Here is a 43,868-nt window from a genome sequence, read left to right on the forward strand (position 1 = left end):
GACACCACACCGACATAATTCTTGTACGGGATGAAACAGCGATATCGGTATTGACGATCCGGATCGCCGGTACCGTTGAGCTCCAGGCATTTCGCACCGGGCACCGCCGCCGGTGCAGCCATCGGATCGTAGGCCGGGCCTGCCGATTCGATGAACCCGTTCACCAGAATCGGGGCGCCGGCCGGATCCCGCACCCGCGCCACGGAACTGCCGGCGGCGTAGGCGGTGGTTTCGAACCCGGATTCGTCGAGCAACCGGGCCCGGGCGGGCTGATCATCGGCCGAATTGATCAAATAGTTGCGGCCGTAGACGGCGAACTGGTCCGGATCCGGCTCGTGCCCCTCCCGATCGGTGACCACCACCCGCGCCAGCAGATTCTGCGGGTCCACCGCCAGACCGGCGATATCGGCAGTCGGCGTCGGTTCGAACCGGGCGAGCTGATCGAGCTGAGCGGTCAGAGTTCTGTCCACCCACGACACCAGATCGGCGCTGTCGGCCGCCGGGCGCTGGACGAACAGCGAGATCACGAACTCCCCGTGGGCGAGGAACGCGCCGATATTCGCGACACCGGGCCGCCAGTGCAGCAGCGCCTGCGGGTACTTCTCCGATTCCAGTTTCCGGTTGTCCGGCGAGACACCGATATCGGCGGCCTCCAGTTCGCCGGCCGCCTTCGCGGCGCTGCCCGTATCGGGGAAACGCAGTGCCACCACCTGGAGCGCGGTGGCATCCGAAGTCGGCCGCGTCTGTCCCGCGGGGTCGCCCTGGTCGGCACCGCTGGCGGCGTAACCGACCACCATCCTGCGATTCTCGAGGATCGGTTCGGATACATTGGCCAGGAAATCGACCGCGGTCGCCGGGTCCGGCAGCACCTTCGACCCTCGGCCGAATTTCAGCGACGGATCGACCTGGCTGCTCGTCGTGACGGCTTCCGACATCCGGATGCCTTCCAGCACCACGCCGTGGTCACCGGCCCCCTGCGGATAACTGAACCGGTCGACCGGGAAATCACCGACATCGAGGGTTCGGACATCGATCTCACCCGGCACCGGCGTACCGGCCACCGAACCACATCCGGACAGCCCGGCCACCAAGAGCGCGACCAGCGCGGTGAACGCGCCGCACCGTGTTATCCGAACCATGGGCAGGCCCCCCGTTCCGATCGAAGCCGCAGTGTCGAAGCTACCCGACGTCGGGTGATCTCGGGGAGTGCCGGTCCGGCCGTGCCATACCCTGGTGTGGTGGCAGACAACCCGCGGCAGCACCCGGGCGGAGATTGATCCGCATGCAGGACCAGCAGGTCGAGGTGGTGTACGGGCCGCATGCCGTGGCCCGGGTCGCGGGCGCGGTGGTGCTGGTGGCCCACCGCGGTACCGGCCGCCCCACCGCGGACTCCCCGGCCGTGCAGGCTCTGGTTGCCCTGGCCGAACTGGTCTATGAGGCCAGCGTTCGGCACCCCGACGGCCCCGGCGCCACGATCGCCCGGGACGCCACCAGATGGCTCATGGCATATACAGAGCGGGGTGGCCCCGGCGGTTCGGTCGATTTCGGGATACTGTCCGCCGCGGGACCGGACCGGCTGGCGATCTTCCTGCACGGCGCCGTCACCGCAGTCGTGGCCGGTGCCACCACCGAATATTTCCACGGCCGCGACGCGGCGCTCACCGTCGACCGGACCGCGTCGATACCGTCCCGCGCGGTGGCGCTGTTCGTCGACGACCCGCTCGCGGACACGGACGACGACGCAGTCCGGCCCGAGCTCCCCGCCGCCCGCGGGATCGGCCGATTGGTCGAAGGTATCGCCGAAGCCGGCGGGGCGATCGCGTGGGCACCCGCTGTCCGGCGACCCGCCGTGTTGCCGGAACCGGACCGGGCGAATGGGGTGGTACTCGGTAAAGCAGCCGTACGCGCAGGGTTTGAACAGCTCGGTGAACCTGTGGTTTCACTGGATGGTGCGCAGGGCCCGGCCGCAAGACCAGGGACTCCGGACGCGCCGGCGGGAAGCCTCGGGAGGGCACCGGGAGATCCGGAGGTCGAATGCGTGCCGGAACCCGCGGTGGAGAATCCGGGGGGCCCACGCAACCATCGGAGGTCACGAGCACTCCGGGGGCGGCGGCCGAAAGTTCCGGGATCTCGGAGCAGGGTCCCGAGACCGCTGCCCGGCGCCCGGACGATGACGAACCGCCGGCCCCGCGGCGCGACCCCGCCGGCGCAACAGCCCCCGCACCGACTCCGCCGGTCGACAGTGTGCAGCTGTCCGAGCGGGCGACCGTCACATCCTCCGGCGACCGCGAACAGGACAGCGGGCGACCGGCCGCCACCGATCCTCATCACGCGCAGACCGAGATCAGTGGCAGGCAACCACCCCGGGCGGGCCTGCCCGGGGAGGGACTCGACGAGACCGGCGACTCACCCGCGAACCGGGCGGGCCGGTCGCGGCCGCAGCCGGTGCATCCCACCCCACGCATGGATATTCCGGTACCGCAATCAGGCCCGGGTGAGTGGCCACGGCAAGGCCCGCCGGAGCGCGCGACCCCGCCGCTGGATCCCGAACTGCGCCGGCGCACCGAAGCCACCGCTAAAGGTGCGGCGCTGACTGTGAAGGTCAGGGGCTTCAAATGTGCGCGTGCCCACCCCACCGACCCGCGCTCGGCGTTCTGCAGTGTGTGCGGGATGCCGGTGGATCAAACTCAGCCGCTCATCGAAGTGATGCGGCCGCCGCTGGGCATCCTGGTCCTCGACGACGGTTCGACCCACCTGCTGGAAACCGATTCCGTCCTCGGCCGCGATCCGGAGAAATCCGAGCCGGCCCGCCGCGGGCTCACTCCGCTGCAGCTCACCGACAATTCTGGCGGCATGTCGCGGGCGCATGCCGAACTGCTACTGACCGAGTGGGATGTGACGTTGGTGGACCGCGGTTCTACGAACGGCACCCGGGCCCGCGCTCCCGGATTCCGGGAATGGGCGCGGGTGCCGCCGCATCAGCCGGTGGTACTGGTGCCGGGCACGGAGATCCTGATCGGTAACCGCACGCTGCGCTTCGAATCCGCTGCACCGCCACCTTTCGGGTCCTGAGGCCCGACAGCAGCTCTGCCCAGGTGCTCCGCCCTCGTGTGCTTGTTCTTCGCCGGACCGAACCGCGCAGCACCACGATCCTGAAGGACGCGTAATCGGCTGGCAGGCCGGTTCGTGACTACTCGTACCGCGCGGCGCAGGTTTCTTCTCCCCCCAGAACCCCGGCGCGGAAGGCGTCGACCCGGGAGAACCCGCTCGGCACGGTTTTGCCCTCCACATCACTGGCGGCGAGACCATCTGTGAGCAGGCCGGATACCGCTTCGTCCAGATCGCCTGCGGCCAGCGTGATATCGCCTACGTCGCGGCCGGTCTCGGCCAGTTTGCCCGTGGCCACACCGGACAGGCATGCGGCCCGGAGCCCGGTTTTCGCACCGACCAGTTCCTGGTCGCGGCTGCGTTGTACCGACAGGGTGTAGCGGGAGATGAACACGACGTAGCCGTTGTAGTCACCGGTCACCTTCACCGGTAGCGGAACATCGGCCTCGTCGGTTGCCGCCCCGCGTTCGGAGAGCCCGTCGACATTGGTCGCGATCGTATTGTTCGCCGGGCAGTAGGTCACGGGCTCGGTGGAGACGCCGTCGCGGCAGTCGATTTCGGCGCCGTCGTAGCTGTAGACCGGTTCGTCGGGTACCGGCAGGATCACCGAAAGCGCCTTGCCCAGTTCGACCAGGCTCTCCTCGGTGATATCGAATTCGCCGGAGGCGCCGTCGAAGGTCTGTGGCAGATCGCCGCGCCGCTGTTCGATCTCGTCCATATCGATCCCCTTGCAGCCCTTGGCGCCGTCGGTGAAGCCGACCTGCACGGCGGTGACCCGCTCGAAGGCCGAACCGTGCACACTTTCCGGGTCGTCGGGGTCGGAATCGCGGATCGCGACCGTCGCGGCGAGTACCGAATTCAACCCGTCGGAGGTGTTGATGGTGAAGTAGTCCGATTCGCCCTCCGCGACCCAGCGCATGTAGGCACCGGCGAAACAGTCGGCCTGCTGCTCCTTGACGATCACCGGATCGTCACGATCGACGATATCGGCGTTGTTCTGGATCGCGTGACCGTATTCGTGGGCGATCACCATGACCACCGCCATCTGCCCGAATGTCTCCGACATCGTGGGCAGCAGCAGCGTCCGGTCCCAGCCGATGGAGTTGTCCAGCCGGCAGTAGGCGGCATTGACCATCCGGTAGGTCGATTCGGTGCAGAACTCGACCGATTCGCGGCGGGAATCGCGGGCACTCCAGGAGATCAGCTTCTCCACCGGCTCGAAATCGCCCTCGAACTCGGTGCCGTAATGCTTGTCCCAGTACGCCTGGACGTCGGTGACCGCGTTCAACGCCAAGGTGTCGATCTCACCGCCGTCACCGTTGTCGGCACTCAAATCGGTGGGCGGGACGTTCTCGCGGGGCCCATTGGGGCCGCTCGTCGTCGGCAGCCCGGCCACCTGGAAAGGATTGTCGTAGACGGAGACCGCCCGGCCGTCCACCGCACGGGTACACCCGGTGACCAGCAGCACCGCGCACAGTGCCGCCACAGTGAGCGCGGCGACCCGGAGTTTCGGCATGGATCCTCCCCCATTTTCGGCCGGTTCGGGTGCTGGCATCTCCCGCTGAGCGGGGTGATCACCCCCCAAGCGGGGGCATCTCCGATGCCCGGGTAATGGAATAGTATCCGCTGCATGTCTGCACCGGGGGTGCGCACTATCACGGTGCGCCATGATGGAACCGAACGTGTCTTCGATTCGAATCAGCAGATCACCTTGGGCCGTGCGCCCGAGGTGACGCTGTTCGTCGACAGTCCGCTGGTTTCGCGGGTCCACGCGATACTGGCCTGGCAGTCGGGAGCCTGGGTGCTCACCGATAACGGCAGTACCAACGGAGTGTTCGTCGACGCACGCCGCCTCGGTGGGCCCGTCCCGATCGACCGGCCCACGCAGGTCCGCCTGGGGGACGCGATCACCGGGCCGCTGCTGTGGCTGGTTCCATCCGGAGTGCCGCAGCAGCAGGCGCGGCGGCCGCCCGCGCAGCAGCAATTTCCGTCCGGGCAGCAGCCGTATCCATCGGGCCAGCAGCCGTACCCATCGGGCCAGCAGCAGTTCCCCGGCGGGCAGCAGCAGTTCCCCGGCGGGCAGCAGCAATTTCCCGGCGGGCAGCAGCAACCCGCACAGCCGCCGCATCGACCCCAGTCCGCTCCGCAACCGCAGGTCGCGCACCGTGCCTCCGCCCCACTCGATCCGCAGCCCGCGCAGCGCCCGCCGCATCAGCAGCCACAACCGTGGGCACCGAGCCCGGGGCATCCGGCGCAGCCACCGCACTCCGGTCCGCTCGCACACTCGGCCGCCACCCCGCATTCCCCCGCACCACCGCACTCCGGCGCGACCCCGCAGCAGCAGCCGGCCAATGTGAACATGACCGCCAAAGCGAGTGTTGCGGCCGTACCGCCGGTCCGGCACCGCGCCAGCGAGGGCCCGATAGCCCGCGCCGACCGGATTCCGCCGGGCGGGCTGACCATCGGGCGTACCTCCGACAACCAGATCGTCGTCAACGATCCGCTGGCGTCGCGTAGGCATGCCCGGCTCGTCGCGGGCTCCGACGGCCTGGCCATCGAGGATCTGGGTTCGGCCAACGGCACGTTCGTCAACGGTGTCCGCCAGCAGCGCACGGTGCTGCGTGAACGCGACATCATCACTATCGGCAATATCGATTTCGAGGTCTCCCAGGGCACGCTGGCACACCGGCAGCGGCCGGTCGCCGAACAGGGGTTGACCGTGCACGGCGTCGGCTTCACCGTCGAAGGCAACAAGCAGTTGCTGGTGGATGTGAACATGCAGGCCGGACGCGGCACGCTCACCGCGCTGATCGGGCCCTCCGGTGCCGGCAAATCCACCCTGTCCCGGCTGATCGCGGGCAGTACCCAGCCCTCCGGCGGTCAGGTCGTCTTCGAAGGCCGCGATCTGCATGCCGAATACGAGGCGCTGCGTTCACGTATCGGCATGGTCCCCCAGGACGATGTGCTGCACCGCCAGCTCACGGTGCGGCAGGCGCTCGGTTTCGCGGCCGAACTGCGGCTGCCACCGGATTCCTCCAAGGCCGACCGGCAGCAGGTGATCGACGGTGTGCTGCGCGAACTATCACTCACCGAGCACGCAGACACCCGGGTGGACCGGCTCTCCGGTGGGCAGCGCAAACGCGCCTCAGTGGCGCTGGAACTGCTCACCGGCCCTTCGCTGCTGATCCTGGACGAGCCCACCTCGGGCCTGGACCCGGCGCTGGACCGGCAGGTCATGATGATGTTGCGCGAACTGGCCGATGCCGGTCGTGTGGTCATCGTGGTCACGCACTCCGTGGCCTGCCTGGATATGTGCGATCAGGTGGTGCTGCTGGCCCCCGGCGGGAAAACCGCCTACGCGGGTAACCCGGCGGGCGTCGAATCCGCGCTGGGCACGAGCGATTGGGCGAAGATCTTCGCCGATGTCGCCGCCAACCCCGATGCGGCCTTCGCCCACTATCGATCCCGGCAGGCGGCGCTACCGCCCCCGCCACCACCCGCGGCGCGACAGAGCGGAGGTGGTTCGCCGCCTCAGTCGGGTGCTTGGAAACAGTTCTCCACCTTGGCCCGGCGGCAGTTGCGGCTGATCCTGGCCGACCGCGGCTACATGGCGTTCCTGGTGTTGCTGCCGTTCGTGCTCGGCGGGCTGTCGCTGCTGGTGCCCGGTAGTAACGGATTCGGCCGGCCGCCCCTGATCCAGCAGGACGACGGCTCCTTCGTGCCCAAGGGCGATTCGGAACCACAGATGGTGCTGGTGGTACTGATTCTCGGCGCCTGCTTCATGGGTATGACACTCACTGTGCGTGATCTGGTGGGGGAGCGCACGATCTACATGCGCGAACGTGCGGTCGGATTGCGGTCGGGGGCCTACCTGTGGGCCAAGGTCACGATCTTCGGTCTCGCCGCGCTGGTTCAGTCGGCGGTGCTGGTCGGTTTCGTGCTGCTCGGGAAGAAACAGCCGCAGGAGGGCGCGGTGCTGGCGATGGGCGGTGCCGAGCTCTACATCGATATCGCGGCGACCGCGGTGTCCTGTGTCGTGCTCGGGTTGTTCCTGTCGAGCCTGGCACGGTCCAGTGAACAGGTGATGCCGCTGCTGGCAGTGGCGATCATGGGCCTGCTGGTGATGGCGGGTGGCATGATCCCGGTCACCGACCGGGTGGTGCTGGAGCAGGTCACCTGGCTGTTCCCGTCGCGGTGGGGGTATGCCTCTGCGGCGTCGACGGTGAATATTCGGGAGCTGTTCATCGCGGCGCAACCGGACGGGCTCTGGGAACACACCCGCGGTACGTGGTTCCTGGATATCGGCATGGTGGTGGCCCTCACGGTGGTGCTCGCGTTGCTCACCTGGAGCCGGTTGCGGCTCAAGAAGTCGGCACGATGAGACCGATGACCGGCTGCTTCCACTATTCGCGCCGCTGGTGGGTGGGGGCGGCGAGCGCGACGACCACACACCAGGCACACTGATGCCTGTGATGGTGCGAGTTGGTGCGGTACACCTCGGGTGGGATGTGGTGTCCGTGGCCGCGGGCGGATCCGGCGTACCCATCCGCCCTGTCCAGGTCGAGGGAAGCTATAACCCGCCCGCTTATTTGCTGGCCGATGCCGCCGGCAAGCTCTATACCGCCGGAGCGGGCCGGCAACGGCCCGATCTGGGGATGGCGATTCCGGATATACGGGAGATTCTCGGGCATCCGCAGATCGTGATCGCGGGCGCCACGTGGCCCGCCGAACTGGTCTTCCGGGCCCGCCTCTACAACCCACTGGCCTCGGTGGGAACGTACCTGCGCGGTAAACCCGATGTGATCGCCCTTCCGTATCCGGACGACTGGCCGGATCCGAAGATCGACGCCTACGCGCGACTGGTCGAGCAGCTCGACGTAGAGGTCGAACCGATCCCGGAGTCCATCGCGCTCTCCGGCTATGTGCGGGCACTCGGCCTGGTCCGGGCACCCGATCACCGCCTGCCCGACGGGCTCGGCGCGACCGCGGTCCATTTCGACGGTCAGGTGGTCGACGGCCGCGCCAATGTGCTCGTGGTCGCGGTCCACGGTGACGAGGAACGGCCCACCGAATCGGTGTACGTCCCGATCGACCCCGAATCCATCCGCGACCCGCGAGTCGCCGACGACACCGTGATCGAGGTGATGGCCGCGGCCAGGGCGATCGGTGCCGACAATTCGACGGTGCTGCTGGCAGGGCAGGTCGTCTTCAACGAAACCTTGCGGTTCGCCTTCCGTAATCATCTCGGGCAGCGGCTGAAGAAGGCCGAACACCCCATGCACGCCCTCGTTCTCGGTGCCACGCATCTGCTGGTGAGTGAGAACGAGGACGACGACGAGGAGGGCGACTCAGCGGGCTACTCGCAGACAGCGCCGCCTGCCGGTGGGCCCGGTTCGCATGCTCCGCCGTCGGGTCCGGCTCGGGACGCGGAGCCGGGACCGCACTCCGCCCGCACCGGACCAGGCTTCTCGGGTTCCGGCCCGTCGGGGCCCCGTCAGCCCGGCTCGGCGGCACCCGGCGCGCCCATTCCGGGAGGTGGTCGCGCACCAGGTGGCGATCCGTCGACCGGCCCCTATTCGGGGTCGCAGCATCAGTACGGCACCCCGCCCGGGTCGGCGAGCGACGACGCCACCGTCCAGGTCGACCGCGGTGACATGCCTCCCTCGACCTCCGGGCCGGCGGGACGGTTCACCCGCGCCCCCGATCCCGAAACCGGCAGCCAGGCCGCGGTGCCGCACCGGTCCGGCCCTGGACAGCAGGGGGGGTCGCCCGCCGGCGGCGCCGAGGGCGGCGACGAGCAGGGCAAGGGCAAGCTCTGGAACAAGATGAAGGACAACCTGTTCGGTGCGCATGCTCTGCTGGGCGTGGCGGCTCTTGCGGCCGCCGGGGCCGTCGGCGGGGCGGCTACCGCGCAGGCGCAGGTCGCGCCGTCGGGTGTCGTCGGCCCGGCCGGGCGCAGCGCCGATACCGTGATCTCGCACCGCGCCGCGGGTTGTGTGCCCATGCCGCGCGTGCTGGTGGAACCACCCGGCGAAGCCGGGACGGCGCCGCAGGAACGTCCGCTCTATGCGCGGGTACCGGCACCCGGCGCGGGCGAATCCGCGCCCGGCCGGGAAGCACCGGCGGACGACGGCGTCGAATGCGGCCGATCCGGTATCGATACCCTCCGCTATCTGGTGCCCGGCCGCCCGGGGATCACCGACCCCGGCCCGCCGTTCGACATCTGAGCCGGAAGCGGCCGATTCAGGAGGGGGTCGGCCGGCTGGTATCGTGGTCCGCTGGTGTGCGGAACACCGAGCCCGGGTCTCAACCGGCCGCCGGGGATCTCTCGTCCGTGCACCTGGCCGGCAGCATCGACGACAGACAGGGAAGCACTGTGCCTACGTACAGCCCGAAGGCGGGTGACGTCACCCGGCAGTGGTACGTCATCGACGCCACTGACGTAGTGCTCGGCCGTCTTGCCGTTCAGGCAGCGAATCTGCTGCGTGGCAAGCACAAGCCGACCTACGCTCCGCATATGGATGGTGGCGATTTCGTCGTCATCATCAACGCCGACAAGGTTGCCATCAGCGGCAACAAGCGCGACGGTAAGCGCATTTACCATCACTCCGGGCATCCCGGTGGCCTCAAGTCCCGCACTGTCGGTGAGGTGCTGGAGACCCGCCCCGACCGCTTGGTGGAGAAGGCCGTGAAGGGCATGATTCCCAAGAACAAGCTCGGCAACGCCATCGCCGGCAAGCTGAAGGTGTACGCGGGCCCGAACCATCCGCACACCGCCCAGCAGCCCGTTCCGTTCGAGATCAAGCAGGTGGCCCAGTGACCGCTCCCGAGGAATACACCGAATACGACGAAGCGGTCGTCGAGGACGCTGCCGCCGAGGTGCTGGACGAGGGTGTCGTTTACGAAGAAGACGCCGAATTCGTCGAGTTCGCGGCCCCGCTGGACCGTCCCGTCCAGACCGTCGGCCGCCGCAAGGAAGCCGTGGTCCGGGTGCGCTTGGTGCCGGGTACCGGCAACTTCGTGCTGAACGGCCGCTCGATCGAGGACTACTTCCCGAACAAGGTGCACCAGCAGCTGGTGAAATCCCCGCTGGTCACCGTCGAGCGCCTGGAATCGTTCGATGTGTTCGCGCGCCTGCACGGCGGCGGCCCCTCCGGGCAGGCGGGCGCGCTGCGCCTGGCCATCGCCCGTGCGCTGACCGTGGCCAACGCCGACGATCGTCCCGCGCTCAAGCGCGCCGGGTTCCTCACTCGTGACCCGCGTGCCACCGAGCGCAAGAAGTACGGCCTCAAGAAGGCCCGTAAAGCGCCGCAGTACTCGAAGCGCTGATATCACCGGTGCCGGCCTGTCCGCTCACACTCTGTGGGTGGGCAGGCCGGTGTCGGTTTCGAGAGCAGGCAGCCAGCCGGAGTCTGGTCGCCTGCTCTCGTGCTATATCTACCGCGGTGTTCGTCGGCCGGCCGTTCGACGGTGTTTCCGGCCACGGTCGTCGCGCGCTGTGGACTCACTGACGAGGGGCAAGATATGGGACGTTTGTTCGGCACCGATGGTGTACGCGGGCTGGCCAATGATTCGTTGAGCCCGGAGCTCGCACTGCGCCTCGCGGGCGCGGCGGCGCAAGTTCTGGGTACCGAAGTCCGGTCCGGGCGCCGCAAGGTCGCGGTGGTGGGGCGGGATCCGCGCGCGAGCGGGGAGATGCTGGAGGCCGCCGTCACCGCGGGGCTGACCGCCGCCGGAATGGATGTGTTACCCGTCGGCGTGCTGCCGACCCCCGCTGTCGCCTACCTGACCGCCCTGCACGATGCGAGTCTCGGGGTGATGATCTCCGCCTCGCACAATCCGATGCCCGACAACGGGATCAAGATCTTCGCGGCCGGCGGGCACAAGCTGGACGACGCCGTCGAGGACCGTATCGAGGCCGTCGCCGCCGCCGGTGATTTCGCCCGGCCGACCGGCGCGGGTATCGGGCGGGTGCTCGCCGCGCCGGGGTCGCGGCATCCCGGATTCGATATGCCCGAATTCAGTCTCGAAGGCACCCATGAGCGCTATATCGAGCATCTGGTCGAGGTCACCGGCCGGGACCTGAATGGTCTGACCGTCGTCGTGGACTGCGCTCACGGTGCCGCGTCGGAGGTCGGCCCGGCCGCCTACCGGGAAGCCGGTGCGCAGGTCATCGCGATCAACGCCGAACCCGACGGCCTCAATATCAACGACGGTGTGGGCTCGACCCATATGGCGCAGGTGCAACGCGCGGTCCGTGAGCACGGCGCCGATCTGGGCCTGGCCCACGACGGCGACGCCGACCGCTGCCTGGCCGTGGACGCTGCCGGCGAACTGGTCGACGGCGACGCCATCATGGCCGTCCTCGCTCTCGGTATGCACGAAGCCGGAACTCTGGCCGAAAACACTCTCGTCGCCACCGTGATGAGCAACCTGGGCCTGCATATCGCCATGCGTGACGCCGGAATCACCGTGCGCACCACTGGTGTCGGCGATCGCTACGTGCTCGAAGAGCTACGCAGCGGCGGGTTCGCTCTCGGCGGCGAACAATCCGGCCATGTAGTTTTCCCGCGGTTCGGCACGACCGGCGACGGTGTCCTCACCGGCCTACAGCTGATGGCCCGGATGGCCGCGACCGGGAAACCGCTGGCGGAGTTGGCGAACGTCGTGCAGAAGGTGCCGCAGGTGCTGGTGAATGTGCCCGTCACCGATAAGGTGGCCGCTACCGCAGCCGCAGAAGTGCGCGCCGCGGTGCAGGAGGCCGAACGCGTGCTCGGCAATTCCGGGCGGATCCTGTTGCGTCCGAGCGGCACCGAGGAACTCGTGCGGGTGATGGTCGAGGCGACCGACCCCGCACAGGCCGGGGAGATCGCCGACGATATCGCCAAACGCGTAGCGGCCGTATAGGTCACGGCGCCGTCAGCGCAGGCTCCAGAGGAAACCGCTGAACAACACCAGAAACCCGCCGTCCTGTGCCCCCATCTTGCCCGCGCACTCTCCTGCAACCTCGGCACACCCACCCCATCAGCGCGCGGAGCGGTCCTCCGCACCGACGCCCCCGGCCGCTACGGTCGCGAGCGGCCGCTCTCCCAACGGCCTCGAGGCGCCGGGGCGCAACGACAATCGTGTGAACCGGAGAGGGAGGCGGACCCGAGCTTCGACATGGGGTAGGAGCACCCGTGCTCGTGGCGGGGTTCCGGTCCGGCCGGGCTCGGTCGGTGTGTGCGGCACGCGAAGCCCTCAGCGGGACCGGTGGTTCGGGGTCGACCCTGAGTCCGGCGCCGCCGGATATCAGGGTGAGTATCGGTATCGCTACCGATGCGCGCCCACGCCGCAGCGCGGACAGTGGAGTGTGTAGTCCCCGTTATCGAAAGGACCGCCATGACCGCCCCCACACGCCGCTTCACACGCTCCACCACCGACAAGTGGGTCGGCGGTGTCTGCGGCGGTATCGCCGAATACTTCGGCTGGAGCTCCGGAATCGTCCGCCTGCTCTTCGTCGTATCCTGCGTACTCCCCGGCCCGCAGTTCCTGGTCTACCTGGTGCTGTGGCTGCTGATGCCGAAACGCTGACCGCGCACCGCAAGGCCCCCGGCTGCCCGTGAGCCCCCACCGAGCCCCGTTCCCGTATGGGAACGGGGTTTCGCTATGCCCATCCGGGGGCTGCGTTCCGGTGCCCGAGATGGAAAGATAGGCCGAAACTCGCAGCGCCGCCGAAGATGGAACTCAGGAGGACCCATGCCCGTATCCGGAGAGTTCCCAGGTCTCGGAATGCCGGGCTTCGACACCACCTCCTCACTGGACAACCTCGGTCCGGTCGAGATGGAAAGCCCCACCCAAGACCTCGACGGCGACGGCATCCTCGACACCTTCACCACCACGAATTCCGACTCGATGAGCGTCTGGACCGACTCCGACCTCGACGGCTACGCCGACCAGTTGAGCGTGGTGGAAAACGACGGCGACTACGCGGCCTGGGAGTACCACCGCAACCCGGACGGGACGGGCGAATGGCGGCAGACGGACCAGGGGACTGTGGGGGAGTAAAACGTTTCGAACGCTCGGGGCCGGAAGGGAACCGCCCCCCGGGCGGGCGCGTCGAATCAAGTAGCAGCAGAGCGCCGCAGGGCCGATCGGGGAGTTCCCGGGAGGGGCGGGCAGGACGGAGGGGAGACCCATGAGTACGGGTGAGGTCGGTGTTCAAGGCGACGGCCTGGTGAGTCTTGCGGACAAGATGCGTGGTAGCGCCGGGGAGGTGAACAAACAGGTTGCGGTTGTTGACACCGATATGGTCGGGTCCGCCGACACCGGGTTCGCGTACGAGGCCCAGGGAAATGCCATTCACGCCGCGCTGACGGGAGTGCAGCAGTGGCTGAAGGACTGGTCCGAGGCTGTTCAGCTCACCGGTGACGCCTTGGGAGAAACGGTGGTCACAATGACGACAGTCGACCAGGAAAACTCTGAAAAAACTCAGCAGGCAGCGAGCTGACCGTGGAGAATCGCAAATGTTCTGAATTATTCGAGATCGGATCGAGGGCGCTGCGGTATTTCGAAATTCTGGAGGTTCGCTATGTGCGTTGGGTGCATGAGCATACGACTCCTGATTTCAAGACTTACGCGGATTTAGTTGCACTCCTCTATAAGCTGAACGGATTAAATGAGGATTCGTTTCGGGGATGTGCGAATTCATTGAAGGACGTCCTCGGCAAGGTCGAACACGAGCGCACCCAGCAGGTTGTGTTCGCGCAAACGCTGCCGTCGGTGTGGTGGGGTGAGGCGGCGACCATGGCTTCGAACATGATGGCTGAACAGCTGCGGCTCTCGGCAGATGACATCGCTGTTCTGCGCAGAGTCCACGAGGAAATGGACGCCACGCCACAGGGGTTGCGGGAAGCGCTCGGAATCATAGCCAATGCCGCTACCGGCATTTCCGTGGACCACGATATAACGGTCCATGGGAAGTCTCCCGAAGATATCGATAACATAATTTCATACGCTGAAGGTGACTGGAGTTCCACAATCGGGTTCGGTGATACTCTGCTGGACAAAGTGAACAGGATATTCCCGGAACACAAGGCCACCGGAATGAGTGGTTGGACTGCTGAGGACGCTACGACAACGGTCTACCATGAAGATGGCACCAAGACAACAGTGGACAGTAGTGGTCCTACAGCTAAATTGAGAGACCATTGTAAATGGTGGCTCGACAATATATTCAGGACAGACTACGAGTCCAATATCACGGAATTCGTAAATGCCTGTAATCAGGCGAATCAGGCCGTTACGACTACGTATGATGAACTGGTCAAGGATTTCGCCGGTCTGAACGCAACGAAATATCCTTGCCCGAGTAGTTCACAGGCGCCGCAGACTACGGCGCCCGCAGGGGTGGCTCCAGGTCAACCCGCTACCCCGGGCGCTCCGTCGACGCCGGGTACCCCTTCGGCACCGGGACAACCAGGTGCACCCGGCGCCCCGTCGACGACTGCCCCGAATGCGGAAAACCCGTTGTCCGCCCTGGCTTCATTGGGAACCCAGCTCGCTTCCTCCAGTGTCGGAAGTCAGTTGGCTCAGGGGCTGAACGGTCTGTTGAGCTCGGCGTCCGAACAGGTCACCAGCACGCTGGAACAGCTCCGGGAAGAAGCCGAGAAGGTGATCGACCCGGAGGATGAGGGATCGGATGCCGATGGAGACGGCAAGCCCGACAAGGATCTCGATGGTGACGGCAAGCCGGACGCCGACAATGACAGCGGTGTGGAATTCAACGGCAAGGAGTACAGGCTCGAGGTCGGCTCGGACGGACAGCTGAAACTGGTGGTGGAGGCCCCCGAGGGCGGCCCGCAGACGTTCCACGTGGAGATCGGCGCCGACGGCAAACCGAAGATAGTCGGCGAAGGGGAACCCGAGCAGGCAGCTCCTCCTTCCGCGGAAGGGCAGCAACCGACAGCCCCGCCTGTGGGGGTGCCCGGGGCGCCGACTGGTCAAAGGCAAGAGGACGGCGAGCACCAGCCACAGAATTATCCGACGCCGCAGGAGCCTGACGAGGGGAATCATGAACCGGATCCTCCGGCTCCGCCTCCCACGCCTGCTGTGGACACAGGGGCGCAGTTGGCCGAGGCCGGACCGCTGTGATCATGGCCAGAATTTCGGGGAAGGTACTCGGATGCGGACGGTGACTTAGATATGGCGAGCGAAGTCGAACGGATCGGAGAGGAATGCCGCCGGTATTCCGAGCGCATGGTAGCGCGGATGGCGGAGGCGAAGGCGCAGCGAGAAGCGCGTAGCCGAGAACAGGCCGAACGGGCAGCGGCCGAAATGCAGCAGTTGCGTCAAGAGTTGGTGGAGCGTGCAATTGGCCAGGAGGACCGGCAGGATGATCGTCCAGTACGCGTAGGTGGGCAGGGGAGGCAGGGCGACGAGCTGTTGTCCTCTGCCGGACGACAGACGGGAGTCGAAGCGTTCCAACTACAGGAAGCCGAGGTCCAGCGGCTGCGCCGGGAGGCGTTGCGCATACGAGAGAAGACAGTGGCGCCGTCCGAGGCCGACGGGGTACCCGTACAACAGAGCGATGTGACGGGGTGCCCGGCAGACCCGGCGCAGACCGGCGACTTGGACCCACGCAAAGCGATCGCTCGTGCCGCTGCCGCCCGCCGGAGAAACAGTGTTGTGGCACCGATAGACGACGACGGTGACGACGAGGCGGAGTACTACCGGCGAGGTAGCTGGCTGGTCTGAAGGGCCGGATGCGGGACCACCAGCACCTCGGCGTCGTGTTCGAGAATGTGTTGCCTGGCGATCAGGGTGCCGAGCCCGGACGATCTGGTGCCACTGAATACCGAGTGGACGACTTCGAGTCGATACCGGCATGCCAGGTGCTGGAGTTTGCGACCGGGTGTGTTCGGTCGACAAATAGCCAGATCTGTATTCAGGCGGTCTGTGGGGCCAGAGCCGCAATCCGCCGAACGCGTCCGCCGATCTCGATCGATCCGCCGGGCCTCGGACACGTGAGGATCTGCGAGCCCCGACCCTGTGATGGTCAGACCGCGGCTCAGAGTTCCCGTCAGGAGCAGCGCTGCGGCGCCCGTCGCCTGATCCTCGTCGATGCCGATTATCTGTACGGGATTCTGTACGGGATATGTACTATTGTGGTAGTCCGCTGACAAGGAGATCCGATGCGTGCGATGAATGCCACCGAGGCTCGCGATAACTTCGCTGCGGTCCTCGATGCTGCTACTGAGGACGACGACGAGGTCATCATCACTCGGTCCGGGGACCGAGAACCCGCGGTCGTGATCAGCCTGCGCGAGTACGAAGCGTTGAAGGAGACCGCTTACCTTCTCTCGTCGCGTACGAATGCGCGCCGGCTGGCGGAATCGGTGGAGAATGTCCGCGCCGGTCGAGTCCAGGCCCGCGACCTTGTCGACACCGAGGGGGATCGGTGAGTCGTAAGGTCCTCTTCGACGACCACGGATGGAACGACTATCTGTCCTGGCAGGCCGAGGATCGGGCTGTTCCGAAGAAGGTGAACCGGCTGATCGAGGACATCCAGCGCAACGGTAACGGCGAGGGTATCGGAAAGCCGGAACCGTTGCGGCAGAATCTGTCCGGGTGGTGGTCGCGACGTATCACCAAGGAACACAGGATCGTTTACCACGCTGATGATGACACGGTAACTGTCATTGCATGCCGATACCACTACGACACCTGAGCCTGGAAGGCAGTGGTGGATTCGGTGTTCTAGGTGACCGGCGTGGATGCGTTATGGCGCTGAGCTTGTAGCATCTGCGGTCGATGTTTGCCGTCGCCGAGCCAGCGGTGGGAGCCCGGCTTACGTGCTTCGGTCGCCAGGTGTTTGATACCTGCCTCGCAGGCGAATTCCTTGAGTTTCTTGCCTGCGAATCCGCTGAGGTACAGCCGCATTCCGGTTTCGTCCTTGTGCCCGAGCTGGTAGATGCCGGCTTCACGGCCGAAGCTGAGGCACATGGCAGGGAAGGCGAGGTCTATCGGGGCCGGCTGTTCGCCCGCGATGCGGTGCAGAACGGTGTCGGCGGCGTGGGCGCCCAGGCAGTAGGCGGTGTAGGCGCTCATGCGGAACGGGAGGTTCGAGGGGGCCGAGGAGTCGCCTGCTGCGATGATGCGGTCGTTGTCGACGCTGGTCAGCGTTTCGTCGGTGAGCATGCGGCCGGTGGTGTCGGTGCTCAGCCCGCTACGCTTGGCCAGGTCGGGGACATCGAAACCTGCTGTCCAGATCGTTAGTTCACTCGCGAGTACCCGACCGTCGCCGAGTTCGACGGCGTCCCGGGTGACCGCGGTGACGGTCGCGTCGGGGCCTTCGATCACGGCTGCTCCCAGCCGGGCGAAGTACTTGCGGGCTGTCCGCCGCGCCTTCGGGTGCAGGTACGCACCGAGAACACTGCCGCAGACCAAAGTGACCGCACGCCCCCGCTCGGCCAGTTCCGCGGCGGTTTCGATACCGGTCGGGCCGCCGCCGATCACCGTCACCGGCGCGGTCATGGGGATATCGAACAGTGCCGAGCGCAACCGGTGCGCTGCCTCGAGTGTCGCTACGGGGTAGGCGAATTCGGCCGCGCCGGGCACCCGCGACACGGCGCCGGAGCTGCCTACCGCGTAGATCAGGTAGTCGTAGTCGATCGTTGCGCCATCGGCCAGTGTCAGGCGGCGCTCGGCCGGATCGATTCGCGTCACGCTGTCGACGACCAGCCGGACACCCTCGGCCAGGATGTCCTGGTAGTCGACGGCCGCGTCGTGGGTTCCGCCCACCAGCTGGTGCAACCGCAGCCTGGGGACGAAGACCTCACGAGGATTGATCACGGTCACCGTCACGTCATCGCGCTTGGTCAGGCGATTGGCCGCCATCACTCCGGCATATCCGCCGCCGACCACCACCACATCGATGTTGTTGCTCACGGTGTCTCCTTCGTTTCGAGGGTTCGAAAACAAGACAACGCAGCTTCGAAAAACCTGACAAGATGTGATGTGGATCACTAACTGGCCGGCTGTGGTCCTGTCGTTTGCCGCGACGGGCGGTGCGGAAAGTCGAGCGATCGGTCAGAATTCGAGCTCGGCCCAGGGGATGGAGATGGGGAAGGGGCGCTCGATCTCGATGGCCGTGGTATTTGCGGGCGTCCACTCGTCGGCGAGGAGATAGTTGGTCTGGTGTAGCGGTCGGACGCCCTCGTGGATCTGCCCCGGCGCGGTTTCCAGCACGTAGGCGCGGACGGTGGCGATACGGCGAGGGTTGCGGGCCAGATGCACTTCCCAGTACCAGGGGATACCGCTGCCGGCGTAGCGGATCTTCTTCGCTTCGATATCGGTCTTGGGGTTGGAGGGAGACAGGACTTCACCTGCGAGTAGCACATCGCTCGCGTGAACGTCCTGGTATTCGGATTCGAGGCAACGGAAAATCAGGAAATCTGGAGTGACGAAGTCGGCTTTGTCATGCGCCTTCAGGAAGATATTCGTTTCCATGCCCACCTGCCGGCAGTGCCCGGTGCGGCGGGTCATATCGTCGTGGGCATTCCGTCGCAGCGCTGACCAGAATGTTCCTGTGTACTGCTGATGCTCGAACGGCCCTCGGCGGACCCAGACCACGCGGCCGTCCCAGAGTTCGATCTGGGTGGCGAGTTCCTCGGGCAGTTGTCCGAGTTCCTCCCAGGTGAGGTATTCGGGCAGGTCGGGCGGTTCGACCCCCGATGTGGACATGCCGCTCATGTTAGTCGAGCATGCCGGGTCACCTGGGGTGATCAGGCCCGATGAACGGGTGCTCGCGGGGCGGGCGTTACTTGCGCAATGTGCGGACCAGCTTGCCCACCGTTGCCGGATCAGGGGTTGCGGCGGCTCGGCGGGTTTCCTCTTGGTCGTGGAGTGCGGACGCCGGGTCGATGACGTGGGTGTGGCGGATCGACGTCTCCGGATCCGAGAAGGCGGCGTAGGTCTTGTCGCCGAGGAGGGTGTGCAGGAGGTAGCCCGTGAGGAGAGCGCGGGTGGCGCGGGCCGTTTTCGGTTCGTGTTTGCCGCCACCGAGGGCGGCGAGCAGGCGGCGACCCTCGGTGAGGCCGTTGGGTCCGGCGCCTTCGAGAGTGCGCAGGATCGCCGGACCCGACCAGGCGGCGGCCAACGGGACCGCGTTGGAGTTGAGGGAGTCGATATCGGAGACGCCGGCCAGGATCAGGGCGGGCGTGTCGATTTCGGGGGCCACCGATTCGGCGGGCGGCGAGGTGGGCGCCGGGAACAAAGGGGCGACCGCGGCGACGCGGCGCTGGGCGGCGGCGAGGACGGCGGCGCCGGCGCCCATACCGTGGCCGGCGAGAGCCAGGCGGGTGGGATGCACGGTGACGGTGCCGTCGCCGAGGCGGACGCCGGTGCAGATATCGAGGGTGGTGAGCAGGTCGGTGGCCAGGTTCAGGTGGGAGGCCAGCGGGCCGCGTTCGGTGTCCGGCGCGGCGGCGACAATGCCCCAGGATGCGAGGTGTTCCAGCAGCGTGGAGTAGTTACCGGCGCGGTTGAGCCAGCCGTGGCCGAAGGCGACGGCCGGTAGGTCGCGGCCGCTTTCGGGCGTGTACACCACCCCGGGCTGGCCCGCGATGGCCAGGTTCCCGCGGAGCACCCGGTGCGGGCCGCGGCTGGTCAGAGTGCTCAGAAGTGATTTCACAGACGCCGACACGACGAGAAGGCTAGCCGATAAGTACTCTGGGGAGCCATGTGCGGAATCGTGGGGTACGTCGGGTACCGGGACGCGTTGGGCGTCGTCGTCGCTGCCTTGCGCCGCATGGAGTACCGAGGTTACGACTCCGCGGGCGTGGCGATTCTCGACGGCACCGGGCATGCCGCGGTCGAGCGGCGCGCCGGCCGGTTGAGCAATCTGGAAGCGGCGCTGGACACCGCGGGGCCGGGCGTGTTCGCCGGCGCCACCGGGATGGGCCACACCCGCTGGGCCACGCACGGCGCGCCGACCGACCGAAACGCCCATCCGCATCAGGATGCGAGCGGCAAGATCGCGGTCGTCCACAACGGCATCATCGAAAACTTCGTCGAGCTGCGGCGCGAACTCGAGGACGCCGGGGTGGAGCTGTGCAGCGAAACCGATACCGAGGTCGCGGTGCACATGGTGTCGCGGGCCTACGCCGAAGGGCCGACCGCGGGCGATTTCGAGGCCAGTGTGCTGGGAGTGCTGCGGCGGCTGGAGGGGGCGTTCACGGTGGTCTTCACCCACGCCGACCATCCGGACACGATCGTGGCGGCCCGCCATTCGACCCCCCTGGTGGTGGGCGTCGGCGAGAACGAGATGTTCATCGCCTCCGATGTCACCGCGTTCATCGAGCACACCCGTGAAGCCGTCGAGCTGGGGGAGGGCCAGGCAGTGGTGATCACCGCCGGCGGCTACCGCGTCACCGATTTCGACGGCTCCACCGACGGTGTGCATTCCCGGCCGTTCACCATCGACTGGGACCTGGCCGCCGCCGAGAAGGGCGGCCACGACTACTTCATGCTCAAGGAGATCGAGGAGCAGCCCGGCGCCGTCGCCGATACGCTCATCGGACATTTCGACCAGACCCCCGGCCAGGACGGCCGGATCGTGCTGGACGAGCAGCGCCTTTCCGACCAGGAACTCCGCGATGTGGAGAAAGTGTTCGTGGTGGCGTGCGGAAGCGCCTATCACTCCGGCCTGGTCGCGAAGTACGCCATCGAGCACTGGACCCGGCTGCCCGTGGAAGTGGAGCTGGCCAGCGAATTCCGTTACCGCGACCCGGTGCTGGACCGCTCCACCCTGGTGGTCGCGGTATCCCAGTCCGGTGAGACCGCCGACACGCTGGAAGCCGTCCGGCATGCCAAGAGCCAGAAGGCGCGGGTGCTGGCGGTCTGCAATACCAACGGCGCGCAGATCCCCCGCGAATCCGATGCGGTGCTCTACACCCGCGCCGGGCCGGAGATCGGAGTCGCCTCCACCAAGGCGTTCCTCGCCCAGGTGACGGCGAACCTACTGGTCGGGCTGGCGTTGGCGCAGGCGCGCGGGACCAAGTACCCCGACGAGGTGGCTCGCGAGTTCGCCGAGCTGGAGGCCATGCCGAAGCTGGTGGACAGGGTGCTGGAAACGGCGCCGCAGGTGCGGGCGATCGCCCGGGAGCTGGCGCGGGAGCGGACCATCCTGTTCCTGGGCCGCCATGTCGGTTACCCGGTCGCGCTCGAAGGCGCGCTCAAGCTGAAGGAACTCGCGTACATGCACGCGGAGGGTTTCGCGGCGGGTGAGCTCAAGCACGGTCCGATCGCGTTGATCGAGGACGGGCTGCCGGTGATCGTGGTGATGCCTTCGCCGAAGGGACGCGGGGTGCTGCACGCCAAACTGCTCAGCAATATCCGGGAGATCCAGGCGCGTGGCGCGCGCACCATCGTGATCGCGGAGGAGGGTGATGATCTGGTCCGGCCGTTCGCCGACGATCTGATCGAGATCCCGTCCGCGCCGACCCTGTACCAGCCGCTGCTGTCCACGGTTCCATTGCAGGTTTTCGCCGCCGAGGTGGCGCAGGCCCGCGGCTACGACGTGGACAAACCGCGTAACCTCGCCAAATCGGTGACGGTGGAGTAGAAGTCTCTCGCCGCATTCGGTTGTTCACCGCAGGCGCCGGCCTCGTCGGGCCGCACCGTCGAGACCATCCGGGACGCCTCGACGGGCCATAGGCGGGTGGCCTACCCGTCCGGCGCGAGCCGGGCGGGCCGTGATTTCGAGTGGGTCCCGCTTCGCGGGATCTCGCCCGAGTGCCGGCGGAGTCGAGCCCCCGCAGACCCGGTGGACAGGTGCCTGATTCAGGCTTCCTCGACGATGACTTTTCCGCGCATATCCGGGTGGATCGGGCACAAGTAGCGGTATTCGCCCGGTGAGGTGAAGGTGTAGCTCCAGTCGCCGACCTCGAACAGCGGGCTGTTCAGGCCCATGGCCTTGTCGCCGATGCCCTGGACGCCGTGCGGGATATCGCCGTCGAAATGCCAGGCCACGGTATCGCCGGCGGTGATGGTGATCTCGGCCGGTGAGAAGGCGTCGTCTTCGACGAAGATGCTGACCGTCGCCTCCGCGTTCCGATGGGATCCGGTGATCGACGTATCGGTGCGGGTGGGAGTGGATTCGTCGGACCCGCAACCGGCCAGCAGAGCCGCCACGAGAGTGAGTCCGGCGACGGCGGCCGATGCGGCACGGTGAGGTCTGGGCATGACGGCCAAGCGTAGTCTGCTGGCGTCGCCGGCTGTCGATTGCGGAGGTGTGTTCGGTGAGCGGACTGTCCAGCTATTACACGGCCGACGAGGTGCGTGCGGCGGAGGCCGAATTGTTCACCCGGGTCCCCGCGGGGGAGCCGATGCGGCGCGCCGCCTATGGGCTGGCCACGATTGTGGCGGCCGAACTGCGCTCTCGCAGTGGTGGAGTCGCGGGCCGGAAGGTGGGCCTGCTGGTGGGTTCCGGGGACAACGGCGGGGATGCGCTGTGGGCGGGGTCGATGCTGCGCCGGCGCGGCGTGGCGGTTACGGCAGTGCTGTTGAAGCCGGAACGAGCGCATGCCGCGGGACTTACGGCCCTGCGCCGGGCCGGGGGACGGATATGTACCGATCCGGCTGCGGCCCTTGTGGAATTGTCCGGCGCGGACTTGGTGGTCGACGGTATCGTCGGCATCTCCGGGCGTGGGTCGTTGCGTCCCGACGCGGCACGAATCGTTGCGGGGCTGGCTGTGCCGATGATCGCCGCCGACCTGCCGAGCGGGGTCGATCCGGATACCGGGGCGGTCGACGGGCCGGCGGTACGGGCGGCGGTCACCGTTGCGTTCGGTGCCCGGAAACCGGTGCATGCGCTGGCCGCGCCCTGGTGCGGACGAATCGAACTGGTGCCCATCGGGTTACAGCTGCCGACGCCTGATCTTGCCGCTCTGGAACCGGCGGCGGTGGGCGGGGGCTGGCCGGTGCCCGGACCGGATGACGACAAGTACACGCAGGGGGTAGTCGGGGTACACGCCGGCAGCGAAACCTATCCGGGCGCGGCTGTGCTCTGTACCGGGGCGGCGGTGGCAGCGACATCGGGGATGGTCCGCTATGCCGGCACTGCGGGCCCGGCGGTTCTCGCGCAGTACCCGGAGGTGATCGCGACCCCCGATCTCGCCGCTACCGGCCGGGTGCAGTCCTGGATATTCGGCCCCGGCTCCGGCACCGACCGCAGCGCCCGTGATCGTCTCGCCGAGATCCTGGCCACCGATCTGCCGGTGGTCGTCGACGCGGATGGTCTCACCCTGCTGGCGCAGGAACCCGAGCTGGTTCGTGGCCGCCGGGCAGCCACGGTGCTCACCCCACATGCCGGCGAGTTCACCCGGCTCACCGGCCGCGAGCCGGGGCCGGATCGGGTCGCGGCGGTGCGTGAGCTCGCCGAAACGTGGCAGGTCACCGTACTGCTGAAGGGACGGGCGACCCTGATCGCCGAACCCGGCAGACCGGTGCTGGTCAACGAGGCCGGTGGATCCTGGGCGGCAACGGCCGGGGCCGGCGATGTGCTGTCGGGTGTTATCGGCGCTCTGCTCGCCGCAGGACGGCAGCCCGGATGGGCCGCGGCCGCGGCGGCACGGGTGCACGCAACCGCCGCCGATATCGCCGCGCACCACCTGGGGTCCGGCGCCGCTCCGATTTCGGCCGGTCCCCTGCTGCGCCATCTCCCGCAAGCCATCGCGCATTTGCGAGCCTGATCACCAAGGCGATGAGGGGATGCTTCGCCGAGCTGGGTGCCGGCGCATCGTGTCGACACAAGCCGGTGCGGCTCCGACACAAGCCGGTGCGGCTCCGACACAAGCCGGTGCGGCTCCGACACAAGCCGGTGCGGCTCCGACACAAGCCGGTGCGGCTCCGACACAAGCCGGTGCGGCTGTGCAGGTGGGCATCGCACCGGACCATTCGGGTAGATGGCAGTATCGGCAGGTGTGAATGGGCAAGCGGAGACGATCGTCGATCTGGATGCCATCGCGCACAATGTGGGCGTACTGCGAGCACACGCCGGCGACGCCGCGGTGATGGTGGTGGTCAAGGCCGACGGCTACAACCACGGGGCAGTCGAGGTCGCGCGGGCGGCGCTGGCCGCGGGCGCGGCCGAGCTCGGGGTCACCACGATCGACGAGGCGGTGGCGCTGCGGGCCGCCGGGATCGACGCCCCGATCCTGTGCTGGCTCAATGTCTGTGATGCCGATTACTCCGCGGCCGTCGCCGCCGGTATCGAGATCGGTGTCTCCTCGCCGGAGCAGCTGGAAGCGGTGGCCGTGGCAGCCCGTGAACTGGGCCGCCGCGCGATCGTCACGCTGAAGGTCGATACCGGGCTCAATCGCAACGGTATCGACCCGCTCGTCTATCCGGCAGTGCTCGCCGAACTGCGGAAACTGGTCGACGAGGACATTGTCCGGTTCCGTGCCGTCTTCTCTCATCTCGCCCATGCCGACGAGCCGTACAACCCGGTGATCGATCGGCAGCGCGACCGGTTCCTGGAAGCCATCGCCACGGCGAAGGAGTATGGATTGGAACCGGAACTGGTGCATCTGGCCAACTCCGCGGCCACCCTGACCAGGCCTGATCTGGCTTTCGATATGGTCCGCCCGGGGATCGCCGTATACGGCCTGACGCCCGTTCCGGAAATCGGCGAATTCGATCTGCGACCCGCGATGACCTTCCAGGCCGAGGTGGCGCTGGTCAAAAAGGTGGCCGCCGGGGAAGGCGTTTCCTACGGCCACGAATGGATCGCGCCCGCCGACACCACGGTCGCGCTGATCCCGGCCGGCTACGCCGACGGAGTGTTCCGGACGCTCGGCAACCGGATGGAGGTGTGGGTCGCCGGCCGGCGACGGCCGAACCGGGGCCGGGTCTGTATGGACCAGCTCGTGGTGGATCTCGGCGACAACAGCGACGGGGTCGTGGAGGGCGATACCGCCATCCTGTTCGGTCCCGGCACCCGCGGGGAACCACGCGCCCAGGACTGGGCGGACCTGCTCGGTACCATCCATTACGAAGTGGTGTGCGCGCCGCGCGGCCGGGTACACCGTCGCTATCGGGGAGGAGCGCGGTGAAGCCACGTACGACACTGTTACGGGGCGGGCTGGCCACGGCCGGTGTGGTGGGCGCTATGGCCGGTGTGCACGCGCTGCGCCGGGCAGGCGCGAAAGTGCTGTGGCCGCCGGTGCGCGACGAATACCGGGACGAGAACTTCGCACTGATCGATCTCGACCGCGCCGGCGAGGTGATCGCCGACGACGGTGTATGCCTGGCCACCCGCGAATGGGGCACCGGCGATGCCGAGGCGACCGTGGTTTTCGTCCACGGCTTCTGTAACAGCATGGAGTCCTTCCATTTCCAGCGCCGGCATCTGGCGCAACGCTGGGGGTCGCGGCTGCGGCTGGTGCTGTTCGATCTCCGCGGGCACGGCCGGTCGGGCACCCCGGAAACCGATGGTTGCACGGTGAACCAGCTCGGCCGCGACCTGCTCACGGTGATCGACGCCAAGGCGCCGCGCGGGCCGCTGATCCTGGTCGGGCATTCCCTCGGCGGGATGGCGGTGCTGGCCGCCGCCGCGCATGCGGGTGATCTGTTCACCCAGCGCGTGCGGGCCGTGGCTCTGCTGTCCACTGCCGCCGCGGAGGTGACGTCCGCCGGGATCGGGCAGCTGCTGCGTAATCCGGCAATCGACGGGTTCCGGCTGGCGGTGCACACCGCGCCGGCGCTGGTGCAGGCCGGACGGGTCACCGCCCGGCACCTCATCACGCCGATCCTGCATGTGAGCTCGTTCCACGGCCCGGTGAGCCCGACCCTGTCGCGGTTCACCACCCTGATGATCGACCGGACCCCGGTGGAAACCGTGGTGAAGTTCCTGAAGGCCATCGAATTACACGACGAGGCCGCGGCGCTGCCGGTGCTGCGCGATCTTCCGGTGCTGGTACTCGGCGGTACCCGCGATCTGGTGATCCCGTTCCGCAATTCCCGTGCGCTGGCACGAGAATTGGCGGATTGCGAACTGGTCCGGCTGCCGGAATGCGCGCATATGCCGCAGCTGCAGTACCCGGACGAGACCAATGCCGCCATGGACCGGCTGCTGTTACGCGCCGGGGTGGTCGGCGAGGACGGCCTGTACGAGGCCAGCGGTGGCTGAGCATATCGACGGGCAGCCCGCCTCATACGAGCAGCGCTTCGAACGCGAACTGCCGACAGTCGCCGATACCGAGGCGCTCGGCCGCGACCTCGCGAGCGGTCTGCGCGCAGGTGATCTGGTGGTACTCGACGGGCCGCTCGGGGCCGGTAAAACCGCGCTCACCCGCGGCATCGCCGCGGGTCTGGGAGTCGGGGGCCGGGTCAGCTCACCGACCTTCGTGATCGCCCGCCGCCATCCCGCGGGCCCGCGCGCGGATGGTCCGCCGGTGGCGCTGGTGCATGTCGACGCCTACCGGCTCGGCGGCAGCCTGGACGAACTCGACGCTCTCGATCTCGATACCGAACTCGATGACGCGGTGGTCGTCGTGGAGTGGGGCAGCGGTGTGGTGGAACGGCTGACCGGCCGGCATCTATTGGTGCGGATGGCCCGCGAACCGGAATCCGAAGTGCGGTCGGCTACTTGGGAGTGGGTGGCCACCGGCCTCGGTGAATAGCCGTGCGTCACGACCGTGTGCGGTCGGTCACCCGGTATCGTGGACCAAATCATGCTTGCACTTGCTGTCGACACCGCGACGCCTGCCGTCACGGCGGGACTGGTCGAGCTGGAGCAGGCGGCGGCCGGTGCGAACAGCCCGGACACCGCCCGCCCGCGGACCCTCGCTGTCCGGACGCTCGTCGATGCCCGCGCCCACGCCGAAGCACTCACCCCGCAGATTCTGGAATGTATTTCCGAAGCGGGGATCGCCCGCACGGATATCGCAGCAGTGGTGGCCGGTATCGGTCCCGGACCGTTCACCGGGCTGCGTGTCGGAATGGCGACCGCTGCCGCGTTCGGTGATGCGCTGGGGATTCCGGTGCACGGTGTGTGCAGTCTGGACGCCCTCGCTGCCGACTGTGCCGGTGAACTCGGGCCGGACGACGAACTGCTGGTCGTCACCGACGCCCGCCGCCGCGAGGTGTACTCCGCGCGCTACCGCGACCGTGGTGCCCGTCGCATTGCCGGGCCCGAGGTCGGCAAACCCGTCGACCTGGCCGTCGCCGGCGCCACCAAGGTCGCCGGTGCCGCGGCGCATACCGCATTGTTCGATCTGCCCGTGCTGCCCGCGCAGTCCCCGTCGCCCGCCGGTCTGGTGCGGGTGGCGGCGCCCGCGTTGCTCTCGGGCGCGATTCCGGAGCCGCTGGTTCCGCTGTACCTGCGGCGACCCGACGCGGTCGAAAAGAGCTACCGCACCCTCGACCGGATGGGAGCGTGACGATGGGGATCCGGATAGAACCCATGGCACCGGCCGATATCGCAGGCTGTGTGGAATTGGAGCAGCTGCTGTTCCCGGAGGACGACCCGTGGCAGGCCGTATCGTTCCACTCCGAGCTGGCGGCCCGCTACAACCGCTACATCACCGCGCGCGACGAGTCCGGGAGGATGGTCGGCTACGCGGGAATCGCACTGCTCGGTGATGCCGAGCACCCGGAAGCCGAGGTGCACACCATCGGGGTCGATCCGGTCTGCCACCGCGCCGGTATCGGCACCATTTTGCTGGAGGCGTTGCTGGCCGAGGCCGGGCGCCGCGGCGGGCCGGTATTCCTGGAGGTGCGCACCGACAACGCGCCGGCGATCGCGTTGTACGCCAAACACGGTTTCCACATCATCGGCCTGCGCAAGAACTACTACCACCCCAGTGGGGCCGACGCGTATACGATGCGCCGGCCCGCGCTGGACGATGTTCCGGCGGGTATCGTTCCGCGTACCCCGCACGGGGTGCTGTCGTGATCGTCATGGGGATCGAGAGTTCCTGCGACGAGACCGGCGTCGGGATCGTACGGCGCCATCCGGATGGCAGCTGTGAACTTCTCGCCGACGAGGTCGCTTCGAGCGTCACCGAACATGCCCGCTTCGGCGGCGTGGTTCCCGAGATCGCGTCCCGCGCCCATCTCGAGGCCATCGTGCCGGCCATGCGCCGCGCCCTGTCCAGCGCCGGGATCGTCGCCCCCGACGCCCTCGCGGTAACTATCGGTCCTGGTCTCGCGGGCGCGCTGCTGGTGGGTGTGGCGGCTGCCAAAGCCTATGCGGCGGCCTGGGATATCCCGTTCTACGCGTTGAACCATCTCGGTGGCCACGTCGCCGTGGACACGCTCGAGCACGGCCCGATGCCGCCGTGTGTGGCGCTGCTGGTTTCCGGTGGGCATACGCATCTGCTGCATGTCGAAGATCTGTCGCGGCCGTTGATCGAATTGGGCAGTACCGTGGACGACGCCGCCGGCGAGGCTTTCGACAAGGTGGCCCGCCTGCTCGGTCTCGGCTACCCGGGCGGTCCGGCGCTCGATGCGGCCGCTGTCACCGGCGACCCGTCGGCGATCGCCTTCCCCCGCGGAATGGCCGGCCCGCGTGACGCCCGCCACGACTTCTCCTTCTCCGGCTTGAAAACCGCTGTGGCCCGGTATGTGGAAGCCCAGCACCGGCAGGGGGTCGACGCGCTGCCGATCCCTGATATCGCGGCCTCGTTCCAGGAAGCGGTCGCGGATGTGCTGACCATGAAGGCGGTCCGGGCGGCCCGGGATGTGGGCGTGGACACACTCGTGCTCGGCGGTGGCGCCACTGCGAACACCCGAATCCGTTCCATGGCCGAAGAGCGATGTGCCGCGGCGGGGTTGACGCTGCGCATACCGAAACCGCGGCTGTGCACCGATAACGGCGTGATGATCGCCGCGTTGGGTGCGCACGTCATCGGCGGTGGTGCCGCGCCGTCTCCGCTGTCGGTGGCCAGTGATCCCGGTCTGCCGGTATCGGTCAGTCAGGTGAGCTGACGGCCGCCTGACCGGCTAACCCGCGGACCCGGTACCCGGAAGCCTGGGCGCCGGTGGTGGGGGCGTGACCTGGAATGTTGTTTCGGTGCTCTGGGTGCCGTTCTCGGACGGGGTATCGGAGGTGGAGGGCGAGTCCGGAGCCGGCTGTTCCTCGGCGGGCGGTGGCGGCGGCAGGGTACCTGGGCCGAGGCCCTCCGGGAACGGGATGGGCGGCAGGTTCGGGTCCGGGCGCAGGGTGGGCGGCGAGGACGGCTGCGTGGGGGAAGTGGTGCCGGTGATCGTCGTCGGCTCGGTGGGCGAAGTCGGTTCGCCGCTGGTGGAGGGCACCGTGCCGGTGTCGGGTTCGGGGTTCACCGGCGGCTCGTATGTGGGTTCGTAGGTCGGTACGTAGGGGGTGTCGGTGTCTGCGGGTTCTTCGATCGGTTGCGGTGCCGCCTCGGTGGTGGTGGGCGCGACGGAGGTGGTCGGGGCGGCTGTGGTGGTGGGCGGCACCTGCGCGCTGCTGGTCGTTCCGGCGGGGGAGACCTCGTCGTCGGAATTGGGTGTGCCGGTGTTCACTCCGTACCCGACGATCAGCCCGACCACCACGATTGCGCCGGCGACCGTACCGAACGCCTTGAGCAGGGTGTTCCCGGACTTGTCGGGCGTGAGTGCGCCGATCGGTGTGGCGGAGCTGGCGGTATCGGCCAGCAGCGCGGCGCCCTTGGCGATGACGGCGTCCGGGTCCGGCACCGTCAGGACGGGCAGATCCAGTGTGCTGCGCAGGGTTTCCAGTACCGCCGGGATATTCGCCCCGCCGCCGATCACCACGACCGCTTCCGGTGTCCGGTCGGCCAGGCCGAAGGTCATCGAGGTGAACCGCGCCAGTTCCCGTAGCAGGCGGGCCGCGAGGAGTTCGAAATCGGTGCGGGTGAGTTTGAGTGGACGGCCGGCGATATGGTCGATGGTGACGGCTTGGGTGACCGACAGATGCTCTTTGGCGGTGCGTGCCCGATTGATCAGCACACTCCGATTGGGCCGGGTGCCGCGCCGGGCATGGTGTTGATCGACCAGATGCCGGTACAGCAGATCGTCGATCGCGCGCCCGCTGACCGTCGTGGTGCGCGCAGTGTGCAGGACCGTACCGTCGGCCGGATCGGCCACCGAGACCGTGCAGCCGGAGGCGCCGAGATCGATGACCGCGACCGTGCCATAGCGGTCCAGCAGGCCGGTATCGCGGAGGAAGGTGAGTGCGGCGGTGGTTTCCGGGACCAGTTGTGGTTCGCGGTGTTTGCCGGTGGCCATCCGGATCGCCTGGGCTTGTTCTTTACCGCGGTAGGCCACGGCGACGCCGGTGGGTGGGCGTTCGGCGACGACATCGAGACCGGATGTCCGGGGGGCGGGCACATGCGGCCCGAAAACTGCTTCGTGCTGGTGGCTCCCGGGCAGCTGGGTGGTCATCAGCTCGATCGAGGACGCGACGAGATCGCCGAGGTCGGAATGTTGCTCTGCCGAGACGACTCGGTAGTCGAACTTTCGCGCGCCGTTGGCCGCGGTGGTGACCAGTGCGGAGCACACCACCTCGTTCCCGGCGGAGATGCCGAGCGACGTACGCATATTCTGTTCACCTCCTTTCGAGCGGAACCTCGTCGTTCGCGCCGGCCGGTCCGGACATGGGGCGAGGCTGTTCGCGAGACCACCGTCGTCTGCGGGAAGCGGTGGTTTCGCGAACAACCATCACCTATGGTGCCACGATCTGTTATCCGAACGTTACAGAGTCGGAGAATCATTGGGAAGCCCTGTTTCTCTCGGGGTACCCGCCGTGGATCGCCCCAACCCGGCGACCAGCGGCCGCGTTCGCTGGCGTCTTGGTGACAGCAAGATCATTTCGCGCTGAAACGGGGCCGATCGGCGGGTTGGCACCGCCTGCTCTTGAGCGCTGGCACTCTCATGTATAGAGTGCTAGCTGGCACCGATTGTTGCCCGGTGCCAGGCTTGACTACTGAGCAGGCGGTCCCGGCACCCGCGACGACGGGGCTATGCGCAGGGTCAGCATCGTGACCGAATCGATGGTCCGGGACAACAGTTCCGGACGACCGTTATCCCCTGAAAGTGGAGGGCTCAACGTGGCGAGCGTGAACATCAAGCCGCTCGAGGACAAGATCCTCGTCCAGGCCAACGAGGCCGAGACGACGACCGCCTCCGGCCTGGTCATCCCTGATACGGCCAAGGAGAAGCCGCAGGAAGGCACCGTTGTCGCCGTCGGCCCCGGCCGGTGGGACGACGAAGGTGAAAAGCGCATCCCGCTGGATGTCGCAGAGGGCGACACCGTCATCTACAGCAAGTACGGCGGTACCGAGATCAAGTACCAGGGTGAGGAATACCTGATCCTGTCCGCGCGCGACGTGCTGGCTGTCGTCGGCAAGTAATCCGACTGCCGCGCATGCATTCCGCCCCGGTGTCGAACGCTGACCCGGGGCGGAGTGCGTTGTGCCACACAACTCGAAGCGCACCAGATACAGGAGCGAAGACATATGGCAAAGCAGATCCAGTTCGACGAGCAGGCTCGCCGGGCACTGGAGCGCGGTGTCGACAAGCTCGCCGATGCGGTCAAGGTCACTCTCGGCCCGCGTGGCCGGCATGTGGTGCTGGCCAAATCGTTCGGCGGCCCCACCGTCACCAACGACGGTGTCACCATCGCGCGTGATATCGATCTCGAGGATCCGTTCGAGAACCTCGGCGCCCAGCTGGTCAAGAGCGTCGCCACCAAGACCAACGATGTGGCCGGTGACGGCACCACCACCGCCACCGTGCTCGCCCAGGCAATGGTGCGTGGCGGTCTGAAGAACATCGCGGCGGGTGCCAATCCGATCGCCATCGGTTCCGGCCTGGCCAAGGCCGCCGATGCGGTTTCCGAGGCCCTGCTGGCCGCGGCCACTCCGGTCAACGGTGAAAAGGCCATCGCCCAGGTCGCCACCGTCTCCTCGCGGGACGCGGAGATCGGCGAGATGGTCGGCAAGGCGCTGACCACGGTCGGCAAGGACGGTGTGGTCACCGTTGAAGAGTCCTCCACCCTGCTGACCGAACTGGTGGTCACCGAGGGTGTCCAGTTCGACAAGGGTTACCTGTCGCCGTACTTCATCACCGACGGCGACAGTCAAGAAGCCGTACTGGAGGACGCGCAGATCCTCCTGCACCGCGAGAAGATCAGCTCCCTGCCGGACCTGCTGCCGCTGCTGGAGAAGATCGCCGAATCCGGTAAGCCGGTCCTGATCATCGCCGAGGACGTCGAGGGTGAGGCCCTGTCCACCCTGGTGGTGAACTCCATCCGCAAGACCCTCAAGGCCGTTGCGGTCAAGGCGCCGTTCTTCGGTGACCGCCGCAAGGCGTTCCTCGACGATCTCGCCGTCGTCACCGCCGGTACCGTGGTCAACCCCGATCTGGGCATCAACCTGCGTGAGTCGGGTCTCGAGGTACTGGGTTCGGCCCGCCGGGTGGTGGTCACCAAGGACACCACCACGGTCGTCGACGGCGCCGGCACCCAGGACGATATCGCCGCCCGCAGCGCGCAGCTGCGCCGCGAGATCGAGGCCACCGATTCCGATTGGGATCGAGAGAAGCTCGAGGAGCGGCTGGCCAAACTGGCCGGCGGTGTCGCGGTGATCCGGGTCGGCGCGGCCACCGAGACCGCGCTCAAGGAGCGCAAATACCGGGTCGAGGATGCGGTCAGCGCGGCCAAGGCGGCCGTCGAGGAGGGCATCGTGCCCGGCGGCGGTACGGCGCTCGTGCAGGCCGGTACCAAGCTCGACAGCCTGATCGCCGGTCTGTCCGGTGACGAGGCTGTCGGTGCCGAGGTGCTGCGTGGCGCGCTGCGGGCGCCGCTGTACTGGATCGCCAGCAACGCCGGCCTAGACGGTGCCGTTGTGGTGAGCAAGGTCGGCGCGGGCGAGGAAGGCTTCAATGCCGCCACTCTGACCTACGGAGACCTGCTCGCCGATGGTGTCGTGGACCCGGTCAAGGTGACCCGCTCGGCTGTTGTCAACGCCGCCTCGGTGGCGCGGATGGTGCTCACCACCGAGAGCGCAGTGGTGGACAAGCCCGCCGGAGAAGAAGACGATCACGGGCACGGTCACGCCCACTGACCCGATACCCCGGCCGGCTGCCGGCCGGGGTCGGTAGGGCCACAGAGAACGGGCCGTTCACACTCTGCGCGGAATGTGAACGGCCCGTTCTCGTATCGGCCGCCCGCTGATCGGCGGGGCGGCCGCCATACTCTTCTTCAACCGGAGCAACCCGTCTCTTATCCGGGATTTGACCGTCGGCAGGCCGATATCGAGCTGCCGCGCGACCTCCGCGTACGTCCGGCCGTCGTAATAGGCCAGCGAAATCGCCTCGCGCTGGTTATCGGTGAGGCTACGCAGGCCGACCACCACGGCTTGATGGTCGAGTTTGCGCTCGACCTCCTCGATGACCTCGTCGTAGTCGTGCCCGAGTACCCGGGCGCCGTAGGCGATTTCTCGCTGGGTGTGCGCCTGTTCGGCACGTACGCGGTCGACCGCGCGGCGATGGGCCAGCGTCAGCAGCCAGGTCACCGCCGAACCGCGGGCCGGGTCGAAACTCGCCGCGGTACGCCAGGTCTGCAGGTAGACCTCCTGCGTGGTCTCCTCGGCGAACCCCGAATCCTGTAGGACACGCAACACCAGACCGAAGACCCGTGTGCGGGTCCGATCGTAGAGTTCGGCGAAAGCCTCGGCATCCGAGTGGCCACAACGCTGTAGCAGCGCTGAGAGCTCGATACTTTCCTGTGTCATCGGTCATAACAATAACCCGAGGCTATGACCGAGACCGTATGTGGCCCCGCGGAACAGGTGGTGTCGTCATCCGTTGCGAAGGGCGCTGTCGGCTTCCGCGTGGTGCGAAACAGCCCCTGCCACGGCCGATAGGTCCTGAGCGGGCTATACCGCCATGCGGCGCCGGTTGCGGCGCGCGTGCATTTCGCGTTCTGTTTCCGACATCCCGCCCCAGATTCCGTAGGGCTCACTGACCTTCAGCGCATGTGACCGGCACTGCATGAGAACCGGGCAGGTCCGGCAGATTTCCTTGGCGCGCAGCTCGCGAGCTGCCCGGGCCCGGCCGCGCTCCCCGTCGGGATGGAAGAACACCGCCGAGTCCACACCCCGGCAGGAGCCGCGCATCTGCCAGTCCCAGATATCGGCGTTCGGTCCGGGAAGGTGGGTGGGCATGGGCATGGGTTGAACTCCTCGTAGACGTGAGCTCGTCGGCATTGTCGAGCGAGTGATGGGTCAACTTCTCGGGTGGTGCCCGGCGTCCGTGTGAACGCGCGGACCGTAGGCATCCCGGGCGATTTTTCGCCCGGCACCGTTCGTGGCGATGAGCTACGTTAGGGGTTACGGGGAAATTCCGTCAACAGTTCGGCGCGCTGATTTGTCGAATATTTTGCGACTTGAATTTAACCCACCTGCCTGTTTACTTCCGCTAATCTTCCGGCGATACTGTCTGGTTACCCCGATTTCTGTTCCTTGATCTGTCGGCCCAGGTCGACGTTTCCGCAGGTCGGGATCCACAGTCGGCATCACATGAACGGTCCGGACCGAAATATGTACCCGATCCGGGCCTGGATCCGTGCCGGAATCGCTGATCTCGGTACGATTACAGATGGCGTCCCGGCGGCTTCCGGGTTAATTAAGCGAAACGTTGTGGAATTCGATGCGTATCCGCTCATGGATTGATGGGTGGAGTTTAACCTGATCGAAACGCGGGTGATTCTAATAATGCTGAAAGATTGCTGAAACCCACGCACCGGTTCCGGCCATCCGATTCTCCGGCCGCTGATCCGGACGGGCCTCGGTACAGTGCACCGGTGTCCGCCCCGGTTCTCCCCTTCGAAATCCGTTCTCCTCGGCTCGCCGACTTCGCTTTCGGCTCACGACAGCATCGGTCCGCTGCCGAGTTGCCAGAGCCGGGCAGCGGTGCCGAAATGTGGTGGCGAGCCGTGGCGTTGGGTGGCACGGGCCACTACGCGGCCGCCCGCATCGCACTGCGGCGGCTGCGGGCGAGCACCAACGATCCGGTATTGCTCTCGCTCGCCGCGTCCACCGAGGGATCGTTTCGACGCCAACTCGGCTGGCATGCCCGGGCCGCACACGACGACGGTCACGCCGCCGCACTGGTATTGCCGCGATTGCCCGGGGCCTCCGCTCCAGAACAGCGGTGTCCGGAGCTCGTCGATCCGACCGGTCCGGCCCGCCATCGCCGGTCGGGCTTGCTCGACGGCGTGGACACCGAGGGCGTTGCGGGCGCCGGCGCCGAATATCTGCCACCGATCGATAGCGGGGCAGTGGGTTTCTACCGCGTCCCCGATCTGGTCGACGCCGCTGCCGATGCCCTGATAGGTCTCGCCGCCGATGCGCTGGGTACCGGCCGGCTCGCGCTCGCCACCCGGTTGCTGGACCGCTGCGACGGGCTGCTGGATGCCGCGCTGCCATCCGGCTCTACCGGCGCCGGAACCGTGCGGGGGCGGGCCGGTAGCGCGGGAATCGATCGCTCCCGTACGTTCGTCCGGCTGCACTGGGTACGTGCGGAAACCGCACTGGCCGGCGGCCGGGCCGACGAGGCACTGGCGGCGGCGGAGATCGCGCTGGCATGGGCCGAGCGCACCCCCTCGATTCGCCACCGGGTGAAATCGCGGCTGCTGGTCGCCGCGGCCGCCGGGGTGGCCGGCGATACCGGGCGGGCCGCCGGACTCGCCGCCCTGGTCGAGGAGCAATGCCGAGAATCGGGCCTGGTACCGCTGCGTTGGGCCTGTGCCATGTTGCGAACCGGTCTACCGGCGTCCGGCGCGGAACCGGCCGCCGAACACGCGCACGCGGCCGCCGACGCGGAGGCGTGTCGCGCGCTCATCTCCAGGCGTGGCGGGCGATTTCGCGGTAGCGGAAGGTAACTCAGGTTCTACCGTCTCGACCCACCCGTGCGGTCGTGACCTATTGTTGATCCCGTTCCGCTGGACCAGCGGAAGCACAGGTCGCCACCGGCCGTGCCACTTTGTAACGCCAGGAAATCCGCTGACGATGACGCACACGGGCGAAGAGTTGGACCGCGCCGTCGCCGCTGCCGCGCAGGGCGACAGGTCCGCTCTAGCTCAGGTACTGAAATTGGTCCGTCCGCTGGTGATGCGATATTGCCGCGCCCGGATCGGTGCCGCGGAGCGTGGACAACTCTCCGCGGACGATGTCGCGCAGGAGGTCTGTCTAGCGGTTATGACCGCCCTACCCAGGTATCAGGACCAGGGTCGGCCGTTCATGGCCTTCGTATACGGAATCGCTTCGCACAAGGTTGCCGACGCCCATCGCAACGCCTCCCGTAACAAGGCGGAGGCGATGGCCGAAGTACCAGATGTCATATCCACCGACCACGGACCGGAGCAGCGAGCTCTCGAATCGGAAACGAGCCGGCAGATGAACACTCTGCTGGCGACGTTGCCGGAGAAGCATCGGGAGATCCTGATCCTGCGACTGGTGATGGGTTTGTCAGCGGAGGAAACCGCGACCGCCGTGGGCAGTACGGCGGGAGCGATACGGGTCGCCCAGCACAGGGCGCTCGCAAAACTGAAGGCACAAGTGGCGAGGGCAGGTGAAATATATGGCTAGGGATGGCGGGCGCGGTCGGGGCGACAAGTGGGCGCGGCGCGTATCGCGGAACACCGATCCCTACGCCGAGGGCTCCGGTGCCGGGTCCGAACCGGTCGATATCAGCGCGGTCCGTCGTGATGACGAACTGATCGACGCTATCGTCCGGGGCGGGCCCATACCCACCGAGAGCACCGAGGAACTCCAGCTGGCGACATTGCTGGCGGATTGGCGGGCCGAGATCGTGGCTCCGCCGCTACCGGACGCGCCCGATCTCGATACGGTCGTCGCGGCGGTCAACCAGGAAATCGGTGCCCGGCAGGCGCGGATCAGTGCGCAATCCGGCGGGCGGCTTCGGTTGCTCCGCCCGATAGCCACCACAGCGGCCGCGCTGGCTCTGGTGTTCGGTGGGCTTTCGGTGTTCTCGTATCAGGCCGAACCCGGTGATGCGCTGTGGCGCGTCAAAGAGGTGGTGTTCAGCGAACAGGCACAGAGCACCGTCGTGCAGTACGCCGACGACAATCTGGCCGCCGCACAGGAGCTGCTCGACGAAGGTAAGCCGGACCAGGCCAAGGACCGCCTGGAACAGGCCTCGGTCAATGCCACCCAGGTGGACGATCCGGTGAAACGCAACGAGCTCGCCGCTCGCTGGCGTGAGCTGGTCGGACAGGTCGGCAAGGTCGCACCGGATATCGCGGCACAGCTCGAGGAGGAGGCTCCCGCCCCGGATCCGGAGGCCCCGGTGAATCCGGCCCCGCCCGGGGATACTTCCGAGCGTCCCGGTCCGACGGTGACCACCACGTCCCGGCCGGGTCAGCAGCTTCCGATGGAGGCCCCCGGACCGGGCGGCGACCGGCCGACGGGGCCGGATGTCACCGCCCCGGTTCTGCCGTCCCCGGACCGGCCGGCACCCGATACGGAGGCCCCGGATATCGCACCGGACGACACCACCGCCCCGGTGACTCCTGGCCCGACCACGCCGGACGGGCCGGGAGTCGATTCGGTGGAGCCGACCACTCAGGTCCCGCCGTCCACGATCAGCTCACCCGGTCCGGTCGAACCGTCGGTTCCGCCGACCGGAGCTTCGCCGGTTCCGACAACCGTCGTTCCCGGCGGGTCCACCAACTGAGAGATGGCACGCGGCCGGGCCGATTCGGTCGAGTGAGCGAATGTCTGTCACCGTGTGGCCGTCCACCTCGAGGTGGACGGCCACACGGCGCGTATGGCGTGGTGCGATCGGTGTAGTACGAATCTGGTGCGGATATGCGAAAACGATCGGCCGCCGTATGGCGGTCGATCATGCCGGATCATCCCGGCGGCTCCGACTCGGCAGTCGAAGGATTCAGCTGTCGAAAGCGTCGAACCCGTCGCCGTGGAACGCCTCGTTCATCGAGGCATCGGCGTAGCCGCGACAGTAATCCCAGGTGACATAGGCTTCCGGAGTCGGATCATAGGCAGGCTCATGCGGCCGGACCGTGCCGTCGACCAGGAGTTGTAACAAATTGGCGCGCAGCATATCCCAGTCGTGATAATGATCCTGCCGACAATCCTCGCAGCTCACCACCAACCCGCGGATACCGCGGTGGGCCAGTAGCGCCTCGTAGACTGCGAGATCGGCGAGATCCTCTTCGACCGCAAGGCGCTCATGAGGATCCAGCGGCTCCCCCGGCTCGATGGCATCGAGCGCGGCGGACGGGTCGGCGGGATCTCCGGCGAACGGATCCGGCGGCAAGCCAGGTGGTAGGTGGTCACGCACATCCCCACGGTACGCAGAACAGGGTGGTCTGCGCCAGCCGTCCGCGCCGTCAGTTTCGCCGCTACCGTTCGATCGGCCGGCGTCGGCCCTCAGTTGATCCCGGATCGAACCGGACCGATACCATGGTGTCAAGCGTTGACGAGCACTAGTTCACCCGGCACCGCCGCCGGAATAAACGATCCGGCGCCGCACGTTTGTTCCCAGTTACAGTTTGCTATCGGGCCGCCATATCTCGATAGCTCAGCCGACGTCCAGGAGGGGTCGATCCGAATGAGTAATCCCGTACCGGGCGAGCGCACGATTGTCCGGCCTGCTACGGGTGGTGACGATCCGAACAAGATCGCCATGCTCGGCCTGACCTTCGATGATGTGCTGCTGCTGCCCGCCGCGTCGGATCTCATCCCGAGTTCGGTGGAAACGTCCAGTCAGCTGACCAGGGAGGTCCGGTTGCGGACGCCACTGGTCAGTTCCGCGATGGATACGGTCACCGAAGCCCGGATGGCGATCGCCATGGCCCGTGCCGGCGGTATGGGTGTACTGCACCGCAATCTTTCGGTGGCCGATCAGGCGAGCCAAGTGGAGACCGTCAAACGGTCCGAGGCCGGTATGGTCACCGACCCGGTGACCTGCCGCCCCACCGATACGCTGGCCGAGGTCGACGCCATGTGCGCCCGATTCCGGATTTCCGGCCTGCCGGCGGTCGACGAAACGGGCGCGCTGGTCGGCATCATCACCAATCGCGATATGCGTTTCGAGGTCGATCAGAACCGGCGCGTGGCCGATGTGATGACGCCTGCGCCGCTGATCACCGCCCAGGAGGGTGTCACTGCGGAGGCCGCGCTCGGGCTGCTGCGCCGCCACAAGGTGGAAAAGCTGCCCATCGTCGACGGTGAGGGTCGCCTGCGTGGCCTGATCACCGTCAAGGACTTCGTGAAAACCGATCAGTACCCCGACGCCACCAAAGACCGGGACGGCCGGCTGCTGGTCGGCGCCGCGGTGGGCGTCGGCGACGATGCCTGGTCGCGGGCCATGACCCTGGCCGATGCCGGCGCAGATGTGCTCATCGTCGATACCGCGCACGGGCATCAGCGCCAAGTTCTCAGCATGGTCAGCAAGGTCAAGGCCGAAGTGGGTGACCGTATCCAGGTCATCGGCGGCAATATCGCCACCCGAGCCGGTGCCGCGGCGCTGGTCGAGGCCGGCGCCGATGCAGTGAAGGTGGGTGTCGGGCCGGGTTCCATCTGCACCACCCGGGTGGTTGCCGGTGTCGGTGCCCCGCAGATCACTGCGATCCTGGAGTCCGTGGCGGTCTGTGCGCCCGCGGGTGTGCCGGTGATCGCCGACGGCGGAATCCAGTTCTCCGGCGATATCGCCAAGGCCATCGCCGCCGGCGCATCCACGGTGATGCTGGGCTCGGTGCTGGCGGGTACCGCGGAATCGCCCGGTGAGCTGATCCTGGTGGGCGGTAAACAGTTCAAGAGCTACCGCGGCATGGGGTCGCTGGGTGCCATGCAGGGCCGCGGCCAGGCGAAGTCCTTCTCCAAGGACCGCTACTTCCAGGACGACGTGCTGGCCGAGGACAAACTCGTCCCCGAAGGTATCGAGGGCCGGGTGCCGTTCCGGGGCCCGGTGAACCAGGTGATCCACCAGTTGGTCGGCGGCCTCCGTGCGGCCATGGGCTACACCGGCGCACAGAGCATCACCGGTCTGCAGGAAGCCCAGTTCGTCCAGATCACCGCGGCGGGACTCAAGGAGAGCCATCCGCACGACATCACGATGACCGTGGAGGCCCCGAACTACACCGGGCGGTAACAACCCCGGTGTGAGCGGCTGCGGTCCCGTGCCAGGTCACGGTCTCGCGCGCTCCGGGGCTCTGCGGACTCCGTGCCAGGGTGGGGTATCGTTCGGTCCGGGTCGGACGATGGATGTTCGCTGGGCGCAGATGCACAGCCCCACCGTGCAACCGCAAACCTGCCGGCCGAACGCACCCAGCGGTGGTGCCGAGTCTTACGAGGCCCTTGGAGGTTTCGGCCCGCAACGTCAAGGGGGCCGAAACCCCGCGCGCGCCAGCGCGCCGAAAAAACAGGAGCTATTTGTGCGGGATATGGTCGAGATCGGGATGGGTCGGACGGCTCGCCGGACCTACGAGCTGGACGATGTCGATATCGTTCCCTCGCGTCGGACCCGTTCGGCGAGCCAGGTGTCGCTGGCGTGGCAACTGGACGCCTACCGGTTCGACATCCCCTTCCTCACCCATCCGACCGATGCACTGGTCTCCCCGGAATTCGCCATCGAGATCGGGCGCCGTGGTGGGCTGGGCGTGATCAACGGTGAGGGGTTGTGGGCCCGTCACGCGGATGTCTCCGCCAAGATCGACCAACTGCTCGAGCTCGCCGACAAGGGCAGCTACCAGCGGGCGATCGCCTTCCTGCAGGAACTGCACGCCGCACCCATGCAGCCTGATCTGCTGGCCGCGGCGGTGGGTCAGGTGCGGGCCGGTGGGGTCACCGTCGCGGTGCGGGTGAGCCCGCAGAACGCGCGGGCTCTCACCCCCGGCCTGGTGCAGGCCGGGATCGATCTGCTGGTGGTGCAGGGCACTATCATTTCGGCCGAACACGTGGGCGACGGTGAACCGCTGAACCTCAAGACTTTCATCGCCGAGCTGGACGTGCCGGTCGTCGCCGGCGGTGTCAGTGATCACCGCACCGCGCTCCATTTGATGCGGACCGGTGCCGCCGGGGTGATCGTGGGTTACGGTTCGCAGCCGGGCGCGACCACCACCGGCGAAGTTCTCGGTATCGGTGTACCGATGGCGACCGCGATCGCCGACGCAGCCGCGGCCCGCCGCGACTACCTCGACGAAACGGGCGGCCGCTACGTGCATGTGATCGCCGACGGCGATATCAACACCTCGGGCCAGCTCGCCAAGGCCATTGCCTGCGGCGCGGACGCGGCCATGCTGGGCGCCCCGCTCGCGATCGCCGCCGAAGCGCCCGGCCGCGGCTGGTACTGGCCGTCGGCCGCCGCGCATCCCTCGGTGCCGCGGGGTGCGCTGCTTTCGCTGGACGAGCCGTGGGATCTCGCCGAAGAACTGCTCGGTCAGGCCCCTCCGGCCCCGGTGCGCCCCAGCCTGGAACAGCTGCTGACCGGCCCCTCCGACGATCCGTTCGGCTCCTTGAACCTCGTCGGCGGGCTGCGCCGCTCGATGGCCAAGGCCGGGTACTCCGACCTCAAGGAATTCCAGAAGGTCGGTCTCAGCGTCCGGTAGTTTTCGGCCCGCCGGTGCGCGCGGAGTCCCGATCCTCGGGCCGCATCGGAGGCACACCCCTGCGGATGCGCTGGGGCTCGTCTCGTTCTGGAGCGGGAGAGTGGAGAACGAGACCACGGGGCCCCAACCCCGCGCCGCCCGAGGCAGCGCCGGACCAATAGACTCACGCGGGTGACACACTCGCAGAGGCCCGTTCTTGTTGTCGACTTCGGTGCGCAGTACGCGCAGTTGATTGCCCGCCGGGTCCGGGAGGCGAATGTCTACTCGGAGGTCGTCTCGCATACCGCCACCGTGGCGGAGATCGCCGAGAAGAAACCGCTGGCGGTGATCCTGTCCGGTGGTCCGGCCAGCGTGTACACCGAAGGTGCGCCGGCCCTCGACCCGCGGCTCTTCGAGCTGGATATCCCGGTTTTCGGTATCTGTTACGGGTTCCAGGCGATGGCGCAGGCGCTGGGCGGCACCGTGACGAATACGGGCACCCGCGAATACGGCCGCACCGAAATCGATATCGACGGCGGGTTGCTGCACGAGGGGCTGCCGGATTTGCAGCCGGTGTGGATGAGCCACGGGGACGCGGTCACCGACGCCCCGGAGGGGTTCGAGGTCACCGGGACGACGGTGGGTGCGCCGGTCGCGGCGTTCGAGAACCGGTCCCGCCGGCTGGCCGGTGTGCAGTACCACCCCGAGGTGCTGCACTCGCCGCACGGGCAGCAGGTGCTGAGCCGGTTTCTGCACGAAATGGCGGGGATCAAACCGGACTGGACGCCGGCCAATATCGCCGACGCGATGGTCGAGCGGGTGCGCGAGCAGATCGGGGACGGGCATGCGATCTGCGCGCTGTCCGGCGGTGTGGACAGCGCGGTGGCGGGCGCCCTGGTGCAGCGAGCTATCGGCGACAGGCTGACCTGTGTTTTCGTCGACCATGGGCTGCTGCGGGCCGGTGAGCGCGAACAAGTGCAGCGGGATTTCGTGGCCGCTACCGGGGCTCGGTTGGTCACCGTGGACGCGGTCGAGAAGTTCCTCGGCGAATTGAAGGGCGTCACCGACCCCGAGGAGAAGCGCAAGATCATCGGCCGCGAGTTCATCCGGTCGTTCGAGGACGCTGTCGGCGAGGTCGTGGGTGAGCAGACCGCGGGGCAGGAACTACCGGCGGTCGAGTACCTGGTGCAGGGCACGCTGTACCCGGACGTGGTGGAATCCGGTGGCGGCAGCGGAACCGCGAACATCAAATCGCATCACAACGTCGGTGGATTGCCCGACGATCTGGAATTCCAACTGGTCGAACCGTTGCGGCTGCTGTTCAAGGACGAGGTCCGGGCCGTCGGCCGGGAGCTCGGATTGCCCGAGGAAATCGTGGCTCGGCAGCCCTTCCCTGGTCCGGGCCTGGCGATCCGGATCATCGGCGAAGTCACCGAGGACCGATTGCGGACACTGCGGCAGGCCGATGCCATCGCCCGCGAGGAACTCACAGCGGCCGGGCTGGACGGGCAGATCTGGCAGTGCCCGGTGGTGTTGCTCGCGGATGTGCGCAGTGTCGGCGTCCAGGGCGACGGCCGTACCTACGGTCATCCGATCGTGCTGCGCCCGGTGTCCAGTGAGGACGCGATGACCGCGGACTGGACTCGGTTGCCCTACGAGGTACTGGAACGGATCTCGACCCGGATCACCAACGAGGTGAGCGAAGTCAACCGCGTGGTACTGGATGTGACGAGCAAACCGCCGGGCACCATCGAGTGGGAGTGAGCAGACAGCAGAACGCCCGGCCCCTTCGATGCGGGGCCGGGCGTTGTGCTCGGTACGGCGCCGTTCGACGAGAACCGGCGTCGGCGGGCCGGGTTACCGGCGCATCCTCGGCGAGATGACCAGTACCACTCCCATCACGATCGCGGCCGCGACGACGATCCAGCCGATCGGGATCATGGAGGTGATGCTCCACTGGTCCGGGCCGGCCAGGGCCCAGATGCTCACCAGCAGTGCCAGCAGGCCGGTGACGAACAAACCGGCGGAGAAGCCCCCGCGGTGATCGCGTCCGGCCGGTCCGCCGTCGCCGGCTGTTTCCACGTGCGGTTTCGTTTCCCGATCAGCCACGACGCACCTCCGCTTCACCCATCCGGACCTGCACGTTCAAATCCAGCACCGG

The 43,868-nt window shown here is 67.3% G+C and carries 40 protein-coding genes (1 of these 40 only partly in view); 29 read left to right on the plus strand and 11 right to left on the minus strand.

Annotation, left to right across the window (positions count from 1 at the left end; translation table 11 throughout):
- Positions 1-1,139, minus strand: partial view of a DUF7373 family lipoprotein gene (locus tag NS6_RS17025; protein WP_068042932.1) — the 5' portion only. Its footprint begins 70 nt before the window's first position; 1,139 of the gene's 1,209 nt are visible here — the first part of the coding sequence; it begins with the start codon at positions 1,137-1,139; its stop codon lies beyond the left edge, outside the window.
- Between the two features lie 895 nt (positions 1,140-2,034).
- Here NS6_RS17025 and NS6_RS33990 point away from each other — a divergent pair.
- Positions 2,035-3,072 (plus strand): FHA domain-containing protein, encoded by a 1,038-nt coding sequence (locus tag NS6_RS33990; protein ID WP_084471130.1) that lies wholly within the window; start codon positions 2,035-2,037, stop codon positions 3,070-3,072.
- A 118-nt stretch (positions 3,073-3,190) separates the two neighbouring features.
- On the opposite strand, the gene NS6_RS17040 is transcribed toward NS6_RS33990, so the two are convergent.
- The gene (locus NS6_RS17040; RefSeq protein ID WP_068042936.1) at positions 3,191-4,624 is read right to left on the minus strand and encodes a neutral zinc metallopeptidase; all 1,434 of its coding nucleotides are present in this window, start codon (positions 4,622-4,624) and stop codon (positions 3,191-3,193) included.
- Positions 4,625-4,738: 114 nt separating this feature from the next.
- Between NS6_RS17040 and NS6_RS17045 the strand changes: the two genes are divergently transcribed.
- From NS6_RS17045 to NS6_RS17110, 12 genes are all read left to right on the plus strand, one after another.
- Positions 4,739-7,489, plus strand: coding sequence for an FHA domain-containing protein (locus tag NS6_RS17045; RefSeq protein ID WP_068042938.1), 2,751 nt, complete (start codon positions 4,739-4,741; stop codon positions 7,487-7,489).
- A 91-nt stretch (positions 7,490-7,580) separates the two neighbouring features.
- On the plus strand, positions 7,581-9,335 hold the full coding sequence (locus NS6_RS35895) for a hypothetical protein (protein ID WP_245669394.1): 1,755 nt from the start codon (positions 7,581-7,583) through the stop codon (positions 9,333-9,335).
- Between the two features lie 149 nt (positions 9,336-9,484).
- Positions 9,485-9,928: a 50S ribosomal protein L13 gene (gene rplM, locus NS6_RS17055; RefSeq protein ID WP_068043042.1), complete on the plus strand. Its 444-nt coding sequence runs from the start codon at positions 9,485-9,487 to the stop codon at positions 9,926-9,928.
- Positions 9,925-10,437 carry a 30S ribosomal protein S9 gene (gene rpsI / locus NS6_RS17060; RefSeq protein ID WP_084471131.1) on the plus strand — a complete coding sequence of 171 codons (513 nt, stop codon included), beginning with the start codon at positions 9,925-9,927 and terminating at the stop codon, positions 10,435-10,437. The genes rplM and rpsI overlap by 4 nt, the downstream gene beginning before the upstream one ends.
- Before the next feature lie 195 nt (positions 10,438-10,632).
- Positions 10,633-12,015, plus strand: a complete 1,383-nt coding sequence (gene glmM, locus NS6_RS17065) for a phosphoglucosamine mutase (RefSeq protein ID WP_068043046.1) — start codon at positions 10,633-10,635, stop codon at positions 12,013-12,015.
- Between the two features lie 474 nt (positions 12,016-12,489).
- Positions 12,490-12,681 (plus strand): PspC domain-containing protein, encoded by a 192-nt coding sequence (locus NS6_RS17070; RefSeq protein WP_062973500.1) that lies wholly within the window; start codon positions 12,490-12,492, stop codon positions 12,679-12,681.
- 165 nt (positions 12,682-12,846) lie between these two features.
- Positions 12,847-13,155: a DUF6802 family protein gene (locus NS6_RS17075; protein ID WP_068042942.1), complete on the plus strand. Its 309-nt coding sequence runs from the start codon at positions 12,847-12,849 to the stop codon at positions 13,153-13,155.
- A gap of 130 nt (positions 13,156-13,285) precedes the next feature.
- Entirely contained in the window at positions 13,286-13,597 is a 312-nt protein-coding gene (locus NS6_RS17080; RefSeq protein WP_068042944.1) for a hypothetical protein, read from the plus strand.
- A gap of 2 nt (positions 13,598-13,599) precedes the next feature.
- Complete coding sequence (locus NS6_RS34795; protein ID WP_157112801.1) at positions 13,600-15,240, plus strand: hypothetical protein; 1,641 nt, start codon at positions 13,600-13,602, stop codon at positions 15,238-15,240.
- 51 nt (positions 15,241-15,291) lie between these two features.
- Positions 15,292-15,843: a hypothetical protein gene (locus tag NS6_RS17095; RefSeq protein ID WP_068042951.1), complete on the plus strand. Its 552-nt coding sequence runs from the start codon at positions 15,292-15,294 to the stop codon at positions 15,841-15,843.
- Between the two features lie 437 nt (positions 15,844-16,280).
- Complete coding sequence (locus tag NS6_RS17105; protein WP_068042955.1) at positions 16,281-16,550, plus strand: type II toxin-antitoxin system Phd/YefM family antitoxin; 270 nt, start codon at positions 16,281-16,283, stop codon at positions 16,548-16,550.
- Positions 16,547-16,816, plus strand: coding sequence for a Txe/YoeB family addiction module toxin (locus tag NS6_RS17110; protein ID WP_068042958.1), 270 nt, complete (start codon positions 16,547-16,549; stop codon positions 16,814-16,816). The genes NS6_RS17105 and NS6_RS17110 overlap by 4 nt, the downstream gene beginning before the upstream one ends.
- Positions 16,817-16,845: 29 nt before the next feature.
- Here NS6_RS17110 and NS6_RS17115 read toward each other — a convergent pair whose 3' ends face one another.
- The 3 genes from NS6_RS17115 to NS6_RS17125 all read right to left on the minus strand — a co-directional run bounded on the left by NS6_RS17115 (position 16,846) and on the right by NS6_RS17125 (position 19,792).
- Positions 16,846-18,036, minus strand: a complete 1,191-nt coding sequence (locus NS6_RS17115; RefSeq protein ID WP_068042960.1) for an NAD(P)/FAD-dependent oxidoreductase — start codon at positions 18,034-18,036, stop codon at positions 16,846-16,848.
- Positions 18,037-18,177: 141 nt separating this feature from the next.
- Positions 18,178-18,831, minus strand: coding sequence for a Uma2 family endonuclease (locus tag NS6_RS17120; protein ID WP_068042962.1), 654 nt, complete (start codon positions 18,829-18,831; stop codon positions 18,178-18,180).
- Between the two features lie 76 nt (positions 18,832-18,907).
- Complete coding sequence (locus NS6_RS17125) at positions 18,908-19,792, minus strand: poly(ethylene terephthalate) hydrolase family protein (RefSeq protein ID WP_068042964.1); 885 nt, start codon at positions 19,790-19,792, stop codon at positions 18,908-18,910.
- A 36-nt stretch (positions 19,793-19,828) separates the two neighbouring features.
- On the opposite strand from NS6_RS17125, the gene glmS reads away from it, so the two are divergent.
- Positions 19,829-21,712: a glutamine--fructose-6-phosphate transaminase (isomerizing) gene (gene glmS / locus NS6_RS17130; protein ID WP_068042966.1), complete on the plus strand. Its 1,884-nt coding sequence runs from the start codon at positions 19,829-19,831 to the stop codon at positions 21,710-21,712.
- A gap of 218 nt (positions 21,713-21,930) precedes the next feature.
- Here the strand turns inward: glmS and NS6_RS17135 are convergent, their stop codons facing one another.
- A complete protein-coding gene (locus NS6_RS17135) occupies positions 21,931-22,332 on the minus strand; it encodes a cupredoxin domain-containing protein (protein ID WP_068042968.1) in 402 nt (133 codons plus the stop codon).
- 65 nt (positions 22,333-22,397) lie between these two features.
- Between NS6_RS17135 and NS6_RS17140 the strand changes: the two genes are divergently transcribed.
- The 7 genes from NS6_RS17140 to tsaD all read left to right on the plus strand — a co-directional run bounded on the left by NS6_RS17140 (position 22,398) and on the right by tsaD (position 29,079).
- Positions 22,398-23,840 (plus strand): NAD(P)H-hydrate dehydratase, encoded by a 1,443-nt coding sequence (locus NS6_RS17140; protein WP_068043048.1) that lies wholly within the window; start codon positions 22,398-22,400, stop codon positions 23,838-23,840.
- Between the two features lie 213 nt (positions 23,841-24,053).
- Positions 24,054-25,202: an alanine racemase gene (gene alr, locus NS6_RS17145; RefSeq protein WP_068042970.1), complete on the plus strand. Its 1,149-nt coding sequence runs from the start codon at positions 24,054-24,056 to the stop codon at positions 25,200-25,202.
- A gap of 56 nt (positions 25,203-25,258) precedes the next feature.
- Positions 25,259-26,278, plus strand: coding sequence for an alpha/beta fold hydrolase (locus NS6_RS17150; protein WP_084471132.1), 1,020 nt, complete (start codon positions 25,259-25,261; stop codon positions 26,276-26,278).
- Positions 26,271-26,771 carry a tRNA (adenosine(37)-N6)-threonylcarbamoyltransferase complex ATPase subunit type 1 TsaE gene (gene tsaE, locus NS6_RS17155; protein ID WP_245669391.1) on the plus strand — a complete coding sequence of 167 codons (501 nt, stop codon included), beginning with the start codon at positions 26,271-26,273 and terminating at the stop codon, positions 26,769-26,771. Before NS6_RS17150 ends, tsaE begins: the two co-directional genes overlap by 8 nt.
- A 51-nt stretch (positions 26,772-26,822) precedes the next feature.
- Positions 26,823-27,530: a tRNA (adenosine(37)-N6)-threonylcarbamoyltransferase complex dimerization subunit type 1 TsaB gene (gene tsaB / locus NS6_RS17160; RefSeq protein WP_068042972.1), complete on the plus strand. Its 708-nt coding sequence runs from the start codon at positions 26,823-26,825 to the stop codon at positions 27,528-27,530.
- Between the two features lie 2 nt (positions 27,531-27,532).
- A complete protein-coding gene (gene rimI, locus NS6_RS17165) occupies positions 27,533-28,045 on the plus strand; it encodes a ribosomal protein S18-alanine N-acetyltransferase (protein WP_068042973.1) in 513 nt (170 codons plus the stop codon).
- Positions 28,042-29,079 carry a tRNA (adenosine(37)-N6)-threonylcarbamoyltransferase complex transferase subunit TsaD gene (gene tsaD / locus NS6_RS17170; RefSeq protein WP_068042975.1) on the plus strand — a complete coding sequence of 346 codons (1,038 nt, stop codon included), beginning with the start codon at positions 28,042-28,044 and terminating at the stop codon, positions 29,077-29,079. Before rimI ends, tsaD begins: the two co-directional genes overlap by 4 nt.
- A gap of 15 nt (positions 29,080-29,094) precedes the next feature.
- On the opposite strand, the gene NS6_RS17175 is transcribed toward tsaD, so the two are convergent.
- Positions 29,095-30,675, minus strand: coding sequence for a DUF7159 family protein (locus NS6_RS17175; protein WP_068042977.1), 1,581 nt, complete (start codon positions 30,673-30,675; stop codon positions 29,095-29,097).
- Between the two features lie 509 nt (positions 30,676-31,184).
- Between NS6_RS17175 and groES the strand changes: the two genes are divergently transcribed.
- A complete protein-coding gene (gene groES / locus NS6_RS17180; protein ID WP_033243423.1) occupies positions 31,185-31,487 on the plus strand; it encodes a co-chaperone GroES in 303 nt (100 codons plus the stop codon).
- A gap of 105 nt (positions 31,488-31,592) precedes the next feature.
- Complete coding sequence (gene groL / locus NS6_RS17185; protein WP_068042979.1) at positions 31,593-33,200, plus strand: chaperonin GroEL; 1,608 nt, start codon at positions 31,593-31,595, stop codon at positions 33,198-33,200.
- Between the two features lie 57 nt (positions 33,201-33,257).
- Here the strand turns inward: groL and sigK are convergent, their stop codons facing one another.
- Entirely contained in the window at positions 33,258-33,869 is a 612-nt protein-coding gene (sigK, locus tag NS6_RS17190) for an ECF RNA polymerase sigma factor SigK (RefSeq protein WP_084471134.1), read from the minus strand.
- 144 nt (positions 33,870-34,013) lie between these two features.
- Entirely contained in the window at positions 34,014-34,307 is a 294-nt protein-coding gene (locus NS6_RS17195; RefSeq protein WP_033243421.1) for a WhiB family transcriptional regulator, read from the minus strand.
- Between the two features lie 632 nt (positions 34,308-34,939).
- On the opposite strand from NS6_RS17195, the gene NS6_RS17200 reads away from it, so the two are divergent.
- The 3 genes from NS6_RS17200 (at position 34,940) to NS6_RS17210 (ending at position 37,833) form a co-directional block, all read left to right on the plus strand.
- A complete protein-coding gene (locus NS6_RS17200) occupies positions 34,940-36,019 on the plus strand; it encodes a hypothetical protein (RefSeq protein WP_157112802.1) in 1,080 nt (359 codons plus the stop codon).
- Positions 36,020-36,146: 127 nt separating this feature from the next.
- Complete coding sequence (locus NS6_RS17205) at positions 36,147-36,725, plus strand: sigma-70 family RNA polymerase sigma factor (protein ID WP_033243420.1); 579 nt, start codon at positions 36,147-36,149, stop codon at positions 36,723-36,725.
- Entirely contained in the window at positions 36,718-37,833 is a 1,116-nt protein-coding gene (locus NS6_RS17210; protein WP_068042983.1) for an anti-sigma-D factor RsdA, read from the plus strand. Before NS6_RS17205 ends, NS6_RS17210 begins: the two co-directional genes overlap by 8 nt.
- Before the next feature lie 213 nt (positions 37,834-38,046).
- Here NS6_RS17210 and NS6_RS17215 read toward each other — a convergent pair whose 3' ends face one another.
- On the minus strand, positions 38,047-38,460 hold the full coding sequence (locus tag NS6_RS17215) for a DUF5319 domain-containing protein (protein ID WP_030522220.1): 414 nt from the start codon (positions 38,458-38,460) through the stop codon (positions 38,047-38,049).
- A 270-nt stretch (positions 38,461-38,730) separates the two neighbouring features.
- Here NS6_RS17215 and guaB point away from each other — a divergent pair, with 270 nt between their 5' ends.
- From guaB to guaA, 3 genes are all read left to right on the plus strand, one after another.
- A complete protein-coding gene (gene guaB / locus NS6_RS17220) occupies positions 38,731-40,272 on the plus strand; it encodes an IMP dehydrogenase (protein ID WP_084471135.1) in 1,542 nt (513 codons plus the stop codon).
- Positions 40,273-40,555: 283 nt separating this feature from the next.
- Positions 40,556-41,728, plus strand: a complete 1,173-nt coding sequence (locus tag NS6_RS17225) for a GuaB3 family IMP dehydrogenase-related protein (RefSeq protein WP_068042985.1) — start codon at positions 40,556-40,558, stop codon at positions 41,726-41,728.
- Between the two features lie 171 nt (positions 41,729-41,899).
- On the plus strand, positions 41,900-43,471 hold the full coding sequence (gene guaA / locus NS6_RS17230) for a glutamine-hydrolyzing GMP synthase (RefSeq protein ID WP_068042987.1): 1,572 nt from the start codon (positions 41,900-41,902) through the stop codon (positions 43,469-43,471).
- Positions 43,472-43,564: 93 nt separating this feature from the next.
- On the opposite strand, the gene NS6_RS17235 is transcribed toward guaA, so the two are convergent.
- On the minus strand, positions 43,565-43,816 hold the full coding sequence (locus NS6_RS17235; RefSeq protein ID WP_210747022.1) for a hypothetical protein: 252 nt from the start codon (positions 43,814-43,816) through the stop codon (positions 43,565-43,567).
- Positions 43,817-43,868: the final 52 nt, after the last annotated feature.

Source organism: Nocardia speluncae NBRC 108251 (assembly GCF_001613245.1).
Classification (GTDB): domain Bacteria; phylum Actinomycetota; class Actinomycetes; order Mycobacteriales; family Mycobacteriaceae; genus Nocardia; species Nocardia speluncae.

What these genes read in the sequence shown, in the direction of transcription:
- NS6_RS33990 (WP_084471130.1), top strand. Translation starts at nt 2,035, where the DNA reads ATGCGTGCCGGAACCCGCGGTGGAGAATCCGGGGGGCCCACGCAACCA.
- NS6_RS17040 (WP_068042936.1), bottom strand. Translation starts at nt 4,624, where the DNA reads ATGCCGAAACTCCGGGTCGCCGCGCTCACTGTGGCGGCACTGTGCGCG.
- NS6_RS17045 (WP_068042938.1), top strand. Translation starts at nt 4,739, where the DNA reads ATGTCTGCACCGGGGGTGCGCACTATCACGGTGCGCCATGATGGAACC.
- NS6_RS35895 (WP_245669394.1), top strand. Translation starts at nt 7,581, where the DNA reads ATGGTGCGAGTTGGTGCGGTACACCTCGGGTGGGATGTGGTGTCCGTG.
- glmM (WP_068043046.1), top strand. Translation starts at nt 10,633, where the DNA reads ATGGGACGTTTGTTCGGCACCGATGGTGTACGCGGGCTGGCCAATGAT.
- NS6_RS17070 (WP_062973500.1), top strand. Translation starts at nt 12,490, where the DNA reads ATGACCGCCCCCACACGCCGCTTCACACGCTCCACCACCGACAAGTGG.
- NS6_RS17075 (WP_068042942.1), top strand. Translation starts at nt 12,847, where the DNA reads ATGCCCGTATCCGGAGAGTTCCCAGGTCTCGGAATGCCGGGCTTCGAC.
- NS6_RS17080 (WP_068042944.1), top strand. Translation starts at nt 13,286, where the DNA reads ATGAGTACGGGTGAGGTCGGTGTTCAAGGCGACGGCCTGGTGAGTCTT.
- NS6_RS17095 (WP_068042951.1), top strand. Translation starts at nt 15,292, where the DNA reads ATGGCGAGCGAAGTCGAACGGATCGGAGAGGAATGCCGCCGGTATTCC.
- NS6_RS17105 (WP_068042955.1), top strand. Translation starts at nt 16,281, where the DNA reads ATGCGTGCGATGAATGCCACCGAGGCTCGCGATAACTTCGCTGCGGTC.
- NS6_RS17120 (WP_068042962.1), bottom strand. Translation starts at nt 18,831, where the DNA reads ATGTCCACATCGGGGGTCGAACCGCCCGACCTGCCCGAATACCTCACC.
- glmS (WP_068042966.1), top strand. Translation starts at nt 19,829, where the DNA reads ATGTGCGGAATCGTGGGGTACGTCGGGTACCGGGACGCGTTGGGCGTC.
- NS6_RS17135 (WP_068042968.1), bottom strand. Translation starts at nt 22,332, where the DNA reads ATGCCCAGACCTCACCGTGCCGCATCGGCCGCCGTCGCCGGACTCACT.
- alr (WP_068042970.1), top strand. Translation starts at nt 24,054, where the DNA reads ATGGCAGTATCGGCAGGTGTGAATGGGCAAGCGGAGACGATCGTCGAT.
- NS6_RS17150 (WP_084471132.1), top strand. Translation starts at nt 25,259, where the DNA reads ATGGCCGGTGTGCACGCGCTGCGCCGGGCAGGCGCGAAAGTGCTGTGG.
- tsaB (WP_068042972.1), top strand. Translation starts at nt 26,823, where the DNA reads ATGCTTGCACTTGCTGTCGACACCGCGACGCCTGCCGTCACGGCGGGA.
- rimI (WP_068042973.1), top strand. Translation starts at nt 27,533, where the DNA reads ATGGGGATCCGGATAGAACCCATGGCACCGGCCGATATCGCAGGCTGT.
- NS6_RS17175 (WP_068042977.1), bottom strand. Translation starts at nt 30,675, where the DNA reads ATGCGTACGTCGCTCGGCATCTCCGCCGGGAACGAGGTGGTGTGCTCC.
- groL (WP_068042979.1), top strand. Translation starts at nt 31,593, where the DNA reads ATGGCAAAGCAGATCCAGTTCGACGAGCAGGCTCGCCGGGCACTGGAG.
- sigK (WP_084471134.1), bottom strand. Translation starts at nt 33,869, where the DNA reads ATGACACAGGAAAGTATCGAGCTCTCAGCGCTGCTACAGCGTTGTGGC.
- NS6_RS17195 (WP_033243421.1), bottom strand. Translation starts at nt 34,307, where the DNA reads ATGCCCATGCCCACCCACCTTCCCGGACCGAACGCCGATATCTGGGAC.
- NS6_RS17205 (WP_033243420.1), top strand. Translation starts at nt 36,147, where the DNA reads ATGACGCACACGGGCGAAGAGTTGGACCGCGCCGTCGCCGCTGCCGCG.
- NS6_RS17210 (WP_068042983.1), top strand. Translation starts at nt 36,718, where the DNA reads ATGGCTAGGGATGGCGGGCGCGGTCGGGGCGACAAGTGGGCGCGGCGC.
- guaB (WP_084471135.1), top strand. Translation starts at nt 38,731, where the DNA reads ATGAGTAATCCCGTACCGGGCGAGCGCACGATTGTCCGGCCTGCTACG.